Raw genomic sequence first — 55302 nt, 5'->3', positions numbered from 1 at the left:
GTCGCCAGCGGTCTGGTACGGTTTGCGAATTGGCTGAACTGGGCCGTCGCGGTCGGGTTCGCGGTCGCGATCGTCGCCTCGTTCGTGTTCGGCGACGCGCTCACCGCGCGGCTCGTCACCAAATATCACGGCCACTACATCGGCGAGACGATCGGGCTGCTGCGGCTTACGGGCGTCCTCGGCTTCGTCGCCTGCGTTGCGGTCTATCACCTGTTCAATCCGCTGCTCGCGATCCTCGCGACGGTCCGCGCGGGCGACCCGTTCGTCGTCGCCAATGCCGACCGTCTCCAACGGATCGGCTGGGCGCTGTTCGCGATTCAGCTGTTCGATCTCGCTTTCGGCGGAATCGTGCTCGCGCTCGACCAGATCGGTGTCGATCACGCGACGTGGGTGCCGGGCTTCACCGGCTGGATCGGCGTCGTCATGCTGTTCGTGCTCGCCCGCGTGTTCCGCGTGGGGGCGGGCATGCGCGACGATCTGGCGATGACCGTCTGATGCCCGTCATCGTCACGCTCGACGGCATGCTCGCGGCGCGTGGGCTGACGCTGACCGAACTGTCGCAGGCGGTCGACATCACGATCGCGAACCTGTCGATCCTGAAGACCGGCAAGGCCAAGGCGATCCGCTTCTCGACGCTGGAGGCGATCTGCACCGCGCTCGACTGCCAGCCGGGCGACATTCTGAGTTTCACAGCAGAGGGGGAAACGGCATGAGCGATCGTAGCGAAAGACTCGGGATCGGGCGGCGCATCGTCGGCGCCATCCTCGGCATGGGGCGCGCCATCGTGGAGACCTATCGGCTTGGCGGACGCGCGGTGAAGGCGGCGCCGCTCGTCCTGGCGATCGCGGTGGTGCCGGAGTTTCTGCAGCATATCGCGGAAATCCACCTCGGCATGTTCGTATCGGTCGAGCAGTTTCGTGCGCTCGCCAACGATCCGCTACGCTGGGGCTTCGGCTACGTGAAGATCGCGGGGTTCGTCATCGGCATTCTCGCGGTCGCGCGATTCTGGTCGGTACGGTCGGTTCGTCGGACATTGCTGGTTGCGCCGATGACCTTCGTCCGGGTGGTCGTCGGATTGGTCGTGGGGCTGGCGGTCGCATCGCCGTTCATGTGGCTGGACAAGCACGGTCTGCCGCCGGCGATCGCCGTTCCGCTTCAGATCGTTTCGGGGATCATCCAGGGTGGCTTCCTGATCTACGTCGTCGGTGCGTTGATCGAGGACGCGTCGGTGACGCCAAAGCGGGCGATGACGTCGCTGCTGCCCGCCGGGATCGTCCTCAGCGTCTTGGCAGCCGTCGCGTTCGGCCCGGCGCAGGCGTTGCACATGGCCAATCACAAGCTCGCCTTGGGCCAGCCGCTGCCGATCGTCTGGGCGCTGATGGTGTTCGATGCGCTGTGGGTCGGGCTGTTCGCGGCGCTGGTGGGCTCGGCCTTGTTTGTTGGCGTGAGAACCGGACTGACGTGGAAGGGGTGGACCGTGCACCCGCGCGATCTGGATGCGACGATGGAGCGGGCGGACGATGCGCCACGCTTCGAAATCCAAACTGCTTGACCGCCGGCTCTCACCACCCCGGCGGAGGCCGGGGCCCAAAGGGGCGATCCGTCGTGAAGTGCGTCGCGCTTCGTTAGCGCCGCCTCCCAATTGAGCTACGGCCTTTGCCGGAGCGGTGGGGAAATGCTCGCGACATACAACAAAAAAGGGCGACCCCATCGCTGGGGCCGCCCTTTATCTTAGCTGCGGCCAGCAGGGGCAAAGCCCCTGCTTCGTCGGTCGGTGCAGGCACCGCCGGCCGGCCTTGCTGGAGTGCGATTTAGCCTGCGCTAAATCGTCTCTCCAGCTGCGGCTTACTTAACCTCGACCGTAGCGCCAGCTGCTTCGAGCTGAGCCTTGATCTTGGCTGCTTCGTCCTTCGACACGCCTTCCTTGACGGCCTTGGGAGCCGACTCGACCAGCGTCTTGGCTTCGGTCAGGCCGAGCGCGGTGATCGCACGGACTTCCTTGATGACGTTGATCTTCTTGCCACCGTCGCCGGTCAGGATGACGTCGAATTCGGTCTGCTCTTCTGCTGCAGGAGCAGCGGCGCCGCCGCCTGCTGCCGGTGCTGCGACCGCTGCTGCGGCCGAAACGCCCCACTTCTCTTCGAGCAGCTTCGAAAGCTCAGCTGCTTCGAGAACGGTCAGTTCGCTCAGGCTCTCAACGAGCGCGTTCAGGTCTGCCATGATAAATCTCCATCTCGGGGCATCGGCCCCATCAGTTCAAAAAGGTAACGAAAGGCCTGCAAGATCAGGCGGCTTCCTTCTCCGCGTAGGCGGAAAGCACGCGCGCGAGCTGCGCTGCCGGAGCCTGCGTGATCGTTGCCAGCTTCGTGGCGGGTGCCACGATGAGGCCAACGATCTTGGCACGCAGTTCGTCCAGCGAGGGCAGCGTTGCGAGCGCCTTCACACCGTCGACGTCGAGGGTCGTCGCGCCCATCGCCCCACCCACGATTTCGAACTTGTCGTTCGTCTTCGCGAATTCCACGACCACCTTGGCGGCCGCGACGGGATCGATGGAGCTGGCCAGACCGACCGGACCCGTGAGCATGTCGCCCAGCGAGCTGTAGTCGGTGCCGTCCATTGCGATCTTGGCAAGCTTGTTCTTCGAGACCTTGTAGGTCGCGCCGGCGTCGCGCATCTTGTTCCGCAGCACAGTGGACTGTGCGACGGTCAGGCCGAGGTTGCGCGTGACAACGACGACGCCGACCTCGGAAAAGGTGCGGTTCAGCTCGGCTACGGCCGCGGTCTTTTGATCACGATCCATGCCATTCTCCACGTTTTACGAGTTCACCGCTTGCGCAGTGGACCCGGTTACTAACCGGAGGCGCAGACAAACCCGCGCTTCCGGGGTGTCTCGTCGATGGGGCATGGGAGAGGGGCGGCACGCAGATGGGCCGACAAAATCTCATTCCCCGTCTAGGTGGGAGATTAAGCACCGGCAAATCCCGTGCACCCACTGTCTCGGACGGAGTTCGACGAGCAAGCCCGTCGAACGAAGGTGCGCCGTAGCGGAATTGGCGGGGGAGTCAACGGATATGCGTGGCCTCGATCCGCGCTACCCGATGTGGCGGACAGTTTGTGCCGAAATGGTTGGGCACATCCTTTGAAAGCACAGGTGCCGCCAAAACGGATACTGTATTTCCCTCTGCAGACTTGATCAGGAGTATTGGTTGTCCTCCGAATATGCTCCTCCAGTGGAGTGCGAGTATATCGGTAGCTGGAGGGGGCGGACATGTTCGGACTGATACTCAAACATTATCTGAACTACACGGCGCAGGATCCCGTACAAGTCGCGGTATTGGACAAGTTCGCGACATTGATGGGTATTGTTTCGGTCGATCCGTCATCCGCCGCTGCTTCATGGCCACGCGCCGATATCGTTCCTCTCGCGCGGCGTGATGTCGAGTCGCAATTCGGTGGCGGTACGCTCGACGCCTATGTCTGCACGTTGCGTACGACAGACTACCAAGCCGAGTTTCCGGCCGGCGGTGGGCGGTGAAAAAGGCATATCTTTTCGGGGTGCTCTCGCTGAGCGCGTGTGCGCATCCAGAGGATCGTCGCTGGGCGGCACTGGTTGCCAGCCCGATGGGTGCGAAGATACCGAGCCCGAAGGGGCCGGATGCCGAGTACCCGAAAGTGACGGTATACTCTTTCGCGACGCCGGTGGAAGCGCGGCCGTCGACGCGGTTGCGCGATCTCGCGGGGGAGGGACAAGCAGCGTATATCGCCCAGATGAGTGTCGCGGACGACGCGTCTACCCTGCGGAAGACGCTGGCTGCGCCGATCGCGGGCGAGCGGGGCCTCGGGCCGACTATTCTTCCGGCCTTTGATCGAACGCTCGTCGTGTCGGTGCAAAAGCCGCGCGATGCGGGTGTCGGCGACCGCCTGATATCGACGGTCGTGACGATCGTGCCCGTCGCGGATGCGTTCGAATTTGCCGGCTACACCGTCGTCGCGACCGACAACCAGGTTCAGGACATCGCGAAGCTCTCGACGACCAGCGACGCATCGCTCGACGTCAGTTTGGCGCCGCCGATCAAGGCGCTCGGCGATGTCGGCATAGCCGGCAAGGCATCGCGCAGCCACACGACGACCGCCGATATCGTCCAGCAATATGAGAAGCTGAACGTCGATATAGAGCCGAAGACGATGACGATCATCCGGGAAAGCGAGCGGGGCCTCGACGTCGTTGGCAACACGATCATCAATCTGACGATCGTTCCCAAGCAACCGGCAAACGGCGCGGTCGTCATGCAGGTCTTTCTTGCCGTCGGGCAGGACCTTGTTGCCAAGGGGGTGGTACGCTCGGCCAAAACCGCGTCGATCGACCTTGAGAATACGTATCTGTCGCAAAAATGCGCGCTGAAGGCGTCCGTTACGATGCGCTATCTCCTGCGCCACGTCGTATCCGGCAGCGAATATTATACCGAAGGCAAGCAGACGGTCGCGTTGATCGGGGACACGACCAAGGCCGCCATCCACACGTTGGTCCGCGAAGACGAAACCCAACGACCCTTATGGCAGATCGTCGCGGCCGATGGTAAAGGCCTCAGCGTCAAGCCTGTGCTGGGCACGCCGCATATCCTAGTGTTCGACAATTACGCTTGGGCTCAGCAATTTGCCGGTTGGCTCGACCAGAATCGTGCGGGCACGATCGGTAAGGATGGTGTGCTTTTTCAGGTAGGCGCTGCCGCCATCACGTCCAAGCCAAGCGTTAGCCCGTATGTCGTGCCATGCAAGTAATCGTTCGTCGGCGATAGCGTAGTGCGCTCTGATCGGATGGTTGCTTACGTGCCGGAATAAACGAAATGCGTGATTAGGCATTGTCCGAAGTTTCACGTAAAAAGGGCCGGGATCGCTCCCGGCCCTTCTCAACTCTCAGCGGCAGGACGGGAGTAAATCCCGTCCCCGTCTCTGGCATCGTCGGTCGCGGTTGCCCGCGCCGACCGCGCTTTCGCCGTCTCGTGGCTAGCTTTCGCTAGCCACATGTGGCTTACGCGCCAGCAACCTCGGTCGTGTCGACCTTGATGCCTGCACCCATGGTCGACGAGATCGCGACTTTCTGGACGTACTTGCCCTTGGCGCCGGTCGGCTTGGCCTTGACCACTGCGTCGACCAGTGCGTCGAAGTTCGCGCGCAGGTCTTCTGCCGGGAACGACGCCTTGCCGATGCCCGAATGAATGATGCCGGCCTTCTCGACGCGGTATTCGATCTGGCCGCCCTTGGCTGCCTGAACCGCGGCGGCGACGTTCATCGTCACCGTGCCGAGCTTCGGGTTCGGCATCAGGCCCTTCGGACCCAGCACCTTACCGAGGCGACCGACGATGCCCATCATGTCCGGGGTCGCGATGCAGCGATCGAAATCGATCGTGCCACCCTGGATGATTTCCATCAGGTCTTCGGCGCCGACGACGTCTGCGCCTGCTGCGAGGGCTTCCTCAGCCTTCGCGCCGCGGGCGAACACGCCGACGCGGACGGTCTTGCCGGTGCCCTTGGGCAGCGTCACCACGCCGCGGACCATCTGGTCTGCGTGACGCGGATCGACGCCCAGGTTCAGCGCGACTTCGATCGTCTCGTCGAACTTCGACGTGGCGCCCGACCGTGCGAGACCGATGGCCTCGTCGATGCCGTGCAGCTTGACGAGGTCGACCGTGACGGCCTTCTGCTTCTTGCTCAGCTTAGCCATGATCTCAGCCCTCCACCACTTCGAGGCCCATTGCGCGGGCGCTGCCTTCGATGATCTTCGTCGCAGCGTCGATATCGTTGGCGTTGAGGTCCTTCATCTTCGTCGTGGCGATCTCGCTCAGCTGCGAGCGCTTGATCGTGCCGGCGACGACCTTGCCGGGCTCCTTCGAACCCGACTTGAGACCGGCGGCCTCCTTGATCAGGTACGATGCTGGCGGGGTCTTGGTCTCGAACGAGAACGAGCGATCCGCATAGACCGTGATGACGGTCGGGATCGGCATACCCTTCTTCAGTTCGCTCGTGCCGGCGTTGAACGCCTTGCAGAACTCCATGATGTTCACGCCGCGCTGACCCAGCGCAGGCCCGATCGGCGGCGCGGGCTTTGCCTCGCCTGCAGGGACCTGCAGCTTGATGTATCCGGTAATCTTTTTAGCCATGTCACTCTCTTATATTGGGCTTTGAGCGCAACAGCGCCTCGCCCGGTGAGCCTAGCGGTAATGGCGGCTGCCTCTCGGCGACCTCCCGCAATTCCAACAGTGAAGGTGGAAGCCGGCGCGCATACCCCAAAACCCGCAAAGCGGCAACACCCCGCACTTACTTCTCCGCGTCCCTTCTCCTCCGCGCCTCCGCGCGAACCCCGAATCTTCTGCTCCTCTGACTTCTCTTCGCGCCCTCGCGCCTTCGCGTGAACCAATCCTACTAAAGACTGCGCTCCCTTGTTCTCCCGCGAAGGCGCGAGCCCAGTCTGAGTCCCCGCCGTCGCGGGGAAACAAACTCGAAAACCACGCCCCCAGCACAAGCCCCTTGCAATGTAGGATACCGAGGCAGACCCACTAGCGATGGCGCGCCCCTTCACCCCCGACCAGTTCACCCGCCGCCAGGCCGCACAGAACGCTGCGTTCCTCGCCGCCCTCCGCCGCACCGGTAACGCCCGCGAAGCCGCCAGCACGCTCGGCTACAACCGCTCCACCTTCACCAAGCGCCGCGCTGCCCACCCCGCCTTCGCCGCAAAATGGAACGCCGCGCTGGCATTAGCCAACGCTGCCCTAAACATCCCCTCCCGCCTGCGGGAGGGGGCGGGGGAGGGGAGTGCCACGAACGCCCCCGTCTCGACCGTATCCCCCACCACGACAAGAACCGCCAACGGCCGCCTCCAGCTCCGCCGCCCGCCCGCCAACCGCCTCGACCATGCCGCCGAGCAAGCCTTCCTCACAGCGCTATCCGCCACCGCCAACATCCGCCTTTCGGCCGCCGCCGCCGGTTTCAGCCACTCCGCCTTCTACGCCCGCCGCAAAGCCAGCCCCGCCTTCGCCCGCGAGATGCGCCTCGCGCTCGCAGCCGGCTACGAGTCGGTCGAGTTCGCGCTGTTGGCCGGTACCCTGCCGGGCTCGCACGACCATGACGAATGGCGCCACAACGCGTCCCCACCGATCCCGCCGATGACCGCGAACCAGGCGCTCCAGCTCCTCCATCTGCACAACCGGACGGTCCACCTCCAGGAGGAGCCACCGCACATCAAACGCCGCCGCGGCGAATCGAGCGACGCGCACAGCTACCGCCTGTCGGCAATGTACGAAGCCCGCCAAGCCCGCGCCCGCGAAGCCTTCGACATCGCCGAAGTCGCCCGCAACGAACGCGGCGAACCGACGCTGACCAACCCGTATCCGGCGCCGAACCCGGTACGCCTGCCGGCGCTCGATCAGGTCACCGGCTGGAGCAAGGCCGACCCGACAAAGACACCGCATGATCCGGATGTTGCGCTGTTCGGCGGCTGGCGATTGAAAGACTGGACCGCGTAAAAACATCGAAATCGGTTCCAATAATTTCTTCAAAGCTTGGCGGATTTCAGTCTAGCATCTGCCCAATCGGATGGGGGCATCCGACGATATCGGGGGGATCATGCTCAAATCATGCCGTGCGTCGCTTGCGACGCTTACCTTGCTGCTGGCCGCGGCATCGCCAGTTCACGCGCAGGAGAAGACGGGGCTCAAGCCCGGCTTCGTCCTCAAGCCCGGCACCGCCCGGATCGTCCTTATGCGACCGTCGATCAAGGTCGGCGCGCAGTCGACCGGGGGCATGTTCGAGCCCAATGCGGACTGGACCGATCAAGCGAAGGAAAACCTCGCCACGGCGCTCTCGAAGGCGCAGTCCGGGCTTGGTAACAGCGTGGTCGCCTATGCCGAGCCGATCAGCGGCAATCCGGCCAAGGTGGCTGAGTACCAGGAGCTGTTCGGTGCGGTCGCATCGTCGGTGATCGAGTACCAGTTTTTCAAGGGCAATCGTCTACCCACTAAGAAGCGCAAGGATCAGTTCGAATGGGGGCTCGGCCCTGACGTCCGCACGCTGCCCGGCCTCGACAAAGCGGACTATGCGCTGTTCATCACTACCGAGGATCATTTCGGTTCGACCGGACGAAAGGTGTTGCAGGTCTTTGCGGCGCTAGCTCGCGTTCCAGTGACGGCGGGTGTCCATACGTGATATGCCGGCCTCGTCGACCTGCGTACCGGTGAGCTGGTTTGGTTGAATGCAGACAGGCAGATGGGCGGCGATGTCCGTAACGCGGAGGGGGCAGACAAGCGCGTGCGGCAGTTGTTGGAAGGCTTCCCAGGAAAACCGGTAGAAGCTCCGATCGCTGCGCCTGCTCCTGCCATCGCTTCGGCGCACTGACATGCGGATCCCTATGGTCGGCCTTCTGCTCGCGACCGCGATCGGTACGTCTGCGCTCGCCGCGGACAAGCGCCTGCCGCTACCGACCTACACGCAGGCCTACACCCCGACGACGGTCGACGAGCGCGGGATATGGATGGAGGCGGACGAACGCGAGCGAGTGCAGCGTGACTCCCGGTCGCTGGTCAAGGATCCGGCGCTCAACGCCTATGTCCGCAGCGTGCTGTGCCGGACCGTCGGCGAGGACCGGTGCCGATCGGTTCGGCTCTATATCGACGAGGTGCCGGCGTTCAACGCGTACATGACGCCCAATGGCGCGATGGTGGTGTGGACCGGACTGCTGCTCCGTGTCCGCAGCGAAGCCGAGCTTGGTGCGATCCTCGGCCACGAGTTCGGCCACTTCGAACTCCGGCATTCGCTCAAGGATTTCAAGAGCCACCGCACGGGCACCGACCTGATGGCGTGGGCGTCGATCCTCGTCCGTAACAGTGCCAACATTCAGTACGCCACGGTTGGCCAGATGTACGCCTTCAGCCGGGATCAGGAGCGCGAGGCCGACATGACGGGCTTCCAGTATCTCGCACGCTCGCAATATCCGTCATCGGCCGCCGCCGACGTCTGGGAGCATGTCATGGGCGAAGCCGATGCGACCGCGATCGGCCGCAGGGGCAGGGCGCAACACAAATACGTCGCAGGCGTCTTTGCTACCCATCCGACCGATCTGGCGCGCGCCACGTATTTGCGCGCAGCGTCGATCGAGGCGCATGACGTCAAGCCTGCGGTCGTCGATACGCATCAGGCGGCGATGGCGAAATGGCTCCCGGTCTTCCTCAACGACCAGATCAAGCTCAACGACTTCGGTGGCAGCGAGTATCTGCTCGCCTACCTGGCCGAGGGCAATGGGTGGACGACGCCGCTGCTGTGCGCGCGGGGCGATCTCTATCGCGAGCGCGGCAATCCCCGCGACCTCGTCAGTGCTGCGCAATTCTACCAGGAGGCGATCAGCAAGGGCGACGCGCCGCCCGAGGCGTATCGCGGCTTGGGCCTGTCGCTGCTCCGCAGCCAGCAGGTTGCCGAGGGCCAGGCCGCGCTCGCGACGTATCTCCGCCTCAAGCCAGCCGCGACCGACGCCGCGCTCATCGCCACGCTGATTTCGTAAGAAGGATGACCATGTCCAAGAACCTAGCCGTGCTTGCCGCGGTCGCATCGCTCGCGCTCGCGGCCCCCGTCGCGGCCGGCAACAAGCTCATCTCGGCCGGCCAGCGCATCGCCGTCGCCAAGTCGGCGATGACCGTGCAGCCGGGCGCGGAGTGGAACAAGCTCTCGGAGCGCCCCGGTCGCAATGCCGAAACCTGGACGCAGGACGGTGACGAACTGAACGACCTGAGCTTCTATGGTAGCATCGAGTCCGGCCGGCCGCTGTTCCGCGAGATCGACAAGAAGAACAAGCCGTTGCCGAAGGTCTCGGCGACGATGCTGATCACCGATATCCCGGTGCTGCTCGAAAACAGCTACCGCATCGCGCGCGACGCATCGTCGATGGCGATCGACACGATCGCGCCGATCCAGTTCGCCGGCAGCAAGGGCGTGCGTTTCACCTACACCTTCTCGAAGCAGAACGAGACGCTGCAACGGCGCGGTGAAGCACGCGGTGCGGTGATTGGCGGGAAGCTGTATCTGGTGACGTACGAGGCGCCGAGTTTGTATTACTACGACCGCAGCGCTGCGCCGGCTCAGGCGGTGGCGGATAGCGTTCGGTTTTGAGGCGCGCGATCTGTCGTCAGTTGTCCCGACCGGACATAGGCACGGTCTAGGGCGATCACTACGCCTGCCTTGTTCTCCCGCGAAGGCGGGAGCCCAGTCTGGATCCCCGCCTTCGCGGGGAAACAAGCCTTATGTGTCGACACGAACTAAACGGTAACGCGACGCGGGAGTAAATCCCGCGTCGTCGGCCGGGCCGTTGGCCCGCCGGCCGGGCTGGCGCCGTCTCGCAATTAGCCTTGGGCTAATCGCGTGCGGCTTGGCCTTACTTGCTGCGCTCGACCTGCTCGAACTCGAGCTCCACAGGCGTCGCACGCCCGAAGATCGACACCGAAACCTTGACGCGGCTGCGGTCGAAGTCGAGTTCTTCGACGAGCCCGTTGAAGGTCGCGAACGGGCCGTCGAGGACCTTGACCTGGTCGCCGATCTCGTAGTCGACCTTGACCTTCTGCTTGGGCGCAGCGGCGGCTTCTTCCTTGCTGTTGAGCATCCGCGTGGCTTCCGCCTCGCTGATCGCCTGCGGCTTGCCCATGCTGCCGAGGAAGCCGGTGACCTTCGGCGTGTTCTTCACGAGGTGATACACGTCGTCGTTCATGTTCAGCTTGGCGAGCACGTAGCCCGGCATGAACTTGCGCTCGACCGCGATCTTCTTGCCGCGACGGGCTTCCGTCGTAGTTTCGGTCGGGACTTCGATCTGCTCGACGAGCTGTTCGAGACCCATCCGGGTCGCCTCGGCCATGATCGAGTCGCGGACCTTGCCCTCGAAGCCCGAATAGGCGTGAATGATGTACCAGCGCGCCATGACGGAACCTTGCTTACTGAGCGAGTTTGAGGAGGGCGGAGACGATCGCTTGCAGGATCGAGTCGACGCCCAGGAAAAACAGCGCGAGGATCGTCGTCATGATCACCACCATCACGCCGGTCATGACCGTCTCGCGACGCGTCGGCCACGTGACCTTCGCGGTCTCGTTGCGGACCTGCTGGATGAATTCGAGGGGGGACGTCTTCGCCACGATGTTCTTCGAACCCGCTGATTGAGAAACTGAGATGCGAGACATAGACCCACTAGCCGCTCCCTGTGAAGGGCCGCGGCGACAGGTCCGTTCTCGCTGTCGGAAGCGCGGCAGATAGCTGCCGTCACAGGTGAAAGCAAGTGCGCGGCAGGAGAGGGGCGGGCGTCGTATCGAAAGCCACACGGCGGGGGCCGGCAGAAGTGGCGGGGGAGAGCGCTTGGGTCACTCGATCCCCCGCACGATCGTCTTGCCGGTGCCGGTTTGACCGGCGGCTCCGCTCCCACGGTTTCTATTTATCGTTCGGCTTGACGACGGCACGGATGGTGTACGCGCGATCGAGACCAAAAAAAAGGCCGGTACAAGACCGGCCGTAAAAGTTTTTAGGAGAGGATGCCTGAAAGGCCTGATCGTTGTGCATCGCAGCACATCATAGATCAATTGCGAAAATTGCATTATGGAATGCAGTTTCTGCAATCGCAATGGACGCGCGAAAGCGGCGGGAGCAACCGCCGTGATTTTGCAGGGAATTTAAAGGGGGTGGCAGGAGTGCTCGGATTCGAACCGAGGGCCTTCGGTTTTGGAGACCGACGCTCTAACCAACTGAGCTACACTCCTACACGGACGCGCCCCTTACCCAGCGTTTTCGCGAAGGGCAAGCGTCTCGCGTGCAATTCGTTCGGGAACCATGATCGCGACGATCACCCGTTGGACGATCCGTTATTTGCTCGTTAACCGTAAAGCCGTCTCGTTGGATCCAGGAAAGCGTAATCGTATGAAGGCGGGATTGATGATGCTGGCGCTGCCGGTTGCGGCGTTGCTCATGGGGGCGGGGCCGGTCCCGCAGGTGCCTGACCTGGGGCCGCAGCTCGAACGCTTCACCTACCCGTGGCCGGTCCAGACAATGGAAGTCGATATCGTCGGCACGCCTGCGCAGATGGCGTTCATGGATATCGCGCCGCAGCGACCCAATGGTCGCACCGTCGTCCTGCTCCACGGCAAGAACTTTTGCGGCGCGACCTGGGGCAGCACCGCGCGGGCGCTGAGCGAAGTCGGCTACCGGGTGATCGTTCCCGACCAGATCGGCTTCTGCAAATCGTCCAAACCCCGGGCGGCGCAGTATAGCTTCGAGATGCTGGCGACGTTCACCAAGCGACTGCTCGAATCGCGTGGCATTACGCGGGCGACGATCGTCGGGCATTCAATGGGCGGCATGCTCGCGATGCGGTACGCCATTCTCTACCCGGCGTCGGTCGATAAGCTGGTGCTCGTCAATCCGCTCGGGCTGAAGGATCGCGGCGAGGAGGGCGTGCCCTATACCAACGTCGACACGCTCTGGGCGAACGAGAAGAAGACGAGCTACGCCTCGATCAAGGCGTACCAGCTGGAGAACTATTACCACGGCGTATGGAAGCCATCCTATGATCGCTGGGTCTGGATGCAGGCTGGCATGTACCAAGGGGCAGGGCGCGACTCCGTTGCGCTCGCGCAGGCCAAGACCAGCGAGATGATCAAGACGCAACCGGTCGCGCACGAACTCTACCGGATCACGCCTTCGACGACCTTGATAATCGGGACGCTGGACAAGACGGCGTTCGGCCGGGCGCAGGCGCCGGCGAACTTGCGCAAGTTTCTCGAACCGGTGCCGATGATCGCGCCGCGGGCGGTGAAGCAGATGCCGAATGCGAACCTGGTGATGCTCGAGGGGCTGGGCCACTCGCCGCAGGTCGAGGATCCTGCGCGATTCGAGAAGACGCTGCTTGCTGTGCTCGGGACGCGTTCGCGGTAGAGCGGGCCGGGCGATCCTCCCCCCGCCAGGGGGAGGTGGCTGGCGCTTGCCAGACGGAGGGGGAGGGGGCGAGAACGCAGGTTTCGTGTTCCTCCCCCTTCGTCACCTGCGGTGCCACCCCCCCCCTTGGCGGGGGAGGATGAGAGAAGTGTCGTCGTCGGACTTACGTGAGCCATTGTCTCCGCCCACGAAGCCAATCCTTCGCCAGCCCCATCCGATTCCAACCCGTTGACCTCGATCGACTCCTGACCTATAGGCGCGGCCTGTTCTTCGGGAGTGTTTCCCGCCGGGCATGCTTGAACATTGCTGGATGCATTCCAGGACCTGAGGAGCGCTCCCGCGTTCCTATGGTCCTTTTTGTATTCTCAGGCGCCTCATGGCTCCAGCAAAGTAACCACTTGAAAGGTGAAGGCTTCAATGCCGACGATCAACCAGCTGGTCCGCAAGGGCCGCGATCCGCAGAAGGCCAAGTCGAAGGTCCCTGCGATGGAAGCAAATCCGCAGAAGCGTGGCGTTTGCACGCGCGTCTACACGACGACCCCGAAGAAGCCGAACTCGGCTCTGCGCAAGGTGGCCAAGGTTCGCCTGACCAACCAGCGCGAAGTCATCAGCTACATTCCGGGCGAGGGCCACAATCTTCAGGAGCATTCGGTTGTCCTGATCCGTGGCGGTCGTGTCCGCGATCTTCCCGGTGTTCGCTATCACGTCCTGCGCGGCGTGCTCGATACACAGGGTGTGAAGGACCGGCGTCAGTCGCGTTCCAAGTACGGCGCCAAGCGTCCGAAGTGATCATGCCGGGGGCATGATCATCCCGGATAAGATCGCTTTAGGCGATCTTATCCGGGATCCACGCCTCGGAAGTTACGAAGCTTAGTAAGCCCCGGACGTGTTCCGGAACCGGCTGAAGTCTACAAGGAAATTGAAATGGCACGTCGTCGTCGTCCCGAAAAGCGGGTCATCCTGCCTGATCCCAAGTTCGGGGATGAGGTTCTGTCGAAGTTCATGAACAGCGTCATGCTGGACGGCAAGAAGTCCGTCGCAGAGCTGATCGTGTACGGTGCATTCGAAACCGTCGAGAGCCGCGCCAAGCGCGATCCGATCGGCGTTTTCCACGATGCGCTGAACAACGTGAAGCCGGGCATCGAAGTCCGTTCGCGCCGCGTCGGTGGTGCAACGTACCAGGTGCCGGTCGAGGTTCGTCCCGAGCGTGCACAGGCGCTGGCGATTCGCTGGCTGATCGGTGCGGCGCGTTCGCGCAGCGAGAACACGATGGCCGCGCGGCTGTCGGGTGAGCTGATGGATGCCGCCAACAACCGTGGCAACGCGGTCAAGAAGCGTGAAGATACGCACCGGATGGCGGAAGCCAACCGTGCATTCTCGCACTACCGCTGGTAACAGCGGGCTTCCTGCCGCTGGTAACAGCGGGCTTTGAAGCCTAGCATTGCTATCCGTGTGACGGGCGGTCTTTCGCCTGTCATGCAAACACCTATATATTGGGGAGCCGGCACGTTCGGCTCCCCATATCCTTAAGGAAGCACGATCATGGCCCGCAGCCATCCGCTCGACCGTTACCGCAACATCGGCATCATGGCGCACATCGACGCCGGTAAGACGACGACGACCGAGCGCATCCTCTATTACACCGGCAAGTCCTACAAGATCGGCGAAGTGCATGAAGGCACCGCGACGATGGATTGGATGGAGCAGGAGCAGGAGCGCGGGATCACGATCACGTCGGCTGCGACCACCTGCAAGTGGCGCGCCGAAGAAGGTAAGGGTGAAGAGCACCTTATCAACATCATCGACACGCCCGGCCACGTCGACTTCACGATCGAAGTCGAGCGTTCGCTTCGCGTGCTCGATGGCGCGGTCGCATGCTTCGACGGCGTTGCCGGCGTCGAGCCGCAGTCCGAGACCGTGTGGCGTCAGGCCGACAAGTACGGCGTGCCGCGCATGTGCTTCGTTAACAAGCTCGACCGCACCGGCGCCGATTTCTACTTCTGCGTGAACTCGATCATCGATCGTCTCGGTGCGCGTCCGGCCGTGCTGTATCTTCCGATCGGCATGGAAGGCGGCTTCAAGGGTCTCGTCGATCTCGTCGAGAACCGCGCGATCATCTGGCTCGAAGAGAGCCTGGGCGCGAAGTTCGAATATGCCGAGATCCCGGAGGATCTGGTCGAGAAGGCCGCGAAGTATCGCAGCGAGCTGATCGAGATGGCCGTCGAGCAGGACGATGCCCTCATGGAGGCCTATCTCGAAGGTAACGAGCCGAGCGTCGCCGACCTCAAGAAGCTGATCCGCAAGGGTACGCTCAGCATGGCGTTCGTCCCCGTCGTTTGCGGTTCGGCGTTCAAGAACAAGGGCGTTCAGCCCCTGCTCGACGCCGTGGTCGACTATCTGCCTTCGCCGCTCGACGTTCCCGCGATCCAGGGTCTGAAGCTCGACGGCGTGACGCCGGACGAGCGTCCTTCGTCGGACGAGGTTCCGTTCTCGGCGCTGGCGTTCAAGATCATGAACGATCCGTTCGTCGGTACGCTGACCTTCGCCCGCATCTACTCGGGCAAGCTGGAGACCGCATCGCAGGTCACCAACTCGGTCAAGGACAAGAAGGAAAAGGTCGGTCGCATGCTGCTGATGCATGCGAACAGCCGTGAGGACATCCAGGAGGCTTTCGCTGGCGACATCGTCGCTCTCGCGGGTCTCAAGGATACCACGACCGGTGACACGCTCTGCGCGATGAACGCACCGATCATCCTCGAGCGGATGGAATTCCCCGAGCCCGTGATCGAGCTGTCGGTGGAGCCGAAGACCAAGGCCGACCAGGAGAAGATGGGCGTCGCGCTCAATCGTCTCGCACGCGAGGATCCTTCATTCCGCGTGTCGTCGGACCCCGAGTCGGGCCAGACCATCATCAAGGGCATGGGCGAGCTCCATCTCGAGATCCTGGTCGATCGCATGAAGCGTGAGTTCAAGGTCGAGGCGAACGTCGGCGCTCCTCAGGTCGCATATCGCGAGTATCTGAAGAAGCCGGTCGACGTCGACTACACGCATAAGAAGCAGTCGGGTGGTACCGGCCAGTTCGGTCGCGTGAAGGTCAAGGTCACGCCGGGCGAGCGCGGTTCGGGCATCACGTTCAAGGACGAGATCAAGGGCGGCAACATTCCGAAGGAATATCTGCCGGCGATCGAGAAGGGCTTCCGCGAGACCGCGGCGACCGGTTCGCTGGTTGGCTTCCCGATCATCGATTTCGAGATCGTGCTGTATGACGGCGCGTATCACGACGTCGACTCGTCGGCTCTGGCGTTCGAAATCTGTGCGCGTGGCGCGATGCGCGAAGTGGCACAGAAGTCGGGCATCACGCTGCTCGAGCCGGTCATGAAGGTCGAGGTCGTCACCCCGGAGGATTATCTGGGCGACGTCATCGGCGACATGAACAGCCGACGTGGCCAGATCCAGGGCACCGACAGCCGTGGTAATGCGCAGACGGTCGAGGCGATGGTCCCGTTGGCCAACATGTTCGGCTATGTGAACTCGCTGCGCTCGTTCACGCAGGGTCGCGCGCAGTACTCGATGCAGTTCTCGCACTATGACGAAGTGCCGCAGAACGTCGCTGACGAGGTGAAGGCTAAGCTGGCGTAAGCCCGAGGCGCACTGAGCCAGGTTTTCCTGGCTCGGAGACGCCGAAAGGCCGGCCGGCTTCGGTCAGCGACCGAAGTTCGACGACGCGGAATTTACTTCCGCGTCGGCCTCTCCCCAACCAGGGGCTGGCGCAACGCTTTAACAGCCGCTATTGGGCCGCGTTCGCGCGGTTCCCGGGGTGGCACCGGAATACGAATCAGAAGGTAGGAAACAATGGCCAAGGCAAAATTTGAGCGGAACAAGCCGCATCTCAACATCGGCACCATCGGTCACGTCGATCATGGCAAGACGTCGCTCACCGCTGCGATCACGAAGGTTCTGGCAGAGACGACCGGCGGTACCGCTGTCGACTTCGCCAACATCGACAAGGCTCCCGAGGAGCGCGAGCGCGGCATCACGATCTCGACCGCACACGTCGAGTACGAGACGGCCAACCGTCACTACGCGCACGTCGATTGCCCGGGCCACGCCGATTATGTGAAGAACATGATCACCGGCGCAGCCCAGATGGACGGCGCGATCCTCGTCGTTTCGGCGACCGATGGCCCGATGCCACAGACCCGTGAGCACATCCTGCTCGCACGCCAGGTCGGCGTGCCCGCAATGGTCGTGTTCATGAACAAGGTCGATCTGGTCGACGACGAGGAAATCCTCGAGCTGGTCGAGATGGAAATCCGCGAGCTGCTCAGCTCGTACGACTTCCCGGGCGACGACATCCCCGTCATCAAGGGTTCGGCTACCTGCGCACTGTCGGGTTCGAACCAAAAGCTCGGCGCCGACGCCGTCACCGAGCTGATGCAGGCTGTAGACGACTACATCCCGCAGCCAGAGCGTCCGCTCGACAAGCCGTTCATGATGCCGATCGAGGACGTGTTCTCGATCTCGGGTCGTGGTACGGTCGTCACCGGCCGCGTCGAGACCGGCATCGTCAAGGTTGGCGAGGAAGTCGAGATCGTCGGCATCCATCCAACCGTCCGCAAGACCACGGTCACGGGCGTCGAGATGTTTCGCAAGCTGCTCGACCAGGGCCAGGCTGGCGATAACGTCGGCGCGCTGATCCGCGGCGTTGCACGCGACGAAGTCGAGCGTGGCCAGGTGCTCTGCAAGCCAGGCACGATCAAGCCGCACACCGACTTCAACTCGGAAGTGTACGTGCTGTCGAAGGAAGAGGGTGGCCGTCACACGCCGTTCTTCGCCAACTACCGTCCGCAGTTCTACTTCCGTACGACGGACGTGACCGGCACCGTCGAGCTGCCTGAGGGCACCGAGATGGTCATGCCAGGCGACAACGTGTCGCTCGGCATCAAGCTGATCGCACCGATCGCCATGGACGTGGGCCAGCGCTTCACGATCCGCGAAGGCGGCCGTACCGTCGGTGCAGGCGTCGTGAGCCAGATCGACAAGTAAGCATCTTCTCCTTCGGGAGGTGATCGAAAAGAGCCCGGCTTCTCGCGAGAGAGGCCGGGCTTTTTTGTGTCCTATTCAGGTTCAGCTTCCCAGGGGACCGTCTGGTTCGGGGTGGGCGACTGGTTGTAAGATACCGCCCGAGGCGGCAATCTTCTACCGTGCCAGTTACGGTGGTAGTCTTCATATCTCGTCAATGTTGCGAGGGCCGAGTTATGCCGAAGACTGCACGAAACTCCGAAATCTCGGGTTTTCACAAGGCTATAACGGCGGAACTCAGCGCCGTACCCAGGCGGCTGATTAGAACGAAGCTCGCTGCATTGATTGAGCAGAAGGTGCCCGACGTACCCAAGGGGTTTGCGGAAGCTCTCGCTGATCATATTCTTGCTAAAAATAAAGAGCCGTTTGAATTTGATAACGAGGATGAACGAGAAGTTTCCGTCGATATTACGGCGGCCGATATCGATTTGATCGGTACGGAGGTGCGCTCGTTTGTGACGGACGAGATACCGGAGATTGTAACCAAAATTATCGACGATGCTGCGAGCGCCATCCTCGAAACCCTCAACCGGGACTGGCCAGCCCAGCGCGATTGGCAGAGGGTGACGACCGAAGGTTTTAAGGAGCGGCTTGAGGATCGGTGGGGTCGCGGGTTTGATATCTTGCGGATGATGTACACCATCGCAAAAGAGATTGGCGGCATAGCAAATCAGCGGCGACGGCGCTCTCGAGCGAAACGGAATCTTGTTCTACAGGATACTATTACACATCTACACATCCGTGCCTGCCAGGTGGTCGCCGAAATATTGTGTTTGATGGAAAACGGCTTCGCTGACGGTGCAATCGCGAGATGGCGGACATTACACGAAATTACTGTAGTCGCGGCGGTGATTGCACACTTCGGTGAAGATTTGGCCGTGCGATATCGCGCCCATGAAGCGGTTGAGGCAAAACGGGCAATGGACCGTTACCAGGTAAGTCATGCCGCCTTAGGGCTCTCGCCGTTCGGGCAAAAAGATACCCGCGAAGTCGAGGACCATTATCAAGCTGCGCTTGCCCTGTACGGGGACCGATTTGGTTCTGAATATGGGTGGGCGGGTTGCCATCTTGATCTCAAAAAGCCTCGGTTCATCGACCTTGAGAAAGCGGCAGGCAAGCTTGAGATGAGGCCGTATTATGGTTTGGCAAGTTACAATGTTCACGCGAGTGCGATGGGTATCGCGTTTCGTTTAGGCTTGCCGCGTGAACTCGCCGGTCCGACCGGCCTCGCGGGTGCAAGTAATACGGGGTTTGTGGATCCGGCGCAGAACGCCGCTTTCGATATCGCGTTCATGACCAGTTTGATACTCAGGCCTCATAACATCGATGACATGATCCAGCTTAAGATACTTCTCCTCCTGCGCGGCAAAATTGCAGCCGAGCTGACCGCTGCTGATAGGCGAATCGAGAAGGAGCATCGGGCACATTTGCGGGCAGGGCGCGCGCAGTGAATTGGGCCTCTGGTCGAGCCTTAAGCTGGCAGAGCGTATCGCGGTAAGAGGGTGTCATAGGCATCGGTGTCGTACCAGTGGGATGCGCGCTCGCGATAAGGGGTGAAAAACCCTCTCCCGCCAGTTGCGTTTTCGCCGACTCTCCCGTAATGGCCCGCCTTCGGTTTAAACATCAACCAGCAAGAGCCCGGAAACGGGCCCGCTCTTTCGCATCGGTAGGGACTATGGACAGCAATATCCGCATTCGTCTGAAGGCGTTCGATCACCGTGTGCTCGATCAGGCCACTGGCGACATCGCCGACACCGCACGCCGCACCGGCGCGCTCATCCGCGGTCCGATTCCCCTTCCGACGCGCATCGAAAAGTTCACCGTGAACCGCGGCCCGCACATCGACAAGAAGTCGCGCGAGCAGTTCGAGGTGCGCACGTACAAGCGTATGCTGGATATCGTCCAGCCGACGCCGCAGACGGTCGATGCGCTGATGAAGCTGGACCTCGCCGCTGGCGTTGACGTCGAGATCAAGCTCGCCTAAGGGCTGGCGCGGCGCGGTCGACCGGTAACGGTCCCGCGCCGTTCGACATTGGGATACCGCCGTCGGTGAAAACCGACGGGGCAGCGTCCCCCGTCACGCTTCCGCACTCGCGGAAGCACCAGCCCGGGACGGGGGCACGTTTCGTATATACCGGGCTGAACCGACTCCATTCAGGGCTTTTGCCGGGGATGGGGTCAGGTGGACGCATCATGGAGCTCGCTCCGGACATGGTCCGCAAGCCCCCGAGGAATAGTCCGACGGGGCCTCTGTCTAGGAAGGGACAAGATCATGCGTACTGGCGTGATCGCGAAGAAGATGGGGATGACCCGCCTGTTCCAGGAAGATGGTCGGCACGTGCCGGTCACCGTTCTGGCACTCGAAGGCAATCAGGTCGTTTCCGTTCGCGAAATGGATCGTGACGGCTACACTGCCGTCCAGCTTGGTGCAGGTGTCGCCAAGTCGAAGAATGTCGCAAAGCCGCAGCGCGGCCATTTCGGCAAGGCCGAAGTGGAGCCCAAGGCTGTCGTCCATGAGTTCCGCGTGAACGCAGACGGCTTGCTCGACGTTGGGGCCGAGATCTCGGCCGACCATTACGTCGCAGGCCAGATCGTCGATATCCAGGGCAAGACCCAGGGTAAGGGCTTCCAGGGCGGCATGAAGCGTTGGGGCTTCGGCGGTCTGCGGGCAACCCACGGCGTGTCGGTCTCGCACCGTTCGCTCGGTTCGACCGGTCAGCGCCAGGATCCGGGCAAGGTCTTCAAGAACAAGAAGATGGCCGGCCACATGGGCGACAAGTATCGCACCCAGCAGAACCTCGAGATCGTGTCGACGGACGTCGAGCGTGGTCTCTTGTTCGTCAAGGGTTCGGTTCCTGGCTCCAAGGGCGGCTGGCTCTTCGTCAAGGACTCGGTGAAGGTCGCGCGCCACGCCGACGCACCGTTCCCCGCCGGTCTCAAGACCGCAAACAGCAACACCGCAGCAGACACGCCGGCCGAAACGACCGACGCACCTGCAGCCGACGGCCAGGAGGGCTGAGCGTGAAGATCAAGGTTTCATCTTTCGCCGGCACTGACGCAGCGGACATCGAGCTCAACGACGAGGTCTTCGGCCTCGATCCGCGCGCCGACATCCTGCACCGTGTCGTCACCTGGCAGCTCGAGAAGCGTCGCGAGACGGCTCGTGGCACCCGTGAGCGCGCAGACGTCGCACGCACCGGCAAGAAGTTCGGTCGCCAGAAGGGCGGCGGTACGGCTCGTCACGGCGATCGTCGCGCACCTGTGTTCATCGGTGGTGGTAAGGCTCACGGCGCACGCGTCCGTGACTTCAACCCTTCGCTGAACAAGAAGGTTCGCTCGCTCGGCCTGCGCATGGCTCTCAGCAGCCACGCCAAGGCGGGTTCGCTGGTCATCATGGACAGCCTGGCTGTCGAGGGTGGCAAGACCAAGACGCTGCAGGGCGATCTCGCAAAGCTCGGCTTCGGCAAGCGTGCGCTCGTCATCGACGGCGACATGGTCGACACCAGCTTCGCATTCGCTGCGGGCAACCTGTACGAAGTGAACGTGATGCCGGCTGCCGGCGCGAACGTTTACGACATCCTGAAGCATGACACGCTGGTGCTGACGCGCGCCGCTGTCGAAAAGCTGGAGGCGCGCTTCCATGGCTAAGAAGCAGAAGGCGGGCATCGATAATCGTCATTACGACGTTATCTTGGCCCCGCACATCACCGAGAAGACGACGACCCTGTCGGAGTTCAACGCGGTTGTGTTCAAGGTATCGAATGATGCCACGAAGCCCGAGATCAAGGCGGCCGTAGAGGCGCTGTTCGACGTGAACGTCGTCGGCGTGAACACGCTCGTCCAGAAGGGCAAGACCAAGAAGTGGAAGGGCACGAACTACTCGCGCTCCGACATGAAAAAGGCAATCGTGACGTTGAAGGACGGTCAGTCCATCGACGTGACGACGGGGATCTGAGGCCATGGCACTCAAGCATTATAATCCGACATCGCCGGCACGCCGCGGTCTCATCCTGGTCGATAAGTCGTCGCTCTGGAAGGGTCGCCCCGTCAAGGCGCTGACCGAAGGTAAGCACAAGACCGGCGGTCGTAATAACAAGGGCCATGTGACCTCGCGCGGCATCGCCGGCGGTCACAAGCAGAAGTACCGCTACATCGACTTCAAGCGTCGCAAGTGGGACGTCGAAGGCACTGTCGAGCGGATCGAGTATGATCCCAATCGCACCGCGTTCATCGCCCTGGTCAAGTACCCGGACGAAGAACTCGCCTACATCCTGGCGCCTCAGCGTCTGGCCGTCGGCGACAAGGTCCTCGCGGCCAAGAAGACCGACGTGAAGCCAGGCAATGCCATGGAACTCGGTCAGATGCCGGTCGGCACCATCGTCCACAACGTGGAGATGAAGCCGATGAAGGGTGGCCAGATCGCCCGTTCGGCCGGCACGTACGTGCAGGTCGTCGGTCGCGACAAGGGCATGGTGATGGTCCGCCTGAACTCGGGCGAGCAGCGCTACATCCGCAGCGATTGCATGGCGACGGTTGGCGCGGTCTCGAACCCCGACAACCAGAACCAGAACCTGGGCAAGGCAGGCCGTTCGCGCTGGATGGGTATCCGTCCTCTGACGCGCGGCGTCGCCAAGAACCCGGTCGACCATCCGCATGGCGGTGGTGAAGGCCGTACCTCGGGTGGCCGTCATCCGGTTACGCCTTGGGGCAAGCCGACGAAGGGTGCGCGCACGCGTCATAACAAGTCGACCGACAAGATGATCATCCGGTCGCGTCATTCGACGAAGAGGAAGGGCTAACATGGCTCGTTCAGTCTGGAAGGGCCCCTTCGTGGACCTTCATCTGCTCAAGAAGGCAGAAACCGCCCAGGACACCAACGCGCGTTCGCCGATCAAGACCTGGTCGCGTCGCTCGACGATCCTGCCGTCGTTCGTGGGTCTCACGTTCAACGTCTATAACGGCCGCAAGTTCGTGCCCGTCTCGGTCAACGAAGACATGGTCGGCATGAAGCTCGGTGAGTTCGCGCCCACGCGCTACTTCCCCGGCCACTCCGCCGACAAGAAGGGCAAGCGCTGATGTCTAAGCAAGTCAGCCCGCGCAAGGTCGCGGACAACGAGGCGCTTTCGGTCGGTACGCAGATCCGTGGTTCCGCGCAGAAGCTCGGCCTCGTGGCTGCGCTGATCCGTGGCAAGAAGGTCGGCGATGCGATGAACATCCTCGCCTTCTCGACCAAGGGCATGGCGATCGAAGCGCGCAAGGTGCTGGCCTCGGCCATCGCCAACGCCGAGAACAACCATAACCTCGATGTCGACGCACTCGTCGTCGCCGAGGCTTCGGTCGGCAAGTCGATCACGATGAAGCGCTTCGCTACCCGCGGCCGCGGCAAGTCGACCCGCATTCTCAAGCCATTCAGCCGTCTGCGCATCGTCGTGCGCGAGCAGGAAGAAGCATAATGGGTCAGAAGAGCAACCCCATCGGTCTGCGTCTGCAGATCAACCGTACCTGGGATAGCCGCTGGTACGCCGAAGGCGCCGACTATGGTCGGCTCCTGCTCGAGGATCTCAAGATCCGCGCATTCATCATGAAGACGCTGCCACAGGCCGCGATCTCCAAGGTGGTCATCGAGCGTCCGGCCAAGCTGGCCCGCATCTCCATCTTCGCTGCACGCCCCGGCGTGATCATCGGCAAGAAGGGTGCGGACATCGAGAAGCTGCGTTCGACGATCGGCAAGATGACGTCGTCGACCGTGTCGCTGAACATCGTCGAGATCCGCAAGCCGGAAGTCGATGCGCGTCTCGTCGCGCAGGGCATCGCCGACCAGCTCGAGCGTCGTATCGCCTTCCGTCGCGCCATGAAGCGTGCGGTCCAGTCGGCGATGCGTCTCGGTGCCGAGGGCATCCGGGTGAACTGCGGTGGCCGTCTTGGCGGCGCCGAGATCGCACGGTCGGAGAGCTATCGTGAGGGTCGGGTTCCGTTGCACACGCTGCGCGCGAACATCGATTATGCCGAGGCTACGGCGCATACGTCCTACGGCGTTTGCGGCGTGAAGGTCTGGGTCTTCAAGGGCGAGATTCTCGGCAACGATCCGACGTCGTACGACCGCATCATGATGGAGGCTCAGACCTCCGGCGTGCGGCCGCAGCGCGACGATCGTCGCTAAGGGGCAGGAACAGACATGCTGCAACCAAAAAAGACCAAGTTCCGGAAGGCCTTCAAGGGCAAGATTTCGGGCGACGCCAAGAGTGGCTTCTCGCTCAATTTCGGCTCCTATGGCCTCAAGGCGATGGAACCCGACCGGATCACCGCACGCCAGATCGAGGCGGCCCGCCGCGCGATCACGCGTCACATGAAGCGCCAGGGGCGTTTGTGGATCCGCATTTTCCCAGACCTTCCGGTCTCGGGAAAGCCAGCCGAAGTCCGCATGGGTAAGGGCAAGGGCGCGCCGGAATACTGGGCCGCTCGCGTCAAGCCGGGTCGGATCCTGTTCGAGCTCGACGGCGTCGACGGCAAGATCGCCGCCGAGGCGTTCGAGCGGGCGGCCATGAAGCTGCCGATCAAGGTAAAGGTCGTTGCCCGCCTGGGTGACACCTCGCATCTGGGAGGCGAGTAAGATCATGGCTCGTATCGACGACATGAAGACCAAGAGCGACGACCAGTTGTCGGAGTCGCTCGGCGAACTGAAGCGCGAGCAGTTCAACCTGCGCTTCCAGGCCGCCACGAACCAGCTCGAAAAGCCGAGCCGCGTTCGTGAGGTCCGCCGCGACATTGCTCGCATCAAGACCCTGCAGGCTCAGCGCACCAGCGCTGAAGCCGCGAAGTAAGGAACGTATCATGCCGAAGCGCGTGCTGACCGGTCTGGTCGTGTCCGACAAGGGCGACAAGACGGTGGTCGTGAACGTCGAGCGTAAGGTGAAGCACCCGCTCTACGGGAAGATCATCCGTCGCTCGAAGAAGTATCATGCTCATGACGAGAGCAACGAGTTCAAGCAGGGCGAGACCGTGCGGATCGAAGAGACCGCACCGATCTCCAAGCTGAAGACCTGGAAGGTGATCGAGCGGGTCAACACCCACGCGACGCCGGAGCGGGCTTCGGCCGAGGGCTGAATCAAACATGAGGGCAGGGGGGCAACTCCCTGCGCTCTTGTTTTCGTAAACTGGAACGGCTAAGCGGCCGCTCCTCCCCGCTGCGGTTCGTCCGTGGCGGGGTGATTTTTTAGGCGGGGTTCGGTCGGTATCGACCCCAGAGACAGAGAAGGGATACGGATCCATGATCCAGATGCAGTCCAATCTCGACGTCGCTGACAACAGCGGCGCGAAGCGGGTGCAGTGCATCAAGGTGCTTGGGGGTTCCAAGCGTCGTGTTGCAGGCGTTGGCGACATCATCGTCGTCAGCATCAAGGAAGCGCAGCCACGTGGCCGTGTGAAGAAGGGCGACGTTCACCGCGCGGTGATCGTGCGTACCGCCAAGGATATCCGCCGTGCAGACGGTACGGTCATCCGCTTCGACGGCAATGCCGCGGTGCTGGTCAACAAGAACGAGGAGCCGATCGGCACCCGTATCTTCGGCCCAGTCGTTCGCGAGCTGCGCGGCAAGAAGCACATGAAGATCATCAGCCTCGCGCCGGAGGTGCTGTAATGGCGTCGCAGCGTATCAAGAAGGGTGACAAGGTCATCGTCCTGTCCGGTAAGGACAAGGGCAAGACCGGTGAAGTCACCGTTTCCATGCCGAAGACCGACAAGGTCGTCGTATCGGGCGTCAACATCGCCGTGCGCCACACCAAGCCGACTCAGGGTGACCCGCAGGGTGGCCTGATCCGCAAGGAAGCACCGATGCACGTTTCGAAGGTCGCGCACGTGACCGCCGACGGCAAGCCGACCCGCGTCCGCTTCGAGGAGCAGGACGGCAAGAAGGTCCGCGTCGCCGTCAAGACCGGGGAGAAGATCAATGGTTGATCAGAACACTGGCGAGCAGGCCGGCACCGAGGCCGTCTACGTCGCGCGCATGCGCAAGCTGTACGACGAGACGATCATCAAGGCGATGACCGAGAAGTTCGGTTACAAGAACGTCATGGAGATCCCGCGGCTCGACAAGATCGTGCTGAACATGGGCGTTGGCGAAGCCACGCAGGACAAGAAGAAGGTCGACCAGGCTGCTTCCGAAATGGAGCTGATCGCCGGCCAGAAGCCTGTCGTGACGAAGGCCAAGAAGTCGATCGCGCAGTTCAAGCTGCGTGAAGGCATGCCTATCGGCGTGAAGGTTACCCTTCGCCGCGAGCGCATGTACGAGTTTCTCGACCGTTTCATCACGATCGCTCTTCCCCGCGTCCGCGATTTCCGCGGGCTCAACCCGAAGAGCTTCGATGGCCGTGGCAACTATGCCTGCGGTATCAAGGAGCAGATCGTGTTCCCAGAAATCAGCTATGACCGGGTCGACAAGGTCCGTGGCATGGATGTGATCGTGACGACGACCGCAAAGACCGACGACGAGGCTCGCGAGCTTCTGCGTCTGTTCGGTTTCCCGTTCCCGATCGAAGACGACGCTGCCGACGAGAAGAAGGCAGCTTAATCTAAGTCCCCCTCCCGCTTGCGGGAGGGGTCAGGGGAGGGGCCTCGCGCCTAACAGGCGTTGGTCCTTCCCTCCCCCAACCCCTCCCGCAAGCGGGATGGGAGCTAGCAAAGAAAGAACTTAAGTCGATGGCGAAACTGAGTTCAGTCAACAAGAACGAGCGCCGCAAGCGCATGGTCAAGCAGTATGCCCCGAAGTACGCGGCACTGAAGGCGATCGCAGCGGACAAGACGCTCGACGACGGTGAGCGTCTGATCGCTCGCCTCAAGATGGCGGCACTGCCGCGCAACGCGAACCCGACCCGTATCCGTAACCGGTGCGAGCTGACCGGTCGCCCGCGCGCCTATTACCGCAAGTTCCGGCTCTGCCGTATTCAGCTGCGCGATCTGGCCAACAAGGGCCTCATCCCCGGCGTCACGAAGTCGAGCTGGTAAGGACTAAATCATGGCAGTGACCGATCCCCTGGGTGATTTGCTCACCCGTATCCGTAATGGCCAGCGCGCGAAGAAGGACTCCGTCCTTACGCCGGCGTCGAAGCTGCGCGTCCGCGTGCTCGACGTTTTGCAGCGCGAAGGCTATATCCGTGGCTATAGCGAAGAGCAGATGGGCCCCGCGGCCGGCCTTCGCATCGAGCTGAAGTATTTCGAGGGCCAGCCTGCGATCAAGCATGTCGCGCGCGTCTCGAAGCCCGGCCGTCGCGTCTATTCCGGCTCGCAGGAACTCCCTCGCGTCCGTAACGGCCTCGGCATCACCATCGTCTCGACGCCCCGCGGCGTGCTGTCGGATTCCGAAGCACGCGAGCAGAACGTCGGCGGCGAAGTCCTCGCGGAGGTGTTCTGATGAGCCGCATTGGTAAAAAGCCGGTCACCGTACCGGCGGGCATCACGCCGACCATCGAGAACAAGCAGCTGACGATGAAGGGCCCCAAGGGTACCCTCAAGATGCCGCTTCGCGACGAGATCAGCTACACGATCGAAGACGGCGGCATTTCGGTGCAGCCGGCCAACGACACCAAGCGCGCTCGCGCGTTCTGGGGCATGCAGCGGACCATGGTGCAGAACCTGGTCACCGGCGTGTCGGAAGGCTTCACCAAGAAGCTGCTGATCACCGGCGTCGGCTATCGTGCCGCAGCGCAGGGTCGCAACCTCAAGCTGCAGCTCGGCTACAGCCATGACGTCAACATCGACGTGCCGGAGGGGATCGAAGTCAAGACTCCCGACAACACGACGATCGAGATCTCGGGTTCGGACAAGCAGATGGTCGGTCAGCTGGCCGCGGAAATTCGTCAGTGGCGCAAGCCTGAGCCTTACAAGGGCAAGGGTATCAAGTACGACGGCGAGTTCATCTTCCGCAAGGAAGGGAAGAAGAAGTAATGACCAAGGGACTTTCTCTTTTCGCCAAGCGGCGTCGCCGCAACCGTACCGCGCTCCGCGCACGTGCAGGCACCCGTCCGCGGTTGTCGGTGCATCGTTCGGGCAAGCACATCTATGCCCAGGTGATCGACGATGCCGCTGGCACGACGGTCGCATCGGCCTCGACGCTGGAGAAGGACGTGCGCGGCACGTCCGGCGCCAACATCGACGCGGCGACTTCGGTCGGCAAGCGCGTCGCCGAAGCTGCCAAGGCAGCGGGCGTGACCCAGGTCGTGTTCGATCGCGGCGGCTTCCTCTACCACGGTCGCGTGAAGGCTCTTGCCGATGCCGCGCGCGAAGCCGGATTGGAGTTCTAAGACATGGCTGACGAAAACAACACGCCGGCAGTAATCGCTCCCGAGACGACCGCACAGGACGTCACGGCTCAGAACGTTCCGCAGAGCACTGGCTATCAGGGCAACAACGGTGGCGGTCGCGGTCGCGGCGGTCCCGGTGGCGGCGGCGGCGGTGGTCGTGGTGGCCCCGGTGGCAATCGCAGCGGTGGCCCAGGCGGCAACCGCGGTGGTCGTGACGGCGGTCGCGGTCGCGACAATCGTGGCGGTCGTCCCGGTGCGGACGATGGCGGCGAGGAGCTGATCGAGAAGTTGGTGCACATCAACCGCGTCTCGAAGACGGTCAAGGGCGGTAAGCGCTTCGGCTTTGCAGCGCTGGTCGTCGTCGGCGACGGCAAGGGTCGTGCAGGCTTCGGTCATGGCAAGGCACGCGAAGTGCCGGAAGCCATCTCGAAGGCGACGGCTGCTGCCAAGAAGAAGATGGTTCGCGTTCCGTTGAAGGACGGTCGCACGCTGCATCATGACGGCAACGGTCACTTCGGTGCCGGCAAGGTCACGCTGCGGTCGGCGCCTCAGGGTACGGGCATCATCGCCGGTGGCCCGATGCGCGCTGTCTTCGAATCGCTGGGCGTTGCGGACGTTGTGACCAAGTCGGTCGGCACGTCGAACCCCTACAACATGATCCGCGCCACGTTCGAGGCCCTTGGCGAGCAGACCTCGCCCAAGGCCGTCGCACAGCGTCGCGGCAAGAAGATCGCCGACCTGCTCGGCCATGGTGGTTCGAAGACCGCCGAGGCCGATGCAGCTGCGATCACGGAGTAAGCGATCATGGCAACCATCAAGATCACGCAGACCGGTTCGCCGATCCGCCGCGAGAAGGATCAGCGCGCAACGCTGATCGGTCTCGGTCTCAACAAGATGCACAAGACCCGCGAGCTGGAAGACAGCCCAGAGGTCCGCGGCATGATCCGCAAGGTGCAGCACATGGTGTCCGTCGAAGGCTGAGCCTTCACGCTACCTAGTGACAAATACCGGGAAGGGGGCTAACGGCCCCCTTCCTTATTTCCGGATTCGAACCCGGCGATTTCAAACCAGCGCGTAACAAGCGAAAGCGAGTGCATTACCATGAAGCTCAACGAACTCCGCGATAACGAAGGTGCCCGTAAGTCCAAGATGCGCGTCGGACGCGGCATCGGCTCGGGCAAGGGCAAGACCGCAGGCCGCGGCCAGAAGGGCCAGAAGAGCCGTGAGGGCGTGTCCATCGCCGGCTTCGAAGGCGGCCAGATGCCACTGCACATGCGTCTGCCTAAGCGCGGCTTCAACAACATCTTCCGCAAGGACTTCGCAGAGGTCAACCTCGGCGCGATCCAGCTCGCGGTCGATGCCGGCAAGATCGAGGCGAACGCCACGCTCGACCACGACGCGCTGAAGGCCGCTGGCCTGGCACGCGGCGGCAAGGACGGCGTCCGCCTCCTCGCCAAGGGCGAGCTGACCACGGTCCTCTCGTTTACCGTCGACGGCGCGTCGAAGGGCGCGATCGAAGCGGTCGAGAAGATCGGCGGCAAGGTCGAGGTGATCCACTTCGTCCCCGCAGCCGAGAAGGCTGCCGCCAAGAAGGGCGTGAAGTACAAGGAGCGTGCGGCGCACAAGGCGTCGTTCAAGGCTTAAGCTGGACTAAAGGGGGCGGGTGCGAAAGCGCTGGCCCCCTTTTTATTTACCTGACTTGGCGTCTTCCCGTCGCCCACTTCTGACCTGCCGCCGTTCAGCGATTTCCCTTCCTCCGTTCGCCCTGAGCGAAGTCGAAGGGTACGTCACTCCAGGCAATGTCCTTCGACTTCGCTCAGGACGAACGGGTCATGGGGCGACCGGAAGTAGCCATAGCCATTAGACAAGCGCGCCCGTGCGCCTATATGAGCGGCGGGGGCGGTCACAACGCATCCCGCCTTCTTTGTTTCCAGGACGATCACACGCATGGCATCCGCAGCCGACCAGATGGCGCAAAGCATCAGCCTTTCGAAATTCGCGAAGGCGACCGACCTCAAGAAGCGGTTGTGGTTCACGATCGGTGCGCTGATCATTTTCCGCCTGCTCAGCTATGTCCCGCTGCCGGGTGTCGACCCGACCGCGCTCGGCCTGCTCTCGCAGCAGACGCAGGGCGGCGTGCTCGATTTCTTCAACACCTTCTCGGGTGGTTCGCTCAGCCGCATGTCGCTGATCGCGCTCGGCGTGATGCCCTACATCACCGCCTCGATCGTGGTGCAGCTCGCGACCTCGCTGTCGCCGACGCTCGCCGCCATCAAGAAGGACGGCGAATCGGGTCGCAAGCGCCTCAACCAGTACACGCGCTACGGCACCGTCGGCCTGACCGCGGTGCAGGGCTATTTCATCGCCGTCGGCCTTGAGACGCTTGGCGCCGCACAGGGCATTCAGGCGGTCATCGAGCCCGGCATGATGTTCCGCGTCGCCGCGGTCATCTCGCTGATCGGCGGTACGATGTTCCTGATGTGGCTCGGCGAGCAGATCACCAGCCGCGGTATCGGCAACGGTGTCTCGCTGATCATCATGGCCGGCATCGTCGCGCATCTGCCCGTCACGCTCGTCAACCTGCTCGAAGGCGGCCGCTCTGGCTCGCTCGATCCGATCAAGCTGATCGGCATCGTCGTCGCGGTGGTCGTGCTGATCTTGTTCATCTGCTTCATGGAGCGCGCCCAGCGCCGCATCCTGATCCAGTATCCCAAGCGCCAGACTCAGCGTGGCATGCAGGCCGATCGCAGCCATCTGCCGCTGAAGATCAACACCGCCGGCGTCATCCCGCCGATCTTCGCGTCGTCGCTGCTGCTGATGCCGCTGACGATCTCGCAGTTCGCCGGACAGCGTGTCGCGGGTGAATCGAAGTGGGGTGATTTCATCATCACCCTCAACCAGTATCTGCAGCACGGCTCGCCCGTGTACATGCTGCTGTACGGCGCCGGCATCATCTTCTTCTCGTTCTTTTACACCGCGGTCGTCTTCAACCCCGAGGAAACCGCCGACAACCTGAAGCGCAATGGCGGGTTCATCCCCGGGATTCGCCCGGGCAAGAACACCGAGAATTACTTCGATTACGTGCTGACGCGCATCACCGTCATCGGTGCGGCGTATCTGACGATCATCTGCCTGTTGCCCGAATATCTGGTGACCGCGTTGCAGATCCCGTTCTACCTCGGTGGCACCAGCCTGCTTATCGTCGTCAACGTGACGATGGACACCGTGACGCAGATCCAGTCGCACCTGCTGGCGCACCAGTATGGTGACCTGATCAAGAAGGCGAAGCTCAAGGGCAATCGACTTCGTTAAGTTGCGGGGCTAACCCGGTTTAAATCCTGCACGAACGAGGGGAGTGCGTTTCGTGAATATCATCCTTCTTGGACCGCCCGGCGCGGGCAAGGGCACGCAAGCCGCAACGCTCGTCAACGAGCGCGGCATGGTCCAGCTTTCGACCGGCGACATGCTGCGCGCATCCGTCGCCGCCGGAACCCCGGTTGGCCTTCAGGCGAAGTCGGTCATGGAATCCGGCGGTCTCGTCTCTGACGAGATCGTGTCGGGCATCATCGGTGAGCGTCTCGACCAGCCGGACGCGGCGAACGGCGTCATCTTCGACGGCTATCCGCGGACGGCTGCTCAGGCGGAAGCGCTCGACGGTCTGCTAGCCGATCGTGGTCGCACGCTCGACTACGTCATCGAACTTGGCGTCGACGAAGCCGCGTTGATCGACCGCGTCGTTGGCCGCTACACCTGCGCCAAGTGCGGCACGGGCTATCACGATCGCTACAAGAAGCCGGTCGTAGCAGGCGTCTGCGATGTCTGCGGTTCGACCGAGTTCAAGCGCCGGCCGGACGACAATGCGGAGACGGTCCACAACCGCATGGCCGAATACCGTGCGAAGACGGCACCGATCCTGCCGATCTACGACGCACGGGGTTTGGTTCACCGCGTCGACGGCATGGCCGACATCGCGCACGTGGGCTCTGCGATCGCTGCGATCCTCGACAAGAAGTAAGCGTGTTCCGCCGCTGAGGCGGGGCCCTAGTTATGGGCCACGCTCTCGCCCCCTCTTCCGTCATCCCGGCGAACGCCGGGACCCACGGATACGGCGGACCAAGCGAGAGCGTGCTACCACCCCCACTCCGCAACCATGGGTCCCGGCGTGCGCCGGGATGACGGGGTAGGAGTGGGGCAGCTGACTGAGGCGCTTCCGTCTCAGGCCTACAACAACCATCAACATGACGAAATTGTCACCCCTCGGTCATCGCCCTGACCCCCGCCCGATCCTAGAACCAACACGTAGCCAGCAATGGCTACGCGAGTTTTCAGAGATCGGTGCCCGTCACTCCCGGGGGTACCGTGGGGGCCGGTGGGAAGACTTCTTTCCGCCGGCCTTTCCGTTTATGAGGGCAGGAGATAGTGACCGATTTCGGTGGTAGGGAAGGTGATACCGCGTTGAGCCGCAAGATCCTGATCGTCGAGGACGACGCCTCGACATCCGCCTATCTTGCCAAGGGTCTGGCTGAGGCAGGCCATGCAATCGAAGCCTGCGCAGACGGCCGTGACGGCCTGTTCCTGGCGAGCGAGGGCATCTTCGACCTCATCATAGCGGACCGCATGCTGCCCGGCCTCGACGGCCTGTCGATGGTCAGCGCGATTCGCGCCGCGGGCATTGCCACGCCGGTCCTGATCCTTTCCGCGCTCGCCGCCGTCGACGACCGTGTCGATGGGCTGAAGGCTGGCGCCGACGATTATCTGTGCAAGCCCTTCTCGTTCGCCGAGCTCTCCGCACGGATCGAGGCCATGCTGCGCCGCTCCGACCGTGCCGCGACAGAGCCGCAAAAGACGAAGCTCTCCGTCGGCGACCTCGAAATCGACCTGCTCGCCCGCGCGGTGTCCCGCGCCGGCCGTTCGATCCCACTCGGCGCCCGCGAGTTCAACCTGCTCGAATTCCTTGCCCGTCACGCCGGCCAGGTCGTGACGCGCACGATGATGCTTGAGAAAATCTGGAACTACCATTTCGACCCGGGCTCGAACGTCGTAGATGTCCATATCGGCCGTCTCCGCCGTAAGCTCGAGGAAGGTTTCCCGACGCCGATCCTCCATACGGTTCGCGGTGCAGGCTACCGGCTCGCCGTCGAAGGGTGATTCGCCTTTCGGTAACAGCCCGGATCGCGCTGCTTTCGATCGCGCTGGCGCTGATCTCGAACCTCGCGCTGGTCGGCTTCGTCTGGAAGACCACCAGCGCGGACGCGATCGACGCGATCCGGCGCGAGACCACCGAGCAATCGGAAGCCCTGCGCGCGGTCTGGCGTAACGGCGGACTCCCCGCGATCCGCCAGGCGATCGACAGCGCGGTCGTCCCCGGCGACGTCTCGCTCGTGCTCGCGGTGGTCGACCCGAAGGGCAGGGCCGTCGTCGGCATCGCGCCCGAACGCCTCGCAGTCCCGCTGCGCGTGACGCAGTTCCGCATCGCGCGACTCGGCGCCGACGAACTCTGGTCTGCCCGCGAGACGGGGTACGCGCTCCACCCGCTCGGCAGCTACTGGCTGCTGACCGGTCGCAATCTCGACCTGATCGCCGCGGAGGAACGCGCGATCGAACGCGCACTCGCGGTCGCCGTGTTCCTGTCGCTCGCGCTTGGCGTGGTCGGAGGGCTCGTCCTCACGCGCTACGTCAGCCGCCGTCTCGACGGCATCGCCAAGGCGATCGAGGCAGCCGGTGAAGGCGATCTCTCTCGCCGGGTCGACATGATCGCGGGGGGCGGCGATGCGTTCGACCGCCTTGCCGCGCGCCTCAACGTCATGCTGGGCAAGCTCGAAGGCGTGATGGCCGAACTTCGGATCGTCACCGATAGTCTCGCGCACGACCTCCGCTCCCCGCTCGCACGCCTGCGCACGAAGACCGAGCAGGCGGTGCTGATCGCCGATCCCGACGCTCGGGAGGCGGCGCTGGGCGGCCTCCTGGTCGAAACCGACCTGGTGATGCGGATGCTGACGATGGTGATCGAGATCAGCCGCTCGGGCTCGGTCTCGCGCGACCGCTTCATCGAGGTCTCGCCCGCGAACCTGCTCGAGGAAATCGGCGAACTCTATGCGCCTGTCGCGGAGGACGCCGGTCTGACTTTCACGATCGCGATCGACGACCGCCCGCCGCCGATGAAGCTGCACCGCGAACTCATCAGCCAAGCGATTACCAACTTGATCGACAACGCGCTCCGTCACGGCGCCGGCGGTGGCGAAGTCACGCTCCGGATCGTCCACCGCACCGACGGCGTCGCGATCCAGGTCGAGGACCGCGGCCCCGGCATTGCCGCCTCCGACCGTGCTCAGGCGTTGAAACGCTTCGGCCGACTGGACAGCGCACGATCGACGCCGGGTGCCGGCCTCGGCATGGCCCTGATTGAAGCCGTCGCGCGCCTGCACGACGGCCACTTCGAACTCGCCGACAACGCGCCCGGCCTCGTCGCACGTATAGTCCTTCCCGTCTGACCCCTGGCGGGCGAGGATCGTTTGCGGCAACCGGTTGACCTCAACGGCGACCGCGGCGAGACCGTGCCCATGACGACGCTCGCCTCCCACCGCCGCATCCTAGCCGCCAGCCTGGTCGGCACCGCGGTCGAGTTCTACGATTTCTATATCTACGCGACAGCCACGGCACTGGTGTTCGGGCCGCTGTTCTTTTCGGGACAGTCAGCCTCGGCGCAGTTGCTGCTGAGCTATGCGACGTTCGGCCTGGCCTTCGTCGCCCGCCCGGTCGGCGCGATTGTGTTCGGGCATTTCGGCGATCGGATCGGGCGCAAGTCCACCCTCGTTGCGTCGCTGTTGCTGATGGGCGGATCGACCGTCGGGATCGCATTCCTCCCCACCTACGCGCAGGTAGGCTGGATCGCGCCAGCGCTGCTGTGCCTGATGCGGCTGGGGCAGGGGCTCGGGCTTGGCGGCGAATGGGGCGGGGCGGCGCTACTTGCGGTTGAGAACGCGCCGCCGCACCGCAAGAATACCTGGGGCATGTTTCCGCCGCTCGGTGCCCCGGTGGGTTTCCTCGCCGCCAACGGGCTGTTCCTGATCATCGGCCTCGTGCTCGACGAGGCGCAGTTCATCGCCTGGGGCTGGCGCATCCCGTTCCTGCTCAGCGCGATCCTGGTCGGGCTTGGCCTGTGGGTGCGGCTGAAGCTGACCGAGACGCCCGCGTTCCTGGAAGCGGAAGCGACCGAGGCACTCCCCAAGGTACCGATCGCAACGCTTCTCACGCAGCACCTCCGCGCGACGCTAGCGGGCACGTTCGGCGTAATCGCATGCTTCGCGCTGTTCTATCTCGCGACCGCCTTTGCGCTTGGCTACGGCACCAAGACGCTCGGCTATTCGCGCGAGGCTTTCCTCGGCGTCGAACTCGTCGCGATCTGGTTCCTAGCGGGCGGCGTGATCGTCGCGAGCGTGCTGGCGGATCGGCACTCGGCAGCACGGATGCTCGCGATCGGGTTTGCCGGGTGCATCGGCGTTGGCGCGCTGATGGGGCCGATGCTGGGCTCGGGATCGCTGTTCACGGTGTGGCTATGGCTGTCGGGCGCGCTGTTCGTGATGGGGTTCGCCTACGGCCCGCTCGGCGGATGGCTGCCGAGCCTGTTTCCGGCGGGCGTGCGCTACACCGGCGTGTCGATGACGTTCAATCTTGGCGGCGTGCTGGGCGGTGCGCTGGCGCCGATCGTCGCGGAGGCACTGGCCCCGCATGGGTTGTGGCTGGTCGGTGGGTATCTGATGGCGGCTGGGGTCCTGAGCCTCGGCGGGCTGCTGATCCTCGGCCGCACGACCGACAAATAGAATGCTCTCCCGCCTCGGCGGGAGAGCAAGCTCTTATGCGGACACTGGCCGCAAGAGCGTCAGCCGCGCTTTGCCGTGCACGCGCATGGCGTCGACCTCGAAGCCGGGGAGTTCCACGACCTCGGCCTTCGCCGTCTCCAGGCTGATCCACGTCGCCGGTCCGACCCAACCGAGCCGCGACAGCTTGTCGAGCGCGACCAGTCCGGCACCGGTGTTGTAGGGCGGATCCATCAGGATCACGTCAAGCGGCGCCGGCGCGGGCCCAAGCGCCATCACCGACGTGGCGCGGACATCACCGCGGATCTCCAGCTTGGCGAGATTGGCCTTGAGCGCATCGACCGCCAGCTTGTCGGATTCGACGAACATGCACGTCGCCGCACCACGCGAGAGCGCCTCGATCCCGAGCGCGCCCGAGCCGGCGAACAGATCGGCGACCGCCAACCCCTCGAAGCTCCCGACGCGGCTCGTCAGCATCGAGAACAACGTCTCGCGCATCCGGTCGGCGGTGGGACGGGTGGTGTCACCTTTGGGTGCGGCGATCTGACGGCCGCGGTACAGTCCTGCGATGATCCGCATCAGCGCTTCCCTCCACGTGGTGCACGGGGCGGATGACCGCGCCCTCCCGACGGACCCTTCCCAGGTGCGGTAGGACGACTGCCGCGTTCGGGCCGCGCCGGATCCTCCGACCGCACCGGCCGTGGCTCGGCACCCGGACGACCGCTGGCACTCCGCGCCGCGCGCTTGTCGAGCGAACTGCGCCCCCGCGTATCGTCGGCCTGCGGACGGAAGCCCCGCGGTTGCTCCTGACGCTGCACGGTAGCGCCCGCGCCGACGCGCGACGGCGCCGCGCGCTCCCGCGGTGGTTTGGCGGCGCGGAAATGCTTGATCTTCGGGCTCGTGCTCAGTTCCTCGCCGCGGTCCGCACGCTCCTGCCGCACATACGGCTTGGACGTCTCGCCACTCGTCGGCCGCGCATGATGCGTTCCCGTCGGCCGAGCGGTATTCCGCACGTCCGGCCGCGCCCAAGGATCGTTGACGTCGCCGCGCTGCATCGCCGCGGTCGGACGGATCCGCTCCGGACGCGCCGGTCGCGAAGGCCGATCGGTCGGTACCGCGCCGCTCGAAAAGCCCGAGCTTGCAGGTGCCGCATACGGACTGCGAGCCGGCGTACGCGCACCAGCAGCTGGCCGGGCCCCCGAAACCGGACGCGCACCCGGTGCCGGTCGCGTCGTCGGCGCAGGCCGCGGCGCATTGCTGCCACGCTGGCTGGACCGCGCGCCGATCCCGGCACCCGCACCAGCACTCGCGCTGATCCCGATGTTCGCGCGCGCGCCCGGACCCTCGGGTCGACCCTTCGCGAGTTCCTTCTTAAACGCGACGACGTCGTGCTGCAGCACCTCGCCGATCTGCCCCGGCGGCAGGTCGCCGAGCACGAACGGGCCGTAACGCGTCCGGATCAGCCGCGAGACCTGCAACCCGAGATGCTCCAGCACGCGGCGGACTTCGCGGTTCTTTCCCTCGGTCAGGATCATTTCGATCCAGACGTTCGCGCCAGTGCGACGCTCGATATTCGCGTTGATCGAGCCATACCGGACGCCTTCGATCTCGATACCCTCGATCAGTTCCTCGAGCTGCGGCTGCGTGATGTTGCCGTAAGCACGCGCACGATAGGCACGCTCGACACCCGTCGCGGGCAGTTCGAGCTGGCGCTTGAGCCCACCATCGGTGGTCATCAGCAACAGCCCCTCGGTGTTGAGATCGAGCCGCCCGACCGGCACCAGCCGCGGCAGATCCTGCGGCAGGCGGTCGTATATCGTCGTACGGCCGGCGGGATCGCGCTCGGTGACGAGCAGCCCGGTCGGCTTGTGATACAGGAACAGCCGAGCCGAGCTCGGAGCCTCGACCGGGTCGCCATCGACCGTAACGCCGTTGAGGTTGCGCAGGATGGTCGCGGGCGTGTCGAGAATGCTGCCGTTCAGCGCGACGCGGCCCTCGGCGATCATCCGCTCGATGTCGCGGCGCGAGGCGATCCCGGCGCGCGCGAGCAGCTTGGCGATACGGTCGCCCTTGATCGGTGCGGCCGGCGTTTCGGGGGAGGTTGCGGGCGCGTCGTTCGACGGGCTGGCAGTCGGGTTATCGTCTTTTGAAGTCGTCATGGCGCGGCTGATACTATGGATCGGCGTCCAGCGCGAAAATATTTGCGACCGTTCGTGCGGCGGTGCGTTAGAACTCGCGAGCGTAACGACCTTTCGTTCGCGTCCGGGGGCCTGTCGGCAATGTTGTTCGGGAAGAAGAAGCGGCAGATCGTCCGGCTTTTGGTGGTCGAAGACGAACCGCTGGTCGCGTTCGACACCGAATATTTCCTGACCGATGCGAAGTTCACGATCGTCGCGACGATCGACCGGGTCGCTGAGGCCTTGCCGATCCTGGCGAGCGACACGGTGATCGATCTGGTGCTGGTCGACGTGAATCTGGCGGACGGCTCGGGCATAGATGTCGCACGCGCGGCACAGGCACGCGGCGTGCCGGTGATGTTCGTGACGGGAAGCTGCCCGGTCGAGGCGACCACGCTCGCCGCCGGCTGCATGGCCAAGCCCTATATGCCGCGCGACCTGATCGCGGCGATCGAGGCGATCGAGGCGATGCTCGGTGGCGGCAAGCCGACGCGCGTACCGTCGGGCTTCACGTTGTTTCCGCGGACGGCGTGACGCTGATCGGCTAACGTCTTCCCTCGCCCGGACAGCGCGCTATGGTTGGCGCATGTCCACCGATACCGTCGCCCCCGATCCCGTCGAACGCCGTTCCGTTCTCGCCACGCTCGCACCATATCTTCGGCCGAGACCGATCGCCGCGTTGTTGCTTGGCATATCGAGCGGCTTTCCGCTGGCCTTGTTGCTCGGGACGATGGGCTATTGGCTGTCGAAGGTCGGTATCGACAAGAAGACGATCGGGTTCGCGATCGGCCTGACCACCCCGTACACGCTGAAGTTCCTGTGGGCGCCATTCATTGACCGGTTCGAGATCCCGGTGCTGACCCGCTTGGTCGGACAGCGCCGCGCGTGGCTGTTCGTGGTTCAGGCGCTGTTGTTCGGATCGGTCTGGATGCTCGGGTTCAGTGCGCCGCAGGAGCATCTCGGCGTCTTCGCGTTCTGGGCGATCGTTACCGCGTTCCTCGGCGCGACCCAGGACATCGTCATCGACGCCTATCGTATCGAGATCCTGCCCGAGGACGAACTCCCGCACGGCACCGCCAACAACCAGTTCGGCTACCGCCTCGGCAATCTGGCCGCAGGCGTCGGCACGATCGCGATCGCCTCGTCCGAAGGCCTCGGGCTGGGCTGGGCGCTGGGCTACGGCCTGACCGCGTTCTGCGTCATCCCCGGCGCGCTTGCCGCTCTTTGGGCCGGGCGAGGCCTCCACGATCGCGTGCTGGCCAAGCAGCCGCAAGAGACCGGCGGGCGCTGGCTCGAAGACACGATCATCGGCCCGTTCCGCGAGTTCTTCCAGCGGCGCGGCGCGGTGCTGATCTTGCTGTTCGTGCTGATCTACAAGCTCGGCGACGCGATGGGGCAGGGGATGCTCAACCCGATGATCGTCGAGCTCGGGTTCAGCGACACCGAATTCATCGCGATCAACAAGCTGGTCGGTTTCTGGGGGCTGATCGTCGGCACCGCGCTTGGCGCGCCGTTCATGGCGTGGCTCGGTCTCGGCCGCGCGCTGTTCGTGTCGGGCGTGCTGATGATGCTGAGCAACTTCACCTTCGTGATCCTCGCTTGGCACGGCCATTCGAACACGTGGCTGACGATCGCGGTGGCGACGGAGCAGGTGACCAGCGGTATCGGCCTGACCGTGTTCGTGACGTATCTCTCGGGTCTGTCGAACCTCGCCTACACCGCGACCCAGTTCGCGCTGCTGTCGTCGTTCGCCGCGGTCGGGCGGACGTGGCTGGCGGCCCCCGCCGGCTATGCCGCCACCGCGCTCGGGTGGCCGGGGTTCTGGATGCTGACGATGGTCGTCGCGATCCCCGGCCTCGTGCTGTTGTGGATCTTGTGGCGGCAGGGTTTTGTCGTCGAGAGCGTCCGACGGGCGAGAGCGGAAGGAAGCGCATAACTCCATCCTTACCGGTCGCCCCTCATCGCGGGGCGCTTTCTCGTCCTGGCTGGCCTCTTACACCGCGCGCCTTACGCAACGGTCGACCGCAAGGCCGACCGTTCGCTGGAAGGAAGATATCATGCGTGTAGAGATCAAGGGCGTGCCGACAGCGGCCACTGTGCCGTCGCAGGCTTTGCCCCCGCTGATCGACAACCCTTCGCCCCCGAAGTCTTCGCCACCGGGCTTGCCGGTTTTGCGAACCTGAACGGTGTGATCGTCCTGACCTTGGAAAGCGCACGCTGCGATCCTGCCAGCCAGCCACCGTCGCTCAAGCGCGTCGTCGTCGGGCGGGTCGCGTTGACCAGCGCCGCCGCGCAGGCGTTGGTGGCGGGGCTCAACCAGTTTCTCGAGCAGCAGGGGCTCAGTCCCAGCAAGGCGATGGCGAGCGGCGCGACGTTCCAGTGATCGCGCCGCGCCGATCACCGGGCTCATGAAAGAACCGAAGGCCCCGCGCGCGAACGCTGCCTTGGGCGGCGACGGCGTGATCGCCGGCCGCATCACGTCGTCGCTGCATAACAGATCATCGCAAACCGTGTCGCGCGCACGACGAGAGCGTTACGCCTGAAATATGCCGGACAAACACGCGATGCAGGGCGTCGGCATGATCACACTCCATCCAGGTTTTCCCGAAAGCTCAGCCGCTCCGAGCGATGTCGATGACCATGTCGTCGGCGGTGCGCGGATCGTCATCGTCGACGACGATCCCGGTCTGCGGGAACTGCTCACCGAATTTCTGGTCGATCACGGCCTGCGTGCCGAGGCGGTCGAGAGCGGGGCAGCGCTGCGCGCCTGGCTGGCGCATCATGCATGTGATCTCGTCGTGCTGGACATGATGATGCCGGGCGAGGACGGCCTGTCGGTGCTTCGCACGTTGACGCAAAGCGGCGATGCGCCGGCGGTCATCATGTTCTCGGCGCTCGCGGGCGAAGTCGACCGCGTCGTCGCGCTCGAACTCGGCGCAGACGACTATGTGACGAAACCGTCCAGCCCCAGGGAGATCCTGGCCCGCATCAGGTCGGTGTTGCGGCGGCGCGGGGCTGCGACGCCTGCTCCTTCGGCGGCCCACGAGCCGGTGGCGAGCGAGGCGGCGCCTTCAGCCCGGATCGAGGCCTACTCGTTCGCCGGATGGACCCTGAACTGTCGCATGCGGACGCTGCACACGCCGGACGGTACCACGGTTCGTCTCACCGACGGCGAGTTCCAGCTGCTCAACGTGTTCGTGTCGCAGCCACAGGTCGTGCACACGCGCGACGACATGATCGCGCAGTCGGGCAGGGCGGAGAGCCTGTCGCGGGGGCGGACGATCGACGTGAACATCAGCCGCCTCCGACGCAAGCTGCAGGCGTTCGATGCGACTGAGATCATCCGCACGGTGCGCGGCAACGGCTATATCCTGATGCCGGACGTCGTTCGGAGCTGATCAGAAAGCAGCGCCTAGCAGCGGCCCGGCGATACGACGAGAAGTTGCGGAGAGTGCTGGGAATTCACATGGTGGCTACAGCAAAGCTGCAAGGTCAGCTAGGAAGGACTACGCCAAGTAGCGCTCCGTTTCCGATATCGGCCAACTCCGCCTTTTCCAAGGCGGGGTGGCTCCCTGAGTAGGATTCGAACCTACGGCCACTCGATTAACAGTCGAGAGCTCTACCGCTGAGCTATCAGGGATCGTTGCCGAGGGCGGCTCTATAACTGGCCCTCCGGATCATGCAAGCGGGTTTCGACGCAAATCCCTAAACTTTCGTTCCGGCCCTGCATCGGGCAACCGCGTCAGGAGATGAACTGCTCCATCGTGATGCGGTCGTCGAGCGCATGCTCCGGGTCGAACAGCAGCGTCAGCTCGCGCGCGCGGTCCATGCAGATGTCGACCCGGGCGATATCACGGATCTCACGCTGGTCGGCGACCACCGATACGGGGCGCTTGGCGGCGTCGAGGACGCGGACGCCGATCCGGGCCTTGTCGGGCAGGATCGCCCCACGCCAGCGCCGCGGACGGAACGGGCTGATCGGGGTCAGCGCGATCATGCCCGAGCCCAGCGGCAGGATCGGGCCGTGCGCGGACAGATTGTACGCGGTCGAGCCGGCGGGCGTGGCGACCAGGATGCCATCGCAGGCGAGTTCGGGCAGCACGATCCGCTCGTTGACCGTGATCTCGAGATTGGCGGTCTGGCGGGTCTCGCGCAGGAACGACACCTCGTTGATCGCGGGCAAAGTGTGGGTCCGGCCATCGACGCCGATTGCGGTCATCGTGAGTGGGACGACCTTGAACGGCTTCGCGCGCTCGAGGCGATCGAGCAGGCCATGATGGCGCCACTCGTTCATCAGGAACCCCACCGTGCCGAGGTTCATGCCGAAGACCGGCACCGGCGGCTTGCGGCGCTCCAGCATGGCATGGAGCGTCTGGAGCATGAAACCGTCGCCGCCGAGCGCGATGATCGCATCGGCTTCGTCGACCGACACCCAGTCGCCCGTGTCGGCAAGCTGGGCCTCGGCGGCGCGAGCGGGCGGGGTCGTAGATGCGACCAGCGCCAGCCGCTCGAACCGGCTCATCCTCCGGTGACGCTCATGTGACGCGATACCGCCGGACGCTCGCCGACGCCGATTCGGAAATCGTGCGCCTTTGGCTTCGCGAAGAGCCCGGCATCGATCGCGTCGTCGAGCCCGGCCGTGCCACCATCGCGCAACGCGGCCTTCAGATCGACCTGATCGTCGTGGCCGAGGCACATGTAGAGCTTGCCCTCGGTCGTGAGGCGAACGCGGTTGCAGCCGTCGCAGAAATTGGCGGTCAGCGGCGATATCAGCCCGAGCCGAGTGCGCGTGCCGTCGACGTTCCAATAGCGCGCCGGGCCACCGGTCTTATGCGCGTCCGGGGCAAGCGTGAACTGCTCGCTCAGCTCGTCGAACACCTTGGTCAGCGGCAGGAAGCGATCGGTACGATCTTCGTCGATCGCGCCGAGCGGCATCGTCTCGATCAGCGACAGGTCGAAGCCCTCGTCGCGGCACCATGCGAGCATCGGCGCGATCTCGTCCTCGTTAAAACCTTTCAGAGCGACCATGTTGATCTTGATCGCCAGCCCCGCATCGCGCGCCGCCATGATCCCGCCGATCACCTGCGACACGTCGCCGTGCCGGGTGATGTAGCGGAACCGCTCCGGGTCGCGGCTGTCCATGCTGACGTTGACGCGGCGAATGCCGGCATCGACCATCGCCTCGGCATGCTGCGCGAGACGCGTGCCGTTGGTGGTCATCGTCAACTCTTCCAGACCAGATCCGATGTTGTGGCCCAGGCGCTGGACGAGTTCGGCAACGTCGCGGCGGACGAGGGGCTCACCGCCCGACAACCGGATCTTGGTAACTCCGCGCGCGATGAACCGCTCGGCGATGATCGCAATCTCTTCGAGGCTCAGCAACTTGGCGCGCGGGAGGAAGGTCATCTGCTCGGCCATGCAATACCGGCACCGAAGATCGCACCGGTCCGTCACCGAAATCCGGAGATACTTGATCGTTCGGCCATGCGTGTCCCGCAACGGCTTTTGCGCCGGAACGCCGGGCAGGGGGTTGGCGGTGTCGATCATCATAGACGAGCTAAGCACAGCAGGGGCCTCGAACAAGGCCGAACCGGACGGTAATGGATTGGCGGGCAGCGACGCTGCGGCTAGGCTCGCACCGATGGGGTGGGGTGCGACGGATATGGAAGACATGCAGACGGCAACGACGCTGTTCGCGGTATCGTTCCGTCAACGCGATGAGATCGCCAGGATTCTGGCCGATGCTGGCGCCGGTGCGGACTGGCATGCGGCGGTGACGAGCGATGCCGTGGCGATCGAAAGCCGTTTTCTCGCAAGCGGCGCGGCAGTGGCGCTGATCGACGCGCGCGGTGCGCTCGACGAGGGGATCGCGGCGACGCTTGCGCTGGGCGGGCTGGTCGCCACCAACGGCGCGGCACTGCTGGTGCTGGTGTCGCGCGGCGATGTCGAGGCGATCGGCGAGTTCTTCGATGCGGGTGCAACGCAATTCCTGACGAGCCCGGCAGCCGATAGCGAGTTGATCCAGGCGCTCCGCTTCGCCGGGCGCCATGCAGTCCGCTCTTCTGGAAGCGCGGTCGACCGGCGCAGAATTCCTGGCGCAACGCTGTACGACCGCGAAACCGGTGACGTTCGCCGCTGGATCATCGGCCGGATCGCCGCCGACTGCCCGGTCGCGGTGGTGCTGGTGTCGTTGTCGCGCCTCGATATCGTCAATGCGGCACATGGGCGGCCGATGGTGGACGCATTGATCGAGACAGCGGTGCGGCGGACCGAGACGATCGCGCACGCGGCGATCGACGTGGACTCGATGGTCGCGCGACTTGGCGGGTCGGAATTCGCGCTGGTGATCGAGGCGTCGGGTGCAGCGGTGACGGCAGCGATCACCGCGCTCGACGCGGCGCTCGCGCGGCCGTTCGCGGTGGCCGATACGCGTGCCGTGCTCGGCTGTCGGTTCGGGGTGGCGCAGCGGCAGCCGGGTGACGACGCGGCGGCCTTGCTGCGTCGCGCGAGCGAAGCATTGGCGGAAGCCAAGGCGAGCGACGGATCGGTGTTGCATGTCGCGCTGCCCGACGGCGTCGCGCCGATCGATGCGCTGGCGATCGACCTGCATCACGCGATCGAACGCGACGAGATCGACCTGCGCTGGCAACCCCAGGTCGAGATCGCGAGCGGCCGGATCACCGGCGTGGAAGCGCTGGCGCGGTGGAGCCACCGGACGCTGGGGCCGCTCGGTGCGGATACGCTGTTCGACGCGGCCGACCGCGCCGATCTGGGGATCGCCTTGTCCGATCATATCCAGCGGCTGGTGCTCGCGCGCGCGGTTGCCTGGCCGGCGGCGCTGAACACGTTGCGGGTTTCCCTGAACCTGACCGCGGCGGATATCACGCGCCCCGGGTTCGCGGCGCTGTTCCTGGCACGGGTCGACGAAAGCGGCTTTCCGCGCGGGCGGTTGACCGTCGAGATCACCGAGACCGGGCTGATCGAGGATCTGGCGGCGGCATCGGCGTTGCTGGCGGAGCTACGCGGGGCGGGATGCCGCGTTGCGATCGACGATTTCGGCACGGGCTATTCGAGCCTGGCCTATCTGAAGTCGCTGCCGCTCGATTACGTCAAGATCGACAAGTCGCTGGTGCGCGATATCGACGGATCGGCGCGCGACCGGGTGGTGGTCGCCGGCGCGATAACGATGGCGCGGTCGCTCGGGCTCGCTGTGATCGCCGAAGGGGTCGAAACGCCGTCGCAACTCGAATTGCTCACGGCGGGTGGCTGTGGTCTGTACCAGGGCTTCCTGTTTTCGGAGCCCGTCGACGAGCCGGCACTGCTCGAACTGGTGGGGAAAGAATGATGCGTGCTCTGCTGGTGCCGGCCGTCATGATGAGCGCCGCCGCGGCGCCTGCGCAGGTCCCGGCCGAGACGGCGATCCGCGAGACGATGGCGGCGAGCGCGGCGGGCTGGAATGCAGGCGATCTCGCGCGGTTCATGGCGGTGTATGCCGACGATGCCGTGTTCGTGACGCCCAAGGGACTGCTGCGCGGCAAGACGGCGATCGCGGCCAAATATCAGCCGAGCTTCCGCGGCGTCGGCAATACACGTGGCGCGCTGTCGTTCGCGTTCCTCGAGATGCGCGGGATCGATCCACGCCACGCGATGCTGTTCGCACGCTGGACGCTGACCGGGGCGTCGACCGTGGAAAGCGGGATGACGACGCTGGTGTTCGAACGGCGCGGGACCGCGTGGCAGATCATCGCGGACCACAGCAGCTGACGCCCGACCTGCACCGATACGGGATGATGGAATGACCGACACGCTCGATCGCACGACCGCGGCGCGGTTCGCCGGGCTGACGCTGGGGCATCTGACGCGGCAATGGCCGTACAAGCTCGACCAGGTGCTGGACGGCCCCGGCGACCTGGCGCTGCCGAAGACGCTGCACCCGGTATTCCACGGCAGTTTCGACTGGCACAGCTGCGTGCACGGCTGGTGGCAGGTGATGCGGCTTGCGCGGCTACATCCGGACATGCCCGAAGCCGCCGCGATCGAGGCGCTCGCGGATCGGATGCTCGTTCCCGCCTTGATCGCGGGCGAGGTCGCCTATCTCGATCGGCCGGGCACCGGCGGGTTCGAGCGGCCGTACGGCTGGGGCTGGCTGCTCGCGCTGCATGACGAGCTGGCGTTGCAGCCCGATCGGCCTTGGGCGGCGGCGGTCGAGCCGTTGGCACGCGCGTTCGCAGGCCGGTTTGCGGCGTACCTGCCGAAGCTGATCTATCCCGTGCGTAGCGGCAAACACGACTGCACCGCGTTCGCGCTGGTCCACGCGCTGCGCTGGGCGCGGGGGCACGACGCGTCGCTCGCCGCGTTGATCGAGAAGCGCGCGCGGTACTGGTATGGCGACGATCGCGATTGCCGGCCGTTCGAGCCGAGTGGCGAAGATTTCCTGTCGGCGACATTGTGCGAGGCGGCGTTGATGAAGGACGTGCTGGGGGCCGGGTTCGCGCCCTGGCTAGCGGCGTTCCTGCCCGATCCGTTCGGTCCGGCGACGGAGTGCCTGCGCTCGCCCGCGATCGTCAGTGATCGGTCCGACGGGCGGCTTGCGCATCTCGACGGGCTCAATCTGTCGCGGGCATGGTGCTGGCGGACGATCGCCGATGCGTTGCCCGATCCTGCCGTCGCCCGCGCGATCGCCGACGCGCACCTGGCCGAAGCGCTGCCGCATCTCGCGGACGATTACATGGGCGAGCATTGGCTGGCGACGTTCGCGCTGCTCGCGCTCGAGGCCGACTGATCGCGGATCGGCAGGAGAGAAGGGGTTAGCAGAGCGGATTGCGCTGCCTAAGGTCGCATCATCGAACGAAAGAGAGTGATGATGCAAAGACGCCTGCCGTTCCTGGCCTTGCTGGCCCTTTCCACGACCGCGCTGGCACAAACGCCCGCCCCGACTTCGGCCGCGCCCCCCGCCGCCGACCCCAACACGTACCTTGAGGACATCCACGGCGCGCGGGCGCTGGATACGGTCAAGCGGTGGAACACGCGGTCGCTCGCCGCGCTCGAAGACAAGCCGGGTTATGCCGCGTATCGCCAGCGCGCGCTCGACCTGCTGCAGGACGCGCGCCAGATCGCGATGCCCGACCAGATCCTCGGCGACCAAGTCGTCAACCTCTGGCAGGACAGGGCGAATCCCCGCGGCCTGTGGCGGGTCGCCTCGCTCGCCTCGTTCGGCAGCGGCAAGCCGGTGTGGCGGAAGCTGATCGACGTCGATGCGTTGGGCAAGGCCGAGGGCAAGAGCTGGGTCTGGAAGGGCGCGACCTGCCGATCGCCCTCCTACGATCGCTGCATGATCGCGTTGTCGAACGGCGGCGGCGACGCGGTGGTCGAGCGCGAGTTCGACATCCCCTCGGGCAAGTTCGTCGCGGATGGTTTCGTCGTGCCGATGTTCAAGTCCGGGGTGAATTGGGCCGGGCCGGACGCGCTGTACGTCGCGACCGACTTCGGGCCGGACAGCCTCACCACCTCGGGCCTGCCGCGGACCGCCAAGCTGTGGCGACGGGGCACACCGCTGTCCGTCGCGACCGAGATCGCCAGCGCCGCGCCAAGCGATGTCGGGATCAATACGGCGGTCTTCACCGAGGGCGACCGGCGCTATGCGCTGGTGTCGCGCGACATCGATTTCTTCCATTCCAAGCGGAGTCATGTCGCTGCCGATGGTCGGCTGGTGGCGACGCCGTTGCCTGACGATGCGGTTATCGACACGGTACTCGACGGGCGGCTGATCGCGACGCTGTCGTCGGACTGGCGCGGCATTCCTGCCGGCGCGGTGGTCGCCTATGCGATCGCCGACGTGTTGGCGGGGCGCGAACCGACGATCGAGCGCGTGCTGGTGCCGACTGCCAGACAGGCCGTCGAACAGGTCGATTCGAGCAAGTCGGTATTGTGGGTGAAGATGCTCGACGACGTGTCGGGGCGGCTGGTGTCGCTGACGCGCGGTGCCGACGGTGTCTGGACGCAATCGGTCGCGGCGTTGCCGACCGCGTCGACGATCCATCTCGAGGCGACCGCCGGCAAGGACGATCTGGCCTATGCGATGGTCGAGGGGTTCCTCAGTCCGCCTGCATTGTATGCGGTTCGGCCAGCCACCAAACCGGTCGCGGTCGACACGCTGCCGGCGCGGTTCGATGCGTCCCGGATGCAGGTCGAACAGCGGTTCGCGACGTCGAAGGACGGCACGAAGATCCCGTATTTCCTGGTGCGGAAAAAGGGCACGCCAGGTTCAGCGGCGGGACCGGTGCCGGCACTCGTCCACGCTTATGGCGGGTTCCGCAACGCGCAGACGCCGACGTATCTGGTCGATCAGCCGTATCGCTCGGGCCCGGCCGGGCTGTTCTGGGTCGAGGAGGGCAATGCGTTCGTGCTCGCCAACATCCGCGGCGGCGGCGAGTACGGCCCGCGGTGGCATCAGGCGACGCTGCGCGAGAATCGGCAAAAGGCGTATGACGATCTCCATGCAGTCGGCGACGATCTGGTCCGGACCGGCGTCAGCGCAAAACGGAAGATCGCGGTATCGGGGCGGTCGAACGGCGGGTTGCTGGTCGGCGTCGCGATGGAGCAGCGCCCCGATCTGTACGGCGCGATCGTGATGGGATCGCCGTTGCTCGACATGCAGAAATATTCGCATCTGTCGGCGGGCGCGTCGTGGATGGGCGAATATGGTGATCCGGACAAGCCCGCGGACTGGGCGTTCATCGGGCAATACTCGCCATACCAAAACCTGAAGCGAGGTGTGAAATACCCGGTGCCGTTCATCTACACCTCGACCGAAGACGACCGCGTCCACCCCGGCCATGCGCGCAAATTCGCGGCGCGGCTGGAGGCGTATGGTGACCCCTTCTTCTATTACGAGAACCCCGAAGGCGGCCATGCGGCGGGTGCCGACAAGATCGAGGACGCCAAGCGCGCAGCACTCGTCACCGTCTATCTCAACACGCAACTCGCTACCTCGCCGCAGCGCTGATCGTCAGGAACTCATGATGCGTAATTTTCGTCTGTTGCTCGGGGTCGCGATGCTGGCGCTGCCCGTCTCGTCGATCCCCGCGCCCGTGCTGGCTGCGCAAGCCGAGACGAGCGCGTTCGCGTCGCTGTCGAAGCGCTATGTCGATGGCCTCGCCCGGCTCAATCCATCGTCGGCGACCGCGCTCGGCGATCACCGGTTCGACACGCAGATCACCGATATGTCGGCCGCAGGGCGCGGCAAGCGAGAGGCGTTTTCGAAAGCGATGCTCGCCGATCTCCAGCGGATCGACCGCAAAGCCCTGTCGCGCGAGGAGCAGGTCGATGCGGCGTTGCTCGACAATGCGCTGCGCTACGACATCTGGGATACCGAGACGCTCGGCGGGTGGGCGTGGGACCCGCAGGTCTATAACGACATCGCCGGCAGCTCGCTTTATTCGCTCGCCGCGCGCGATTTCGCGCCGTGGCCGCAGCGCCTGAACGCGGCGGCCGCGCGGATGGCGGCGCTCCCCGCGTTGCTGGCACAGGCGCGCGCGAACATCGTGGTAGCGCGCGTGCCATCGATCTACGCGACGACCGTGGCGAAGCAGAACAGCGGCATCGTCGACATCGCCGAGAGCATGCTCGCCCCGCACAAGAGCGAATTGTCCGCAGCCGATGCCAAACGGTTCGACGCGGCGCTCGTCAAACTGAAGGCGGCGGTCGCCGAGCATCAGGTCTGGCTCGACAAGACGCTCGTCCCCGGCGCGAAGGGCGACTTCCGCCTCGGCGCTGCGCTCTACGATAAGAAGCTCGGCTTCGCGCTGCAATCCGACCTCACGCGGACCGAGATCAAGCGCCGCGCGCAGGCCGCGATCGTCGACACGCGCGCGCAGATGTACGCGATCGCACGGCAGATTTTCGGGGCTAAAAAGGGCGCGTTGCTGCTTCCCGACAAGCCGTCCGAAGCGCAGCAACAGGCCGCGATCCAACTCGCGCTCGACCTTACCTACGCCAAGCGCCCGGCACGCGACGGCATGATTGACGCCTCGACCAAGGCACTGGCGCAGGCGACTGCTTTCGTCCGCGACAAGGGGTTGGTCGGGATGCCCGACAGCCCCGTGAAGATCATCACGATGCCCAAGTTCCAGCAGGGCGTCGCGGTAGCCTACTGCGATTCCCCCGGCCCGCTCGAGAAGAACCTCGGTACGTTCTTCGCCGTCTCGCCGATCCCCGACGACTGGACCGAGGCGCAGGCGACCTCGTTCCTCAGCGAATATAACGACTACATGATCCACGATCTGGCGGTGCACGAGGCGATGCCGGGGCATTATCTCCAGCTCGCGCACGCCAATGCGACGCAGTCGACGCTGCGCGCGGTGCTCGGCTCGGGGCCGTTCGTCGAGGGCTGGGCGGTGTATGCCGAGGGCATGATGGCGGACCAGGGCTTCATGAACGGCGATCCGCTGTTCAAGCTGACGGTGCTCAAGATGCGGCTGCGGTCGATCTCGAACTCGCTGCTCGACATCGGCATCCACACCGAAGGCATGACCCGCGAGCAGGCGATGCAGCTGATGACGCACACCGCGTTCCAGCAGGAGCGCGAGGCGGCGGGCAAATGGGTCCGTGCGTCGCTCGGCTCGACGCAGTTGTTGAGCTATTTCACCGGCTATTCGGAGCATATGGCGCTGCGGGAAGAGGCGAAAAAGCGGCAGGGGGCGGCGTTCGACCTGAAGCGGTACAACGACGCGCTGCTGAACCACGGTTCGCCGCCGGTCCGCTATGTCCGCGAACTGCTGTTCGACCTGCCTATCCAGTGAACGGCGTCGTCGGTGCGCAGTACGATCGTGAATCGGCCCGTGAGCTCGGTTCACGATCGTGCAACGCGCATTCCGTGAAAAGAAATTCTGTGGGGCGTGATTGGTATTGCGGAACGCCAGCGTCCAGCTTCAGTCTCGTGTCAGGCCTGAAACAGCGAAGCAGCCTTGAGAACCTTCGTCACGCCGTGCGCGTCGGTAACGGCGTATGTAAATCCCGGAAGCAGGCAGAACGCGCCGACATTGCCCTTCGGGTCGAGCGCGAGGAAGCCGACTTGGACGCCACGGATGGCGTCGCCGCGCAGATGGGCGATATGGCGCACGACCTCTTCGCACGCTTTTTGCGGGGAGGCGCCCGACCGCATCGATGCGACGACGCGCGCCGACCCTGCGACCCGGGTGACTTCCTCGCCTAGTCCGGTCGAGGTCGCGCCGCCGATGCCGGCCTCGACATAGAGGCCAGAACCGACCTGCGGCGAATCGCCGACGCGGCCGCGCATCTTGAACGCCATCCCCGAGGTCGTGCAGGCGCCGGCGAGACGGCCGTCCGCGCTGCGGGCGAGCAGTCCTATCGTATCGTGGTCGAGCGCACCGCCGGGAGTGCGCGTGCGGTTCTCGCTATTGGCTTCGGGTTGGTATTTCGCGGTCTTGAGCCAATCCCGCCACGCCTTCTCGGATTCTGGAGTCAGCAAAGATTGCTGGGGAAACCCCTGATCGCGCGCGAACCGCGTCGCGCCTTCTCCGACCAGAAAAGTGTGCGGCGTCCGTTCCATGACCCGCCGGGCAACGGAGATCGCGTGGATAGTATTCTCCAGCGCCGCGACCGCGCCGACCCCGCCGGCATCGTCCATGATGACCGCGTCGAGCGTGACGTGCCCGTCACGGTCCGGATAGCCGGCATAGCCGACGCTGTGGTTGGTCGGGTCCGCTTCGGGCACCATCGCGCCGGCCTCGACCGCATCGATCAGCGTGCCACCTGCTCTGAGCTTGGCAAATGCCGCTGCGTTCGCCGCCGCACCGAAATCCCATGTCGAGACGATCATCGCGCCCTGGCCCCCGGACGTGCCCCTGGGGGCGGGAACGCCCGACGCCTGCGCGTAGGATGCGGCCAGTGTCAGGGTTCCACAGGTTCCCAGACCCGCGAGCAGTGAGCGCCTTGTCGTCAACGGTCGATCCTCCACCGGGTGTATGTGCAGCATGCTACGCAGGCGCGGCCGACGCGCCAAGAGGTGACGCACATTTGCAACAATCCATCGTAAATGTTCCATAAAGGTATTGCATAGGTATTGACGGAACCAATTATCTGATCAAGCGTGCTGGGAGGAACTGCGCGGTCGTACGGCGCTGTCGGCCATAGGGGTAGGATATGAATTTCAGTCATTCGGTATCGCGCGTTGCGCTTGTGGGATCGCTCATGATCTGGGCCACGCCCGGAGCGGCGCAGGATGCTGCAGCGAGCCCGGTCGCTCTAGCTCAGGCTCCGGTTCAGGCTCCGGTTCAGGCCCCGGTTCAGGCCCCGGTTCAGGCCCCGGTTCAGGCCCCAGCCCAGGACAGCGCCAACACTCCCGCGCAAGCCAAGGTTCAGGCCGACGCGACCACCGCGGTCGCTCCCGCCAACGCCGATAGCGGCGCGAACCAGTCGATCGTCGTCACCGGATCGCGCATCCAGCGCCCCAACACGACCTCCGCCGCGCCGATCACCTCGGTGACCTCGCAGGACATTCGCGCGCAGGCGGCTGTCAACGTCGAAGACGTGCTGAATCGCCTGCCGCAGGTCGCGCCCGACAGCCAGCAGACCTATGCCGATTCGGACGGTCGCCAGCGGATCAAGCTGCGCAGCCTCGGGTTCGAGCGGACGCTCGTGCTGATCGACGGCAAGCGCATCGGCACGCAGAATGGGCAGGACGTCGGCATCATTCCCGCGACCCTGCTGGAGCGCGTCGACGTGCTGACCGGCGGCGCTTCGTCGGTGTACGGTTCGGACGCTGTCGCGGGTGTCGTCAACTTCATCCTCAAGAAGGATTTCGAGGGCATCCAGCTCGACGGCAATTATAACTTCTACAACCACAACAACAAGGACACGGTCGTGTCGCCGCTGGCACGCGCCGCCGGCTTCAACAGCGTGCGTGGCCTGACCAACGACGGCGGCCGTGCCGACCTCACGCTGACCGCCGGCAAGAAGTTCTTCGACGGCAAGCTGCGGATTTCGGGGTTCGCCAACTACAAGCATACCGACCCCGTGCTGCTGTCGGACCGGTCGAACACCGGCTGCTACCTGACGCAGACGACCCTGAACGCGCCGATCTCGTGCGGCCTGACGCCAAGCAGCTCGACCAGCGGTCTCGTCACGCCGCTCAGCGGCGCGAACAAGGACGCGCAATTCGTCAACAATCCCAATGGTTCGCGCACCTTCGTCCCGTTCGGCGCGGGCCCCGGCAACGCCTCGAACTATTTCAACAATTACTCTTATCAGCGTCCCTCGGAGCGGATCAACGCCGGCGGCTTCGTTAGCCTCGACATCTCGCCCAACGCCGAGCTGTACGGCTCTGGTATCTGGTTCCGCGATAAATCATACACTAACTATCCGGGAATCGCGGGCGGCAACGTCCAGGTCAACTGCAACAACCCGTTCCTGTCGGGCTCGCAGGCGACCGCGATCTGCGGAGCGGCTGCCAGCACCGCCACGACCGCACCGATCAATATCGCCTACCGTCTCGGCGATAACAACGATCAGCCAGATACCTATCTGAATACGGGCGCCCGCTTTACAGCTGGTATCCGCGGCAAGGTCGGCAGCGCGTGGACCTATGATGTCGGCGGCGTCTATGCCCGTAACCATCAGGACTACACGCCTACCTTCGTCAACTCGACGCGGTTGCAGAATTCGATCAACGTCGGTGGTACGCTCGCGGCGCCGACCTGCGCCACGACCGCCGATGCCGGCTGCGTTCCGTTCGACGCGTTCAGCGCCGGCAACACCAATCCGGCGCTGGTCAACTATCTGTTGAACACGGGTACCGCCGTGACCACCGGCACGCTGTATGACGTGCAGGCCAACGTCACCGGCGACCTCGGCAAATATGGCATCACCTCGCCGTTTGCCGAGCAGGGCGTCGCGATCGCGCTGGGGACCGAGTATCGCAAGGATACGCTGAAATCGACCGCCGACGCAGCGTATCGCGGTGCTCTGGGCGGTACCGACAGCTATCTCAAGCAGGACGTCTGGGAAGCGAACGCTGAACTCCAGGTCCCGCTGGTCGAGCATAAGCGATTTGCCGACCTGCTTCAGGTGAACGGGGGCTATCGCCTGTCAAAGTACAGCAGCAATCCGGACACCTTCAACACCTGGAAGGTCGAGGGCATCTACGCGCCCGTCAGCGATCTGACGTTCCGCGCCTCGTTCAACAAGGCGCAACGCGCGCCGACGGTCACCGAAATCCGCCAGGCAACGAATATCGACTTCGCATCCGGCGGGGCTGGCACCTTCAGCGACTTCTGTGCGCCGACGGTCACCAATGGCCCCAACGGCGTGACGTTCGGCGCGCCGGTTGCGTCGCGCGAGGTATGCCGGGCAACCGGCCTGTCCGACGCGCTCTATGGTAGCCAGACCTTGCTCTGCAGCAACGGCACGGCTCCGAACGGTTCGGCTGCGTGCACCGTCCGTTCGGGTGGCTTCACCGCCGAGCCGGAGACCGCGTACACGCAGACCTACGGCCTGATCGTCAAACCGCGGTTCGTCCGTGGGCTGTTCTTCTCGGTCGATCGCTACCGGATCAAGATCAACGATTCGCTGACCTTCAACGACTACAGCTACTACACCGACGGGTGTCAGCGTTCGAACGGCGACGCGTACTTCTGTCAGGGCATCGTCCGCAATCCGGGCACGGGCACGTTGTTCTCCAACGCCAACACCAACCCGACGACTGGCTTCATCCGGCAGGGCACGACCAACTACTACACGTCGATCGCGCGCGGCTATGATTTCCAGGCGCAGTATACGATGGACCTGGCGACGGTCGGCAAGATCGACTGGAACTTCAATGGGTCGTTGACGACGTTTGCGGGTGGCCAGGACTCGCCGGTCCAGCCGCAACGCAACTGCGCGGGCTATTACGGCAACGGCTGCGGCCAGCTGATCCCGAAATGGTCGCACGGCCTGCGCGCGACCTACACGACGGTCGGCCGC

At 64.2% G+C, this 55302-nt stretch carries 63 protein-coding genes and 2 tRNA genes (2 of these 65 only partly in view); 52 read left to right on the top strand and 13 right to left on the bottom strand.

Annotated elements, in window-relative coordinates; all coding sequences use genetic code 11:
• The 3 genes in view from C8J47_RS13010 to C8J47_RS13000 are tightly spaced (each overlapping or abutting the next) and all read left to right on the top strand, a layout consistent with a single transcriptional unit that may run on beyond the window.
• Positions 1-495, top strand: the 3' portion of a protein-coding gene (locus C8J47_RS13010) for a DUF2975 domain-containing protein (protein ID WP_121885995.1). 21 nt of this gene lie to the left of the window's left edge; only the last 495 of its 516 coding nucleotides appear in the window; the start codon falls outside the window, past its left edge; the stop codon is at positions 493-495.
• Entirely contained in the window at positions 495-713 is a 219-nt protein-coding gene (locus C8J47_RS13005) for a helix-turn-helix transcriptional regulator (RefSeq protein ID WP_121885994.1), read from the top strand. Before C8J47_RS13010 ends, C8J47_RS13005 begins: the two co-directional genes overlap by 1 nt.
• Positions 710-1552: a hypothetical protein gene (locus C8J47_RS13000; RefSeq protein ID WP_121885993.1), complete on the top strand. Its 843-nt coding sequence runs from the start codon at positions 710-712 to the stop codon at positions 1550-1552. The genes C8J47_RS13005 and C8J47_RS13000 overlap by 4 nt, the downstream gene beginning before the upstream one ends.
• A 293-nt stretch (positions 1553-1845) precedes the next feature.
• Here C8J47_RS13000 and rplL read toward each other — a convergent pair whose 3' ends face one another.
• A complete protein-coding gene (gene rplL, locus C8J47_RS12995) occupies positions 1846-2220 on the bottom strand; it encodes a 50S ribosomal protein L7/L12 (RefSeq protein WP_056047577.1) in 375 nt (124 codons plus the stop codon).
• 64 nt (positions 2221-2284) lie between these two features.
• A complete protein-coding gene (gene rplJ / locus C8J47_RS12990; RefSeq protein ID WP_055879768.1) occupies positions 2285-2800 on the bottom strand; it encodes a 50S ribosomal protein L10 in 516 nt (171 codons plus the stop codon).
• A 468-nt stretch (positions 2801-3268) separates the two neighbouring features.
• On the opposite strand from rplJ, the gene C8J47_RS12985 reads away from it, so the two are divergent.
• Together C8J47_RS12985 and C8J47_RS12980 are read left to right on the top strand one after the other, a co-directional pair.
• On the top strand, positions 3269-3535 hold the full coding sequence (locus tag C8J47_RS12985) for a hypothetical protein (protein WP_121885992.1): 267 nt from the start codon (positions 3269-3271) through the stop codon (positions 3533-3535).
• A gap of 20 nt (positions 3536-3555) precedes the next feature.
• On the top strand, positions 3556-4779 hold the full coding sequence (locus C8J47_RS12980; RefSeq protein ID WP_147454326.1) for a hypothetical protein: 1224 nt from the start codon (positions 3556-3558) through the stop codon (positions 4777-4779).
• Positions 4780-5029: 250 nt separating this feature from the next.
• Here the strand turns inward: C8J47_RS12980 and rplA are convergent, their stop codons facing one another.
• Positions 5030-5722, bottom strand: coding sequence for a 50S ribosomal protein L1 (rplA, locus tag C8J47_RS12975; protein ID WP_056047582.1), 693 nt, complete (start codon positions 5720-5722; stop codon positions 5030-5032).
• Between the two features lie 4 nt (positions 5723-5726).
• Complete coding sequence (gene rplK / locus C8J47_RS12970) at positions 5727-6158, bottom strand: 50S ribosomal protein L11 (protein WP_056047586.1); 432 nt, start codon at positions 6156-6158, stop codon at positions 5727-5729.
• Positions 6159-6560: 402 nt separating this feature from the next.
• On the opposite strand from rplK, the gene C8J47_RS12965 reads away from it, so the two are divergent.
• The 4 genes from C8J47_RS12965 to C8J47_RS12950 all read left to right on the top strand — a co-directional run bounded on the left by C8J47_RS12965 (position 6561) and on the right by C8J47_RS12950 (position 10152).
• Entirely contained in the window at positions 6561-7520 is a 960-nt protein-coding gene (locus tag C8J47_RS12965) for a hypothetical protein (RefSeq protein ID WP_121885990.1), read from the top strand.
• Between the two features lie 100 nt (positions 7521-7620).
• Complete coding sequence (locus C8J47_RS12960; protein WP_310886131.1) at positions 7621-8199, top strand: hypothetical protein; 579 nt, start codon at positions 7621-7623, stop codon at positions 8197-8199.
• Between the two features lie 190 nt (positions 8200-8389).
• Positions 8390-9547 (top strand): M48 family metallopeptidase, encoded by a 1158-nt coding sequence (locus tag C8J47_RS12955; RefSeq protein WP_121885989.1) that lies wholly within the window; start codon positions 8390-8392, stop codon positions 9545-9547.
• Between the two features lie 11 nt (positions 9548-9558).
• Positions 9559-10152 (top strand): hypothetical protein, encoded by a 594-nt coding sequence (locus C8J47_RS12950; RefSeq protein ID WP_121886239.1) that lies wholly within the window; start codon positions 9559-9561, stop codon positions 10150-10152.
• A gap of 262 nt (positions 10153-10414) precedes the next feature.
• On the opposite strand, the gene nusG is transcribed toward C8J47_RS12950, so the two are convergent.
• From nusG to C8J47_RS12935, 3 genes are all read right to left on the bottom strand, one after another.
• Positions 10415-10951 carry a transcription termination/antitermination protein NusG gene (nusG, locus tag C8J47_RS12945; RefSeq protein WP_055872668.1) on the bottom strand — a complete coding sequence of 179 codons (537 nt, stop codon included), beginning with the start codon at positions 10949-10951 and terminating at the stop codon, positions 10415-10417.
• A 13-nt stretch (positions 10952-10964) separates the two neighbouring features.
• Complete coding sequence (gene secE, locus C8J47_RS12940) at positions 10965-11162, bottom strand: preprotein translocase subunit SecE (RefSeq protein ID WP_056047594.1); 198 nt, start codon at positions 11160-11162, stop codon at positions 10965-10967.
• A 538-nt stretch (positions 11163-11700) separates the two neighbouring features.
• A tRNA-Trp gene (locus C8J47_RS12935) sits at positions 11701-11777 on the bottom strand.
• Positions 11778-11934: 157 nt separating this feature from the next.
• On the opposite strand from C8J47_RS12935, the gene C8J47_RS12930 reads away from it, so the two are divergent.
• The 32 genes from C8J47_RS12930 to C8J47_RS12775 all read left to right on the top strand — a co-directional run bounded on the left by C8J47_RS12930 (position 11935) and on the right by C8J47_RS12775 (position 36145).
• A complete protein-coding gene (locus C8J47_RS12930; protein WP_121886238.1) occupies positions 11935-12948 on the top strand; it encodes an alpha/beta fold hydrolase in 1014 nt (337 codons plus the stop codon).
• A 417-nt stretch (positions 12949-13365) separates the two neighbouring features.
• A complete protein-coding gene (gene rpsL, locus C8J47_RS12925; protein ID WP_010164594.1) occupies positions 13366-13737 on the top strand; it encodes a 30S ribosomal protein S12 in 372 nt (123 codons plus the stop codon).
• Between the two features lie 135 nt (positions 13738-13872).
• A complete protein-coding gene (gene rpsG / locus C8J47_RS12920; RefSeq protein WP_031393769.1) occupies positions 13873-14343 on the top strand; it encodes a 30S ribosomal protein S7 in 471 nt (156 codons plus the stop codon).
• A gap of 147 nt (positions 14344-14490) precedes the next feature.
• Positions 14491-16587 carry an elongation factor G gene (gene fusA, locus C8J47_RS12915; protein WP_121885988.1) on the top strand — a complete coding sequence of 699 codons (2097 nt, stop codon included), beginning with the start codon at positions 14491-14493 and terminating at the stop codon, positions 16585-16587.
• A gap of 213 nt (positions 16588-16800) precedes the next feature.
• Positions 16801-17994 (top strand): elongation factor Tu, encoded by a 1194-nt coding sequence (gene tuf / locus C8J47_RS12910; protein ID WP_031393767.1) that lies wholly within the window; start codon positions 16801-16803, stop codon positions 17992-17994.
• Positions 17995-18206: 212 nt separating this feature from the next.
• Positions 18207-19481, top strand: a complete 1275-nt coding sequence (locus C8J47_RS12905; RefSeq protein ID WP_121885987.1) for a DUF5677 domain-containing protein — start codon at positions 18207-18209, stop codon at positions 19479-19481.
• A gap of 224 nt (positions 19482-19705) precedes the next feature.
• A complete protein-coding gene (rpsJ, locus tag C8J47_RS12900; RefSeq protein ID WP_007406109.1) occupies positions 19706-20014 on the top strand; it encodes a 30S ribosomal protein S10 in 309 nt (102 codons plus the stop codon).
• Positions 20015-20302: 288 nt separating this feature from the next.
• Entirely contained in the window at positions 20303-21049 is a 747-nt protein-coding gene (gene rplC, locus C8J47_RS12895) for a 50S ribosomal protein L3 (protein WP_056060507.1), read from the top strand.
• 2 nt (positions 21050-21051) lie between these two features.
• On the top strand, positions 21052-21678 hold the full coding sequence (gene rplD, locus C8J47_RS12890) for a 50S ribosomal protein L4 (RefSeq protein ID WP_056047616.1): 627 nt from the start codon (positions 21052-21054) through the stop codon (positions 21676-21678).
• Complete coding sequence (locus C8J47_RS12885) at positions 21671-21985, top strand: 50S ribosomal protein L23 (RefSeq protein WP_056047618.1); 315 nt, start codon at positions 21671-21673, stop codon at positions 21983-21985. The genes rplD and C8J47_RS12885 overlap by 8 nt, the downstream gene beginning before the upstream one ends.
• Before the next feature lie 4 nt (positions 21986-21989).
• Complete coding sequence (rplB, locus tag C8J47_RS12880) at positions 21990-22829, top strand: 50S ribosomal protein L2 (protein ID WP_055872649.1); 840 nt, start codon at positions 21990-21992, stop codon at positions 22827-22829.
• A 1-nt stretch (position 22830) separates the two neighbouring features.
• A complete protein-coding gene (rpsS, locus tag C8J47_RS12875) occupies positions 22831-23106 on the top strand; it encodes a 30S ribosomal protein S19 (RefSeq protein WP_031393761.1) in 276 nt (91 codons plus the stop codon).
• A complete protein-coding gene (gene rplV / locus C8J47_RS12870) occupies positions 23106-23483 on the top strand; it encodes a 50S ribosomal protein L22 (protein WP_056047621.1) in 378 nt (125 codons plus the stop codon). The genes rpsS and rplV overlap by 1 nt, the downstream gene beginning before the upstream one ends.
• On the top strand, positions 23483-24190 hold the full coding sequence (rpsC, locus tag C8J47_RS12865) for a 30S ribosomal protein S3 (protein WP_055872646.1): 708 nt from the start codon (positions 23483-23485) through the stop codon (positions 24188-24190). Before rplV ends, rpsC begins: the two co-directional genes overlap by 1 nt.
• A 15-nt stretch (positions 24191-24205) precedes the next feature.
• Positions 24206-24640: a 50S ribosomal protein L16 gene (gene rplP / locus C8J47_RS12860; RefSeq protein ID WP_031393758.1), complete on the top strand. Its 435-nt coding sequence runs from the start codon at positions 24206-24208 to the stop codon at positions 24638-24640.
• 4 nt (positions 24641-24644) lie between these two features.
• Entirely contained in the window at positions 24645-24851 is a 207-nt protein-coding gene (gene rpmC / locus C8J47_RS12855; protein WP_055872644.1) for a 50S ribosomal protein L29, read from the top strand.
• Positions 24852-24861: 10 nt separating this feature from the next.
• Entirely contained in the window at positions 24862-25134 is a 273-nt protein-coding gene (rpsQ, locus tag C8J47_RS12850; RefSeq protein WP_031393756.1) for a 30S ribosomal protein S17, read from the top strand.
• Positions 25135-25297: 163 nt separating this feature from the next.
• Positions 25298-25666 carry a 50S ribosomal protein L14 gene (gene rplN, locus C8J47_RS12845; RefSeq protein ID WP_031393755.1) on the top strand — a complete coding sequence of 123 codons (369 nt, stop codon included), beginning with the start codon at positions 25298-25300 and terminating at the stop codon, positions 25664-25666.
• Positions 25666-25983, top strand: coding sequence for a 50S ribosomal protein L24 (rplX, locus tag C8J47_RS12840; protein ID WP_056047623.1), 318 nt, complete (start codon positions 25666-25668; stop codon positions 25981-25983). Before rplN ends, rplX begins: the two co-directional genes overlap by 1 nt.
• A 49-nt stretch (positions 25984-26032) precedes the next feature.
• Positions 26033-26596, top strand: coding sequence for a 50S ribosomal protein L5 (gene rplE / locus C8J47_RS12835; RefSeq protein WP_082441396.1), 564 nt, complete (start codon positions 26033-26035; stop codon positions 26594-26596).
• Positions 26597-26724: 128 nt separating this feature from the next.
• Positions 26725-27030 (top strand): 30S ribosomal protein S14, encoded by a 306-nt coding sequence (gene rpsN / locus C8J47_RS12830; RefSeq protein WP_056015537.1) that lies wholly within the window; start codon positions 26725-26727, stop codon positions 27028-27030.
• A gap of 10 nt (positions 27031-27040) precedes the next feature.
• Positions 27041-27436, top strand: a complete 396-nt coding sequence (rpsH, locus tag C8J47_RS12825; RefSeq protein WP_031393751.1) for a 30S ribosomal protein S8 — start codon at positions 27041-27043, stop codon at positions 27434-27436.
• Positions 27436-27969, top strand: coding sequence for a 50S ribosomal protein L6 (gene rplF / locus C8J47_RS12820; RefSeq protein WP_056047628.1), 534 nt, complete (start codon positions 27436-27438; stop codon positions 27967-27969). Before rpsH ends, rplF begins: the two co-directional genes overlap by 1 nt.
• Positions 27969-28325: a 50S ribosomal protein L18 gene (rplR, locus tag C8J47_RS12815; RefSeq protein WP_031393749.1), complete on the top strand. Its 357-nt coding sequence runs from the start codon at positions 27969-27971 to the stop codon at positions 28323-28325. The genes rplF and rplR overlap by 1 nt, the downstream gene beginning before the upstream one ends.
• Positions 28326-28328: 3 nt before the next feature.
• Complete coding sequence (gene rpsE / locus C8J47_RS12810) at positions 28329-29123, top strand: 30S ribosomal protein S5 (RefSeq protein ID WP_060524133.1); 795 nt, start codon at positions 28329-28331, stop codon at positions 29121-29123.
• Positions 29124-29129: 6 nt separating this feature from the next.
• Positions 29130-29306 (top strand): 50S ribosomal protein L30, encoded by a 177-nt coding sequence (gene rpmD / locus C8J47_RS12805; RefSeq protein WP_055872633.1) that lies wholly within the window; start codon positions 29130-29132, stop codon positions 29304-29306.
• Positions 29307-29426: 120 nt separating this feature from the next.
• Complete coding sequence (rplO, locus tag C8J47_RS12800; RefSeq protein WP_056047631.1) at positions 29427-29969, top strand: 50S ribosomal protein L15; 543 nt, start codon at positions 29427-29429, stop codon at positions 29967-29969.
• 303 nt (positions 29970-30272) lie between these two features.
• Positions 30273-31637, top strand: coding sequence for a preprotein translocase subunit SecY (gene secY / locus C8J47_RS12795; protein WP_055872627.1), 1365 nt, complete (start codon positions 30273-30275; stop codon positions 31635-31637).
• Between the two features lie 52 nt (positions 31638-31689).
• Entirely contained in the window at positions 31690-32340 is a 651-nt protein-coding gene (locus tag C8J47_RS12790) for an adenylate kinase (protein ID WP_121886237.1), read from the top strand.
• A 440-nt stretch (positions 32341-32780) separates the two neighbouring features.
• Positions 32781-33473, top strand: coding sequence for a response regulator transcription factor (locus C8J47_RS12785; RefSeq protein ID WP_056050249.1), 693 nt, complete (start codon positions 32781-32783; stop codon positions 33471-33473).
• A complete protein-coding gene (locus tag C8J47_RS12780; RefSeq protein WP_183129106.1) occupies positions 33470-34816 on the top strand; it encodes a HAMP domain-containing sensor histidine kinase in 1347 nt (448 codons plus the stop codon). The genes C8J47_RS12785 and C8J47_RS12780 overlap by 4 nt, the downstream gene beginning before the upstream one ends.
• 69 nt (positions 34817-34885) lie before the next feature.
• Positions 34886-36145, top strand: a complete 1260-nt coding sequence (locus tag C8J47_RS12775) for an MFS transporter (RefSeq protein WP_121886235.1) — start codon at positions 34886-34888, stop codon at positions 36143-36145.
• A gap of 33 nt (positions 36146-36178) precedes the next feature.
• Here the strand turns inward: C8J47_RS12775 and rsmD are convergent, their stop codons facing one another.
• Positions 36179-36721, bottom strand: coding sequence for a 16S rRNA (guanine(966)-N(2))-methyltransferase RsmD (rsmD, locus tag C8J47_RS12770; protein ID WP_121885986.1), 543 nt, complete (start codon positions 36719-36721; stop codon positions 36179-36181).
• A complete protein-coding gene (locus C8J47_RS12765; RefSeq protein WP_121885985.1) occupies positions 36721-38301 on the bottom strand; it encodes a pseudouridine synthase in 1581 nt (526 codons plus the stop codon). Before C8J47_RS12765 ends, rsmD begins: the two co-directional genes overlap by 1 nt.
• Before the next feature lie 120 nt (positions 38302-38421).
• Here C8J47_RS12765 and C8J47_RS12760 point away from each other — a divergent pair, with 120 nt between their 5' ends.
• The 5 genes from C8J47_RS12760 to C8J47_RS12745 all read left to right on the top strand — a co-directional run bounded on the left by C8J47_RS12760 (position 38422) and on the right by C8J47_RS12745 (position 41717).
• Positions 38422-38853 (top strand): response regulator, encoded by a 432-nt coding sequence (locus tag C8J47_RS12760; protein WP_056060487.1) that lies wholly within the window; start codon positions 38422-38424, stop codon positions 38851-38853.
• A 52-nt stretch (positions 38854-38905) separates the two neighbouring features.
• Positions 38906-40255: an AmpG family muropeptide MFS transporter gene (locus C8J47_RS12755; protein WP_121885984.1), complete on the top strand. Its 1350-nt coding sequence runs from the start codon at positions 38906-38908 to the stop codon at positions 40253-40255.
• A gap of 252 nt (positions 40256-40507) precedes the next feature.
• Positions 40508-40702, top strand: coding sequence for a hypothetical protein (locus tag C8J47_RS19555; protein ID WP_259467538.1), 195 nt, complete (start codon positions 40508-40510; stop codon positions 40700-40702).
• A 25-nt stretch (positions 40703-40727) separates the two neighbouring features.
• Positions 40728-40862: a hypothetical protein gene (locus C8J47_RS19550; protein WP_259467537.1), complete on the top strand. Its 135-nt coding sequence runs from the start codon at positions 40728-40730 to the stop codon at positions 40860-40862.
• Between the two features lie 3 nt (positions 40863-40865).
• The gene (locus C8J47_RS12745) at positions 40866-41717 is read left to right on the top strand and encodes a response regulator (RefSeq protein ID WP_259467536.1); all 852 of its coding nucleotides are present in this window, start codon (positions 40866-40868) and stop codon (positions 41715-41717) included.
• Between the two features lie 167 nt (positions 41718-41884).
• On the opposite strand, the gene C8J47_RS12740 is transcribed toward C8J47_RS12745, so the two are convergent.
• From C8J47_RS12740 to moaA, 3 genes are all read right to left on the bottom strand, one after another.
• A tRNA-Asn gene (locus C8J47_RS12740) sits at positions 41885-41959 on the bottom strand.
• 102 nt (positions 41960-42061) lie between these two features.
• A complete protein-coding gene (locus C8J47_RS12735; protein ID WP_056047646.1) occupies positions 42062-42841 on the bottom strand; it encodes an NAD kinase in 780 nt (259 codons plus the stop codon).
• Positions 42838-43869, bottom strand: a complete 1032-nt coding sequence (moaA, locus tag C8J47_RS12730; protein WP_404969281.1) for a GTP 3',8-cyclase MoaA — start codon at positions 43867-43869, stop codon at positions 42838-42840. The genes C8J47_RS12735 and moaA overlap by 4 nt, the downstream gene beginning before the upstream one ends.
• Here moaA and C8J47_RS12725 point away from each other — a divergent pair.
• The 5 genes from C8J47_RS12725 (at position 43856) to C8J47_RS12705 (ending at position 51119) form a co-directional block, all read left to right on the top strand.
• The gene (locus C8J47_RS12725) at positions 43856-45664 is read left to right on the top strand and encodes a bifunctional diguanylate cyclase/phosphodiesterase (protein WP_259467535.1); all 1809 of its coding nucleotides are present in this window, start codon (positions 43856-43858) and stop codon (positions 45662-45664) included. The two genes, moaA and C8J47_RS12725, sit on opposite strands and share 14 nt — an antisense overlap.
• The gene (locus C8J47_RS12720; RefSeq protein WP_259467534.1) at positions 45661-46083 is read left to right on the top strand and encodes an SgcJ/EcaC family oxidoreductase; all 423 of its coding nucleotides are present in this window, start codon (positions 45661-45663) and stop codon (positions 46081-46083) included. Before C8J47_RS12725 ends, C8J47_RS12720 begins: the two co-directional genes overlap by 4 nt.
• Before the next feature lie 31 nt (positions 46084-46114).
• The gene (locus tag C8J47_RS12715) at positions 46115-47101 is read left to right on the top strand and encodes a DUF2891 domain-containing protein (RefSeq protein ID WP_121885983.1); all 987 of its coding nucleotides are present in this window, start codon (positions 46115-46117) and stop codon (positions 47099-47101) included.
• A gap of 78 nt (positions 47102-47179) precedes the next feature.
• The gene (locus C8J47_RS12710) at positions 47180-49324 is read left to right on the top strand and encodes a prolyl oligopeptidase family protein (RefSeq protein WP_259467533.1); all 2145 of its coding nucleotides are present in this window, start codon (positions 47180-47182) and stop codon (positions 49322-49324) included.
• Between the two features lie 13 nt (positions 49325-49337).
• Positions 49338-51119 carry a DUF885 domain-containing protein gene (locus C8J47_RS12705; RefSeq protein ID WP_220683376.1) on the top strand — a complete coding sequence of 594 codons (1782 nt, stop codon included), beginning with the start codon at positions 49338-49340 and terminating at the stop codon, positions 51117-51119.
• A gap of 140 nt (positions 51120-51259) precedes the next feature.
• Here the strand turns inward: C8J47_RS12705 and C8J47_RS12700 are convergent, their stop codons facing one another.
• The gene (locus C8J47_RS12700; RefSeq protein WP_259467532.1) at positions 51260-52282 is read right to left on the bottom strand and encodes a N(4)-(beta-N-acetylglucosaminyl)-L-asparaginase; all 1023 of its coding nucleotides are present in this window, start codon (positions 52280-52282) and stop codon (positions 51260-51262) included.
• A 248-nt stretch (positions 52283-52530) separates the two neighbouring features.
• On the opposite strand from C8J47_RS12700, the gene C8J47_RS12695 reads away from it, so the two are divergent.
• A protein-coding gene (locus tag C8J47_RS12695; RefSeq protein ID WP_259467531.1) for a TonB-dependent receptor domain-containing protein crosses the window boundary here: on the top strand, positions 52531-55302 show its 5' portion. 324 nt of this gene lie beyond the right edge of the window; only the first 2772 of its 3096 coding nucleotides appear in the window; it begins with the start codon at positions 52531-52533; its stop codon lies off the right edge, out of view.

This window comes from Sphingomonas sp. PP-F2F-G114-C0414, assembly GCF_003688595.1.
GTDB lineage: Bacteria > Pseudomonadota > Alphaproteobacteria > Sphingomonadales > Sphingomonadaceae > Sphingomonas.
The sequence above is the reverse complement of the archived record's forward strand: the minus strand, read 5'-3'. Positions and strand labels throughout refer to the sequence as shown.

Bases quoted from the DNA above. Each gene is read 5' to 3' on its own strand.
- C8J47_RS13005 (WP_121885994.1), top strand. From the start codon at position 495: ATGCCCGTCATCGTCACGCTCGACGGCATGCTCGCGGCGCGTGGGCTG.
- C8J47_RS13000 (WP_121885993.1), top strand. From the start codon at position 710: ATGAGCGATCGTAGCGAAAGACTCGGGATCGGGCGGCGCATCGTCGGC.
- rplL (WP_056047577.1), bottom strand. From the start codon at position 2,220: ATGGCAGACCTGAACGCGCTCGTTGAGAGCCTGAGCGAACTGACCGTT.
- rplJ (WP_055879768.1), bottom strand. From the start codon at position 2,800: ATGGATCGTGATCAAAAGACCGCGGCCGTAGCCGAGCTGAACCGCACC.
- C8J47_RS12985 (WP_121885992.1), top strand. From the start codon at position 3,269: ATGTTCGGACTGATACTCAAACATTATCTGAACTACACGGCGCAGGAT.
- rplA (WP_056047582.1), bottom strand. From the start codon at position 5,722: ATGGCTAAGCTGAGCAAGAAGCAGAAGGCCGTCACGGTCGACCTCGTC.
- rplK (WP_056047586.1), bottom strand. From the start codon at position 6,158: ATGGCTAAAAAGATTACCGGATACATCAAGCTGCAGGTCCCTGCAGGC.
- C8J47_RS12965 (WP_121885990.1), top strand. From the start codon at position 6,561: ATGGCGCGCCCCTTCACCCCCGACCAGTTCACCCGCCGCCAGGCCGCA.
- C8J47_RS12960 (WP_310886131.1), top strand. From the start codon at position 7,621: ATGCTCAAATCATGCCGTGCGTCGCTTGCGACGCTTACCTTGCTGCTG.
- C8J47_RS12955 (WP_121885989.1), top strand. From the start codon at position 8,390: ATGCGGATCCCTATGGTCGGCCTTCTGCTCGCGACCGCGATCGGTACG.
- C8J47_RS12950 (WP_121886239.1), top strand. From the start codon at position 9,559: ATGTCCAAGAACCTAGCCGTGCTTGCCGCGGTCGCATCGCTCGCGCTC.
- nusG (WP_055872668.1), bottom strand. From the start codon at position 10,951: ATGGCGCGCTGGTACATCATTCACGCCTATTCGGGCTTCGAGGGCAAG.
- C8J47_RS12930 (WP_121886238.1), top strand. From the start codon at position 11,935: ATGAAGGCGGGATTGATGATGCTGGCGCTGCCGGTTGCGGCGTTGCTC.
- rpsL (WP_010164594.1), top strand. From the start codon at position 13,366: ATGCCGACGATCAACCAGCTGGTCCGCAAGGGCCGCGATCCGCAGAAG.
- rpsG (WP_031393769.1), top strand. From the start codon at position 13,873: ATGGCACGTCGTCGTCGTCCCGAAAAGCGGGTCATCCTGCCTGATCCC.
- fusA (WP_121885988.1), top strand. From the start codon at position 14,491: ATGGCCCGCAGCCATCCGCTCGACCGTTACCGCAACATCGGCATCATG.
- tuf (WP_031393767.1), top strand. From the start codon at position 16,801: ATGGCCAAGGCAAAATTTGAGCGGAACAAGCCGCATCTCAACATCGGC.
- C8J47_RS12905 (WP_121885987.1), top strand. From the start codon at position 18,207: ATGCCGAAGACTGCACGAAACTCCGAAATCTCGGGTTTTCACAAGGCT.
- rpsJ (WP_007406109.1), top strand. From the start codon at position 19,706: ATGGACAGCAATATCCGCATTCGTCTGAAGGCGTTCGATCACCGTGTG.
- rplC (WP_056060507.1), top strand. From the start codon at position 20,303: ATGCGTACTGGCGTGATCGCGAAGAAGATGGGGATGACCCGCCTGTTC.
- C8J47_RS12885 (WP_056047618.1), top strand. From the start codon at position 21,671: ATGGCTAAGAAGCAGAAGGCGGGCATCGATAATCGTCATTACGACGTT.
- rplB (WP_055872649.1), top strand. From the start codon at position 21,990: ATGGCACTCAAGCATTATAATCCGACATCGCCGGCACGCCGCGGTCTC.
- rpsS (WP_031393761.1), top strand. From the start codon at position 22,831: ATGGCTCGTTCAGTCTGGAAGGGCCCCTTCGTGGACCTTCATCTGCTC.
- rplV (WP_056047621.1), top strand. From the start codon at position 23,106: ATGTCTAAGCAAGTCAGCCCGCGCAAGGTCGCGGACAACGAGGCGCTT.
- rpsC (WP_055872646.1), top strand. From the start codon at position 23,483: ATGGGTCAGAAGAGCAACCCCATCGGTCTGCGTCTGCAGATCAACCGT.
- rplP (WP_031393758.1), top strand. From the start codon at position 24,206: ATGCTGCAACCAAAAAAGACCAAGTTCCGGAAGGCCTTCAAGGGCAAG.
- rpmC (WP_055872644.1), top strand. From the start codon at position 24,645: ATGGCTCGTATCGACGACATGAAGACCAAGAGCGACGACCAGTTGTCG.
- rpsQ (WP_031393756.1), top strand. From the start codon at position 24,862: ATGCCGAAGCGCGTGCTGACCGGTCTGGTCGTGTCCGACAAGGGCGAC.
- rplN (WP_031393755.1), top strand. From the start codon at position 25,298: ATGATCCAGATGCAGTCCAATCTCGACGTCGCTGACAACAGCGGCGCG.
- rplX (WP_056047623.1), top strand. From the start codon at position 25,666: ATGGCGTCGCAGCGTATCAAGAAGGGTGACAAGGTCATCGTCCTGTCC.
- rplE (WP_082441396.1), top strand. From the start codon at position 26,033: ATGCGCAAGCTGTACGACGAGACGATCATCAAGGCGATGACCGAGAAG.
- rpsN (WP_056015537.1), top strand. From the start codon at position 26,725: ATGGCGAAACTGAGTTCAGTCAACAAGAACGAGCGCCGCAAGCGCATG.
- rpsH (WP_031393751.1), top strand. From the start codon at position 27,041: ATGGCAGTGACCGATCCCCTGGGTGATTTGCTCACCCGTATCCGTAAT.
- rplF (WP_056047628.1), top strand. From the start codon at position 27,436: ATGAGCCGCATTGGTAAAAAGCCGGTCACCGTACCGGCGGGCATCACG.
- rplR (WP_031393749.1), top strand. From the start codon at position 27,969: ATGACCAAGGGACTTTCTCTTTTCGCCAAGCGGCGTCGCCGCAACCGT.
- rpsE (WP_060524133.1), top strand. From the start codon at position 28,329: ATGGCTGACGAAAACAACACGCCGGCAGTAATCGCTCCCGAGACGACC.
- rpmD (WP_055872633.1), top strand. From the start codon at position 29,130: ATGGCAACCATCAAGATCACGCAGACCGGTTCGCCGATCCGCCGCGAG.
- rplO (WP_056047631.1), top strand. From the start codon at position 29,427: ATGAAGCTCAACGAACTCCGCGATAACGAAGGTGCCCGTAAGTCCAAG.
- secY (WP_055872627.1), top strand. From the start codon at position 30,273: ATGGCATCCGCAGCCGACCAGATGGCGCAAAGCATCAGCCTTTCGAAA.
- C8J47_RS12775 (WP_121886235.1), top strand. From the start codon at position 34,886: ATGACGACGCTCGCCTCCCACCGCCGCATCCTAGCCGCCAGCCTGGTC.
- rsmD (WP_121885986.1), bottom strand. From the start codon at position 36,721: ATGCGGATCATCGCAGGACTGTACCGCGGCCGTCAGATCGCCGCACCC.
- C8J47_RS12765 (WP_121885985.1), bottom strand. From the start codon at position 38,301: ATGACGACTTCAAAAGACGATAACCCGACTGCCAGCCCGTCGAACGAC.
- C8J47_RS12760 (WP_056060487.1), top strand. From the start codon at position 38,422: ATGTTGTTCGGGAAGAAGAAGCGGCAGATCGTCCGGCTTTTGGTGGTC.
- C8J47_RS12755 (WP_121885984.1), top strand. From the start codon at position 38,906: ATGTCCACCGATACCGTCGCCCCCGATCCCGTCGAACGCCGTTCCGTT.
- C8J47_RS19550 (WP_259467537.1), top strand. From the start codon at position 40,728: ATGAAAGAACCGAAGGCCCCGCGCGCGAACGCTGCCTTGGGCGGCGAC.
- C8J47_RS12745 (WP_259467536.1), top strand. From the start codon at position 40,866: ATGCCGGACAAACACGCGATGCAGGGCGTCGGCATGATCACACTCCAT.
- C8J47_RS12735 (WP_056047646.1), bottom strand. From the start codon at position 42,841: ATGAGCCGGTTCGAGCGGCTGGCGCTGGTCGCATCTACGACCCCGCCC.
- moaA (WP_404969281.1), bottom strand. From the start codon at position 43,869: ATGATGATCGACACCGCCAACCCCCTGCCCGGCGTTCCGGCGCAAAAG.
- C8J47_RS12720 (WP_259467534.1), top strand. From the start codon at position 45,661: ATGATGCGTGCTCTGCTGGTGCCGGCCGTCATGATGAGCGCCGCCGCG.
- C8J47_RS12715 (WP_121885983.1), top strand. From the start codon at position 46,115: ATGACCGACACGCTCGATCGCACGACCGCGGCGCGGTTCGCCGGGCTG.
- C8J47_RS12710 (WP_259467533.1), top strand. From the start codon at position 47,180: ATGATGCAAAGACGCCTGCCGTTCCTGGCCTTGCTGGCCCTTTCCACG.
- C8J47_RS12705 (WP_220683376.1), top strand. From the start codon at position 49,338: ATGATGCGTAATTTTCGTCTGTTGCTCGGGGTCGCGATGCTGGCGCTG.